The 55,246-nt window shown below is 63.9% G+C and carries 57 protein-coding genes (2 of these 57 running past the window's edge); 27 read left to right on the forward strand and 30 right to left on the reverse strand.

From position 1 onward, the window contains the following. On the forward strand, window positions 1-1,062 hold the 3' portion of the coding sequence (zigA, locus tag ACH79_RS19040) for a zinc metallochaperone GTPase ZigA (protein WP_161852364.1). Its footprint begins 144 nt before the window's first position; the window shows 1,062 of its 1,206 coding nt (coding positions 145-1,206); its start codon lies off the left edge, out of view; its stop codon occupies window positions 1,060-1,062. A 20-nt stretch (window positions 1,063-1,082) separates the two neighbouring features. On the opposite strand, the gene ACH79_RS19045 is transcribed toward zigA, so the two are convergent. The 4 genes from ACH79_RS19045 to ACH79_RS19060 are packed head-to-tail and all read right to left on the reverse strand — an operon-like array spanning window position 1,083 to window position 7,905. Further along, window positions 1,083-3,146: a hypothetical protein gene (locus ACH79_RS19045; protein WP_161852365.1), complete on the reverse strand. Its 2,064-nt coding sequence runs from the start codon at window positions 3,144-3,146 to the stop codon at window positions 1,083-1,085. Between the two features lie 3 nt (window positions 3,147-3,149). Then, window positions 3,150-5,960 (reverse strand): DUF4159 domain-containing protein, encoded by a 2,811-nt coding sequence (locus tag ACH79_RS19050; protein ID WP_161856444.1) that lies wholly within the window; start codon window positions 5,958-5,960, stop codon window positions 3,150-3,152. Further along, window positions 5,960-6,904 (reverse strand): DUF58 domain-containing protein, encoded by a 945-nt coding sequence (locus tag ACH79_RS19055; protein WP_161852366.1) that lies wholly within the window; start codon window positions 6,902-6,904, stop codon window positions 5,960-5,962. The genes ACH79_RS19050 and ACH79_RS19055 overlap by 1 nt, the downstream gene beginning before the upstream one ends. Then, window positions 6,904-7,905 (reverse strand): MoxR family ATPase, encoded by a 1,002-nt coding sequence (locus ACH79_RS19060; protein ID WP_161852367.1) that lies wholly within the window; start codon window positions 7,903-7,905, stop codon window positions 6,904-6,906. The genes ACH79_RS19055 and ACH79_RS19060 overlap by 1 nt, the downstream gene beginning before the upstream one ends. A gap of 289 nt (window positions 7,906-8,194) precedes the next feature. Between ACH79_RS19060 and ACH79_RS19065 the strand changes: the two genes are divergently transcribed. From ACH79_RS19065 to ACH79_RS19085, 5 genes are read left to right on the forward strand one after another with little or no spacing between them, the layout of a single operon-like run. Continuing rightward, the gene (locus ACH79_RS19065) at window positions 8,195-8,836 is read left to right on the forward strand and encodes a DUF1285 domain-containing protein (RefSeq protein ID WP_161852368.1); all 642 of its coding nucleotides are present in this window, start codon (window positions 8,195-8,197) and stop codon (window positions 8,834-8,836) included. Between the two features lie 8 nt (window positions 8,837-8,844). Next, on the forward strand, window positions 8,845-9,507 hold the full coding sequence (locus ACH79_RS19070) for a CoA pyrophosphatase (RefSeq protein ID WP_371419428.1): 663 nt from the start codon (window positions 8,845-8,847) through the stop codon (window positions 9,505-9,507). After that, window positions 9,504-9,767: a DUF6111 family protein gene (locus tag ACH79_RS19075; RefSeq protein ID WP_161852370.1), complete on the forward strand. Its 264-nt coding sequence runs from the start codon at window positions 9,504-9,506 to the stop codon at window positions 9,765-9,767. The genes ACH79_RS19070 and ACH79_RS19075 overlap by 4 nt, the downstream gene beginning before the upstream one ends. Next, on the forward strand, window positions 9,764-11,023 hold the full coding sequence (locus ACH79_RS19080) for a CCA tRNA nucleotidyltransferase (RefSeq protein ID WP_161852371.1): 1,260 nt from the start codon (window positions 9,764-9,766) through the stop codon (window positions 11,021-11,023). The genes ACH79_RS19075 and ACH79_RS19080 overlap by 4 nt, the downstream gene beginning before the upstream one ends. Next, a complete protein-coding gene (locus tag ACH79_RS19085) occupies window positions 11,020-11,781 on the forward strand; it encodes a sulfite exporter TauE/SafE family protein (RefSeq protein ID WP_161852372.1) in 762 nt (253 codons plus the stop codon). Before ACH79_RS19080 ends, ACH79_RS19085 begins: the two co-directional genes overlap by 4 nt. Window positions 11,782-11,786: 5 nt before the next feature. Here the strand turns inward: ACH79_RS19085 and ACH79_RS19090 are convergent, their stop codons facing one another. The 7 genes from ACH79_RS19090 to ACH79_RS19120 all read right to left on the reverse strand — a co-directional run bounded on the left by ACH79_RS19090 (window position 11,787) and on the right by ACH79_RS19120 (window position 16,726). Beyond that, window positions 11,787-12,848 carry a hypothetical protein gene (locus tag ACH79_RS19090; RefSeq protein ID WP_161852373.1) on the reverse strand — a complete coding sequence of 354 codons (1,062 nt, stop codon included), beginning with the start codon at window positions 12,846-12,848 and terminating at the stop codon, window positions 11,787-11,789. Window positions 12,849-12,985: 137 nt separating this feature from the next. Continuing rightward, on the reverse strand, window positions 12,986-13,714 hold the full coding sequence (locus ACH79_RS19095) for an HAD family hydrolase (protein ID WP_246738597.1): 729 nt from the start codon (window positions 13,712-13,714) through the stop codon (window positions 12,986-12,988). Between the two features lie 146 nt (window positions 13,715-13,860). After that, window positions 13,861-14,127, reverse strand: a complete 267-nt coding sequence (locus tag ACH79_RS19100; RefSeq protein WP_161852375.1) for a YodC family protein — start codon at window positions 14,125-14,127, stop codon at window positions 13,861-13,863. Between the two features lie 67 nt (window positions 14,128-14,194). Beyond that, complete coding sequence (gene hemF, locus ACH79_RS19105; RefSeq protein ID WP_161852376.1) at window positions 14,195-15,082, reverse strand: oxygen-dependent coproporphyrinogen oxidase; 888 nt, start codon at window positions 15,080-15,082, stop codon at window positions 14,195-14,197. 147 nt (window positions 15,083-15,229) lie between these two features. Next, on the reverse strand, window positions 15,230-15,595 hold the full coding sequence (locus ACH79_RS19110) for a 6-carboxytetrahydropterin synthase (protein ID WP_161852377.1): 366 nt from the start codon (window positions 15,593-15,595) through the stop codon (window positions 15,230-15,232). 16 nt (window positions 15,596-15,611) lie between these two features. Beyond that, on the reverse strand, window positions 15,612-16,244 hold the full coding sequence (queE, locus tag ACH79_RS19115; RefSeq protein ID WP_161852378.1) for a 7-carboxy-7-deazaguanine synthase: 633 nt from the start codon (window positions 16,242-16,244) through the stop codon (window positions 15,612-15,614). Next, a complete protein-coding gene (locus ACH79_RS19120) occupies window positions 16,241-16,726 on the reverse strand; it encodes a tRNA (cytidine(34)-2'-O)-methyltransferase (RefSeq protein WP_161856445.1) in 486 nt (161 codons plus the stop codon). Before ACH79_RS19120 ends, queE begins: the two co-directional genes overlap by 4 nt. A 278-nt stretch (window positions 16,727-17,004) precedes the next feature. Between ACH79_RS19120 and petA the strand changes: the two genes are divergently transcribed. The 5 genes from petA (at window position 17,005) to ACH79_RS19145 (ending at window position 21,886) form a co-directional block, all read left to right on the forward strand. Continuing rightward, the gene (gene petA / locus ACH79_RS19125; protein ID WP_161852379.1) at window positions 17,005-17,535 is read left to right on the forward strand and encodes a ubiquinol-cytochrome c reductase iron-sulfur subunit; all 531 of its coding nucleotides are present in this window, start codon (window positions 17,005-17,007) and stop codon (window positions 17,533-17,535) included. A gap of 64 nt (window positions 17,536-17,599) precedes the next feature. Next, window positions 17,600-19,672, forward strand: a complete 2,073-nt coding sequence (locus ACH79_RS19130; RefSeq protein WP_161852380.1) for a cytochrome c1 — start codon at window positions 17,600-17,602, stop codon at window positions 19,670-19,672. A 154-nt stretch (window positions 19,673-19,826) separates the two neighbouring features. Continuing rightward, entirely contained in the window at window positions 19,827-20,501 is a 675-nt protein-coding gene (locus ACH79_RS19135; RefSeq protein ID WP_161852381.1) for a dienelactone hydrolase family protein, read from the forward strand. A 165-nt stretch (window positions 20,502-20,666) separates the two neighbouring features. Further along, window positions 20,667-21,569, forward strand: coding sequence for an NAD-dependent epimerase/dehydratase family protein (locus ACH79_RS19140; protein ID WP_161852382.1), 903 nt, complete (start codon window positions 20,667-20,669; stop codon window positions 21,567-21,569). Between the two features lie 5 nt (window positions 21,570-21,574). Next, window positions 21,575-21,886, forward strand: coding sequence for a hypothetical protein (locus tag ACH79_RS19145; RefSeq protein WP_161852383.1), 312 nt, complete (start codon window positions 21,575-21,577; stop codon window positions 21,884-21,886). Here ACH79_RS19145 and ACH79_RS19150 read toward each other — a convergent pair whose 3' ends face one another. Next, complete coding sequence (locus tag ACH79_RS19150; protein WP_161852384.1) at window positions 21,887-22,891, reverse strand: VOC family protein; 1,005 nt, start codon at window positions 22,889-22,891, stop codon at window positions 21,887-21,889. It lies immediately after the preceding gene. 329 nt (window positions 22,892-23,220) lie between these two features. Between ACH79_RS19150 and ACH79_RS19155 the strand changes: the two genes are divergently transcribed. Beyond that, complete coding sequence (locus ACH79_RS19155; protein ID WP_161852385.1) at window positions 23,221-25,383, forward strand: anthranilate synthase component I; 2,163 nt, start codon at window positions 23,221-23,223, stop codon at window positions 25,381-25,383. A gap of 119 nt (window positions 25,384-25,502) precedes the next feature. Continuing rightward, the gene (locus ACH79_RS19160) at window positions 25,503-26,042 is read left to right on the forward strand and encodes an adenine phosphoribosyltransferase (protein ID WP_065751573.1); all 540 of its coding nucleotides are present in this window, start codon (window positions 25,503-25,505) and stop codon (window positions 26,040-26,042) included. A gap of 165 nt (window positions 26,043-26,207) precedes the next feature. Here ACH79_RS19160 and ACH79_RS19165 read toward each other — a convergent pair whose 3' ends face one another. The 9 genes from ACH79_RS19165 to ACH79_RS19205 form a co-directional block, all read right to left on the reverse strand. Continuing rightward, window positions 26,208-26,540 (reverse strand): GIY-YIG nuclease family protein, encoded by a 333-nt coding sequence (locus ACH79_RS19165; protein ID WP_161852386.1) that lies wholly within the window; start codon window positions 26,538-26,540, stop codon window positions 26,208-26,210. A 102-nt stretch (window positions 26,541-26,642) separates the two neighbouring features. Continuing rightward, window positions 26,643-27,311, reverse strand: coding sequence for a hypothetical protein (locus ACH79_RS19170; protein ID WP_161852387.1), 669 nt, complete (start codon window positions 27,309-27,311; stop codon window positions 26,643-26,645). 59 nt (window positions 27,312-27,370) lie between these two features. Then, window positions 27,371-28,120, reverse strand: coding sequence for a hypothetical protein (locus tag ACH79_RS19175; RefSeq protein ID WP_161852388.1), 750 nt, complete (start codon window positions 28,118-28,120; stop codon window positions 27,371-27,373). Between the two features lie 166 nt (window positions 28,121-28,286). Beyond that, the gene (locus tag ACH79_RS19180; protein WP_161852389.1) at window positions 28,287-29,483 is read right to left on the reverse strand and encodes a M48 family metallopeptidase; all 1,197 of its coding nucleotides are present in this window, start codon (window positions 29,481-29,483) and stop codon (window positions 28,287-28,289) included. Between the two features lie 117 nt (window positions 29,484-29,600). Beyond that, on the reverse strand, window positions 29,601-30,161 hold the full coding sequence (locus ACH79_RS19185) for a LemA family protein (protein WP_161852390.1): 561 nt from the start codon (window positions 30,159-30,161) through the stop codon (window positions 29,601-29,603). 221 nt (window positions 30,162-30,382) lie between these two features. Beyond that, window positions 30,383-31,351: a small ribosomal subunit Rsm22 family protein gene (locus tag ACH79_RS19190; RefSeq protein ID WP_161852391.1), complete on the reverse strand. Its 969-nt coding sequence runs from the start codon at window positions 31,349-31,351 to the stop codon at window positions 30,383-30,385. A gap of 92 nt (window positions 31,352-31,443) precedes the next feature. Further along, window positions 31,444-34,908: a chromosome segregation protein SMC gene (smc, locus tag ACH79_RS19195; RefSeq protein WP_161852392.1), complete on the reverse strand. Its 3,465-nt coding sequence runs from the start codon at window positions 34,906-34,908 to the stop codon at window positions 31,444-31,446. Window positions 34,909-35,137: 229 nt separating this feature from the next. Continuing rightward, a complete protein-coding gene (locus tag ACH79_RS19200) occupies window positions 35,138-35,794 on the reverse strand; it encodes a DsbA family protein (RefSeq protein ID WP_161852393.1) in 657 nt (218 codons plus the stop codon). A gap of 118 nt (window positions 35,795-35,912) precedes the next feature. Continuing rightward, on the reverse strand, window positions 35,913-36,392 hold the full coding sequence (locus tag ACH79_RS19205) for a DUF721 domain-containing protein (RefSeq protein WP_161852394.1): 480 nt from the start codon (window positions 36,390-36,392) through the stop codon (window positions 35,913-35,915). A 206-nt stretch (window positions 36,393-36,598) separates the two neighbouring features. Here ACH79_RS19205 and ACH79_RS19210 point away from each other — a divergent pair, with 206 nt between their 5' ends. Further along, window positions 36,599-37,696 carry an A/G-specific adenine glycosylase gene (locus ACH79_RS19210; RefSeq protein ID WP_161852395.1) on the forward strand — a complete coding sequence of 366 codons (1,098 nt, stop codon included), beginning with the start codon at window positions 36,599-36,601 and terminating at the stop codon, window positions 37,694-37,696. Between the two features lie 39 nt (window positions 37,697-37,735). On the opposite strand, the gene ACH79_RS19215 is transcribed toward ACH79_RS19210, so the two are convergent. Beyond that, the gene (locus ACH79_RS19215; protein WP_161852396.1) at window positions 37,736-38,005 is read right to left on the reverse strand and encodes a DUF2798 domain-containing protein; all 270 of its coding nucleotides are present in this window, start codon (window positions 38,003-38,005) and stop codon (window positions 37,736-37,738) included. A 283-nt stretch (window positions 38,006-38,288) separates the two neighbouring features. Here ACH79_RS19215 and ACH79_RS19220 point away from each other — a divergent pair, with 283 nt between their 5' ends. Further along, window positions 38,289-38,741 (forward strand): PaaI family thioesterase, encoded by a 453-nt coding sequence (locus ACH79_RS19220; RefSeq protein ID WP_161852397.1) that lies wholly within the window; start codon window positions 38,289-38,291, stop codon window positions 38,739-38,741. On the opposite strand, the gene ACH79_RS19225 is transcribed toward ACH79_RS19220, so the two are convergent. Further along, a complete protein-coding gene (locus ACH79_RS19225; protein ID WP_161852398.1) occupies window positions 38,710-39,996 on the reverse strand; it encodes a flavin-dependent oxidoreductase in 1,287 nt (428 codons plus the stop codon). The two genes, ACH79_RS19220 and ACH79_RS19225, sit on opposite strands and share 32 nt — an antisense overlap. Before the next feature lie 372 nt (window positions 39,997-40,368). Here ACH79_RS19225 and ACH79_RS19230 point away from each other — a divergent pair, with 372 nt between their 5' ends. Then, window positions 40,369-40,782: a hypothetical protein gene (locus ACH79_RS19230; RefSeq protein ID WP_161852399.1), complete on the forward strand. Its 414-nt coding sequence runs from the start codon at window positions 40,369-40,371 to the stop codon at window positions 40,780-40,782. A gap of 157 nt (window positions 40,783-40,939) precedes the next feature. On the opposite strand, the gene ACH79_RS19235 is transcribed toward ACH79_RS19230, so the two are convergent. After that, window positions 40,940-41,314, reverse strand: coding sequence for a nuclear transport factor 2 family protein (locus ACH79_RS19235; RefSeq protein WP_161852400.1), 375 nt, complete (start codon window positions 41,312-41,314; stop codon window positions 40,940-40,942). A gap of 114 nt (window positions 41,315-41,428) precedes the next feature. Between ACH79_RS19235 and ACH79_RS19240 the strand changes: the two genes are divergently transcribed. The 3 genes from ACH79_RS19240 (at window position 41,429) to ACH79_RS19250 (ending at window position 43,449) form a co-directional block, all read left to right on the forward strand. After that, entirely contained in the window at window positions 41,429-42,253 is an 825-nt protein-coding gene (locus tag ACH79_RS19240) for a helix-turn-helix domain-containing protein (RefSeq protein ID WP_161852401.1), read from the forward strand. An 18-nt stretch (window positions 42,254-42,271) separates the two neighbouring features. After that, window positions 42,272-42,748 (forward strand): nuclear transport factor 2 family protein, encoded by a 477-nt coding sequence (locus tag ACH79_RS19245; protein WP_161852402.1) that lies wholly within the window; start codon window positions 42,272-42,274, stop codon window positions 42,746-42,748. An 83-nt stretch (window positions 42,749-42,831) separates the two neighbouring features. After that, window positions 42,832-43,449 carry a glutathione S-transferase family protein gene (locus ACH79_RS19250; RefSeq protein WP_161852403.1) on the forward strand — a complete coding sequence of 206 codons (618 nt, stop codon included), beginning with the start codon at window positions 42,832-42,834 and terminating at the stop codon, window positions 43,447-43,449. Between the two features lie 133 nt (window positions 43,450-43,582). On the opposite strand, the gene ACH79_RS19255 is transcribed toward ACH79_RS19250, so the two are convergent. Next, on the reverse strand, window positions 43,583-44,503 hold the full coding sequence (locus ACH79_RS19255) for a LysR family transcriptional regulator (RefSeq protein ID WP_161852404.1): 921 nt from the start codon (window positions 44,501-44,503) through the stop codon (window positions 43,583-43,585). 90 nt (window positions 44,504-44,593) lie between these two features. Between ACH79_RS19255 and ACH79_RS19260 the strand changes: the two genes are divergently transcribed. Together ACH79_RS19260 and ACH79_RS19265 are read left to right on the forward strand one after the other, a co-directional pair. Continuing rightward, a complete protein-coding gene (locus tag ACH79_RS19260; RefSeq protein ID WP_161852405.1) occupies window positions 44,594-45,151 on the forward strand; it encodes a carboxymuconolactone decarboxylase family protein in 558 nt (185 codons plus the stop codon). Window positions 45,152-45,183: 32 nt separating this feature from the next. Further along, entirely contained in the window at window positions 45,184-45,618 is a 435-nt protein-coding gene (locus ACH79_RS19265; protein WP_161852406.1) for a nuclear transport factor 2 family protein, read from the forward strand. 161 nt (window positions 45,619-45,779) lie between these two features. Here the strand turns inward: ACH79_RS19265 and ACH79_RS19270 are convergent, their stop codons facing one another. The 3 genes from ACH79_RS19270 to ACH79_RS19280 all read right to left on the reverse strand — a co-directional run bounded on the left by ACH79_RS19270 (window position 45,780) and on the right by ACH79_RS19280 (window position 48,247). Beyond that, window positions 45,780-46,472, reverse strand: a complete 693-nt coding sequence (locus tag ACH79_RS19270; RefSeq protein ID WP_161852407.1) for a glutathione S-transferase family protein — start codon at window positions 46,470-46,472, stop codon at window positions 45,780-45,782. Between the two features lie 135 nt (window positions 46,473-46,607). Continuing rightward, window positions 46,608-46,934, reverse strand: a complete 327-nt coding sequence (locus ACH79_RS19275; protein WP_161852408.1) for a hypothetical protein — start codon at window positions 46,932-46,934, stop codon at window positions 46,608-46,610. A 179-nt stretch (window positions 46,935-47,113) separates the two neighbouring features. Beyond that, window positions 47,114-48,247, reverse strand: a complete 1,134-nt coding sequence (locus ACH79_RS19280; RefSeq protein ID WP_161852409.1) for a site-specific DNA-methyltransferase — start codon at window positions 48,245-48,247, stop codon at window positions 47,114-47,116. A gap of 279 nt (window positions 48,248-48,526) precedes the next feature. Between ACH79_RS19280 and ACH79_RS19285 the strand changes: the two genes are divergently transcribed. Further along, complete coding sequence (locus tag ACH79_RS19285; RefSeq protein ID WP_161852410.1) at window positions 48,527-49,462, forward strand: neutral zinc metallopeptidase; 936 nt, start codon at window positions 48,527-48,529, stop codon at window positions 49,460-49,462. A 155-nt stretch (window positions 49,463-49,617) separates the two neighbouring features. Further along, complete coding sequence (moaB, locus tag ACH79_RS19290) at window positions 49,618-50,178, forward strand: molybdenum cofactor biosynthesis protein B (RefSeq protein ID WP_161852411.1); 561 nt, start codon at window positions 49,618-49,620, stop codon at window positions 50,176-50,178. A gap of 126 nt (window positions 50,179-50,304) precedes the next feature. Here moaB and ACH79_RS19295 read toward each other — a convergent pair whose 3' ends face one another. Beyond that, window positions 50,305-51,240 (reverse strand): helix-turn-helix domain-containing GNAT family N-acetyltransferase, encoded by a 936-nt coding sequence (locus tag ACH79_RS19295; RefSeq protein ID WP_161852412.1) that lies wholly within the window; start codon window positions 51,238-51,240, stop codon window positions 50,305-50,307. Between the two features lie 105 nt (window positions 51,241-51,345). Continuing rightward, complete coding sequence (locus tag ACH79_RS19300; RefSeq protein WP_161852413.1) at window positions 51,346-51,918, reverse strand: glycosyl transferase; 573 nt, start codon at window positions 51,916-51,918, stop codon at window positions 51,346-51,348. Window positions 51,919-52,109: 191 nt separating this feature from the next. Here ACH79_RS19300 and ACH79_RS19305 point away from each other — a divergent pair, with 191 nt between their 5' ends. The 4 genes from ACH79_RS19305 to ACH79_RS19320 form a co-directional block, all read left to right on the forward strand. Next, window positions 52,110-53,270 carry a PA0069 family radical SAM protein gene (locus tag ACH79_RS19305; protein ID WP_161852414.1) on the forward strand — a complete coding sequence of 387 codons (1,161 nt, stop codon included), beginning with the start codon at window positions 52,110-52,112 and terminating at the stop codon, window positions 53,268-53,270. Window positions 53,271-53,422: 152 nt separating this feature from the next. Beyond that, window positions 53,423-53,878 (forward strand): VOC family protein, encoded by a 456-nt coding sequence (locus ACH79_RS19310; protein ID WP_161852415.1) that lies wholly within the window; start codon window positions 53,423-53,425, stop codon window positions 53,876-53,878. A 60-nt stretch (window positions 53,879-53,938) separates the two neighbouring features. Then, complete coding sequence (locus ACH79_RS19315; RefSeq protein ID WP_161856446.1) at window positions 53,939-54,514, forward strand: GNAT family N-acetyltransferase; 576 nt, start codon at window positions 53,939-53,941, stop codon at window positions 54,512-54,514. A gap of 59 nt (window positions 54,515-54,573) precedes the next feature. Further along, a protein-coding gene (locus tag ACH79_RS19320) for a ribonuclease HII (RefSeq protein ID WP_161852416.1) crosses the window boundary here: on the forward strand, window positions 54,574-55,246 show its 5' portion. It continues 101 nt past the right edge of the window; only the first 673 of its 774 coding nucleotides appear in the window; its start codon is at window positions 54,574-54,576; the stop codon falls past the right edge of the window.

Raw genomic sequence — 55,246 nt, forward strand, 5'->3', positions numbered from 1 at the left:
CTGGTGCGAGATGGCGGTGCGAACCTCTCTAGGACGGACGAAAAGCTGGTCGAGATGACCAACGGCTGCATCTGCTGCACGTTGCGCGATGATCTGCTCAAGGAAGTTCGCGCATTGGCCGAAAGTGAGCGGTTCGATTACCTGCTGATCGAGTCGACCGGCATTTCCGAGCCGCTGCCGGTGGCTGCGACCTTCGACTTCCGCTCGGAAGAGGGTGAAAGCCTGTCCGACGTGTCCAGGCTCGATACGATGGTCACGGTCGTTGATGCCGTCAACCTGCTGAAAAACTATTCGTCTACCGTTTTCCTGAAGGATCGCGGCGAGTGGCTCGAAGGCGACAGACGCACACTGGTGGATCTGCTGGTCGAGCAGATCGAATTTGCCAATGTGATCGTGCTCAACAAGGTCGATTCTGCTTCGCAGGGAGAACGCGACGCCGCCCGAATGATTATCCGGTCTCTGAATCCCGAGGCCGATATCATCGAGACCAACTTCTCCAATGCGCCGCTGGAGCGCATTCTCAATACCGGTCGCTTCGACTTCGAACGCGCGCAGCAACACCCACTGTGGTTCAAGGAGCTTTATGGTTTTGCAGACCATAAGTCCGAATCCGAAGAATATGGCGTCAAGAATTTCGTCTATCGCGCGCGCCGGCCGTTCGATCCCGCGAAATTTCATCAATTCCTGAATGAAAGCTGGCCGGGCGTCATCCGCGCCAAGGGACATTTCTGGATCGCAACTCGTCCGCAATGGCTCGGCGAACTGAGTCAGGCCGGCGCGATCGTCCGAACCGAAGGGCTGGGATTTTGGTGGGCGAATGTGCCGGCAGATCGCTGGCCGGACGATCCGTTCTGGCGACAATCGCTCAAGAAGAACTGGAGCGAGATGTACGGCGATCGCCGGCAGGAGATCGTTTTCATCGGCACGAATATGGATCAGGACGCGATAACGGCACGGCTTGATGCGTGCCTTGTTTCGGGAAAACCGGGAATGCGAATCGCGGAATGGTCCAGGCTCGTCGATCCATTCGCGAAATGGCGACGCGCGGACGAGGCTGCATAGAGCGATCTGCGGCGCCGCGCCTACCGCCCCTCGCGCACCCAGGTCGCCGCGAACGCACCGAGCAGCAGCAACAGCCCGACCAGGCCCGCGAACATCGGCAGCACACCGACGCCCTTCACGACGCTGGCGTCGCGCATCTTCACGCCCATCCAGCCGTCGCCGTGGAAGATGCCGGAAGCCCGGACCGGTACGACGCGGGGGAGATCGACGCTCCCGCCATCGGACACGCGGCGCGCGTCGCCGCCGGTGGCCTGCGTCAGCGGTTTGAGCATTTCCGTGGTGGAGGTGACTTCCGAAAATTCCTTCGGGTTGGTGGGCCCGACATTGATCAGCGCTTTCAGCGCGCCGTCGGTGGCCTGCCACAGGCCAAGCTCGTTGGCCGGAAGGGTGGAGCGCCAGGTGCCGGGCTCGCTGGCCGTCAGCGTGAGTTCCTTCGTGGCCCCGCTCGGCGAGGTCACCGTCACCGGCGGCACATTGTCGGCCATGGTCTGGCGCAGCACCACGAGGTCCTTGCCCTGGATCTGCAGGCGCAGCGCTTCCTCGTCCAGATCAGGCTGCTTCATCAGCCAGTGCGAGGTCCGCCGCAACAGATCGAGATGTGGTCCGCCACCTTCATAGCCGCGCGCCCACAGCCAGATGTGGTCCGTCAGCAGCAGCGCAACGCGGCCTTCGCCGAAGCGCGACAGCAGCAGCAGCGGCTTGCCGTCGGCGCCGGTCATGACAGGCGAGCCGATCGCGTTGCGCGTTTCCACCGTGCGGAAGAAGCGGCTCCAACGCGGCGGCTCGCTGGCGGAGCCTTCGAGGCCGCGCGTCACTGGATGGCGCTTACCGGCATCGCTCAGATGCGCGTAGAACGGCTTCTCGCTGACGCCGACGGGCTCGGCCGGCAGTACCGTGTCGAGCGGCGTGCGCCAGATGCTGGTCGTGGAAGCATAATCCGGCCCGGCCGACACCAGTACCGCGCCGCCGGCGCGGACATAGCGCGCGATGTTGTCGAAATAGGCGATCGGCAGCACGCCCTGGCGGGCGTAACGGTCGAAGATGATCAGATGGAAGTCGTTGATCCTCTGCTGGAACAATTCCCGCGTCGGAAACGCGATCAGCGACAATTCGTTGATCGGCGTGCCGTCCTGCTTCTCCGGGGGGCGCAAAATCGTAAAGTGCACGAGGTCGATGCTGGCGTCGGACTTCAGCAGATTGCGCCAGGTCCGTTCGCCGGAATGCGGCTCGCCGGAAACCAGCAGCACGCGCAGCTTGTCGCGCACGCCTTCGATCGCAACCACGGCGCGATTGTTCACCAGCGTCAGCTCGTTATCGAGCGGCGAAGCCTCGATCTCGACGATGTTCGCCCCGGCATGCTTGATGTCGACTTCGACATTGGCCGTCTGGCCGCTCGAGAGCGTGCGCTCATTGATGACCTCGCCGTCGCGGCGCACGGTGATCCTGGCGCGCTCGGCGGTGACGCCCTGGTCGTCGAGCCGGTAGGTGATGGTCTGCGGCTTGCCGACGATGCCGAAGCGGGGCGCGGCCGAAATCGCAACGCGACGATCGCGCTCGTCTTTGCGTCCGGTGATCAGCGCATGCACCGGCGCCTGGAAACCAATGCCGGCAGCGTTGGCCGGAATGTCGTGCACCCGGCCATCCGTGATCAGGAACGCCCCGGCGACGCGGTCGACGGGAACGTCCGACAGCGCCGAGGACAGTGCGCCGAACAGTTTGGTGCCGTCGGTTTCGCCATCGGCCTGTCCGGCCTCGACGACGCGCACTTCCAGCCCCTTGATCTTCTTCAGCGTATCGACCAGCGCCTCCTGCGCCTTGGCCGTCTCCTGGTTGCGCGTGCCGAAATTCTGGCTCGGGCTCTTGTCGATCACGACGGCGGCGACCGAGGATAACGGCTCGCGGTCCTCGCGGGTGAAAGAGGGATTGGCGAGCGCCAGCAGGATCAGCGCCAGCGCGGCGACGCGCACCGCAGCGCCGCGCGAACGTCCGAGCAGCAACAGCACCGCGATCGCGACGATCGCAGCCAGCGCGACCCAGAGCACGATGGTCGGAACGAGAGGAGTGAACGCGATACCGTACTGCATGCTCTATTGCCCCAGCCGTTCGATCAGGGCGGGTGCATGGACCTGATCGGCCTTGTAGTTGCCGGTCAGCGTGTACATCACGATGTTGACGCCGGAGCGGAATGCGAATTCGCGCTGCCGCGGCTCGTTCGGCGTCAGCGGCAGCATGGCCTGCCCGTCGGGGCGATGTGCCCAGGCGCCGGCGAGATCGTTCGAGGTGATGATGATGGGCGACACGCCATCGCCGCCGCGCGCCGGGCGCGAGGCCGCGTCGTCGTCATCCTCGCGCGGCAGGGTCTCGACCCAGGTCTGGCCCGACGTGAAGCGGCCGGGAAAGTCGCGCAGCAGGTAAAACGTCTTGGTCAGCACGTGCTCGCGCGGCACCGGCTCGAGCTCAGGCACGTCGAGGGAGGAGAGAATTTCGCGCAAGGTGCGCATGCCCGGTGTCTGCGATGCGCCGTTTTCGCCGGGTGGCGCCTCGACGGCATCGCGGGTGTCGAACAGCACCGTGCCGCCCTGTTTCATGTAGGCGTCGATGCGGTTGATGGCGTCCTGCGGCGGCTTCGGCGCGCCCGGCACCACCGGCCAGTAGATCAGCGGAAAGAACGCAAGTTCATCGCGCGCGGGATCGACGCCGACGGGATCGCCGGCCTCCAGCGCCGTGCGCTGCGCCAGGAACAGCGTCAGCCCGGCCATGCCGGCCTTGACGATGGAATCGACGTCAGCATTTCCGGTGACGACATAGGCAAGGCGCGTCTGCGACACCGACTTGATGGCGAAGTCATCGTTACCCTGGGCGCGCGTCGGCGACGGCGCGATCGGGGCTGCGGCCAGGATCGCAGCCAGCAGAACCGTGGCAGCCGCCGTGCGCCGTCGCCACAGCGCGGCAAGGCCTGCGCCGAGCATCGCGACCACGACCGCGTCGATCAGGAACAGCACCAGCGACGACGACAACAGAATGCCGCGCAGATCGCGCGGTTCGGCGTTGGTGTAGCTGGCGCGCTGCGCGCGCAAGGAAGCTGTATCGAGCGGCGCGATGCGATCGGCCGCGGCCAGCGTGTTGACCGCGATCGGGCCGTCGGCCGGACCGTAGAAGCCCGGCGGATGCTCGGCCGTGGCGCGGTCGCGATAATCCGCCGGCATCGGTTTCGCCGTCGAGGGCGGCGGCCCGAAGGCGCCGAAACCGTCGAGGGTGCGCAGCGGCGCCACCGTCTCGACATTGGTCGCCTCGCTCGCAACGCCCGCACCGGGCTTCGATGTATAGCCGGACATGTCGACCAGCCGCCGCAGCATCTCGACGAAGCTGCCGGACATCGGCAGGTCCGACCAGCGCGAGTCGGCGCCAACATGGAACAGGCTGACAATGCCCCTGCCGCGATGCTCGCCGGTTACCAGCGGCGTGCCGTCTTCCAGCGACGCCCAGGTCTTGGTAGCGAGCACCGCATCCGGCTCGGCCAGAACCTGCCGGTTCACGGTGATGTCCTTGGGGACAGCGAGGCCTGAGAACGGACCGTCGGCGGCGAAGGACGCCAGATGCTGCGGCTTCTCCCAGGTGAGGCTGCCGCCAAGGATGCGGCCGCCGCGACGCAGTTTCACCGGCACCAGATCGTCATCGGCCTGCGCCAGGCGGGGACCTGCGAAACGCACCAGCACGCCGCCCTGATCGATCCATGCATTCAGCCGTTCCCGGATTTCCGGCGACAGCGTGCCGACATCGGCGAGCACGATCATCGGCAGCCGCTGATCGAGGAACTGCGCGATCACCTGCTGCGCCGCGCCGCGGTCGCCGAGCCGCACGTCGGCAAACGGCGATAGCGCGCGCGTCAGATAGAAGGTCGATGCCAATAGCGGCTGGGCGGTATCGCTGGTCGCGCCGGTGACGACACCGACAGCGCGCCGCCGCCATCTCTTGTCGAGCAGTTGCACGGCGCCGGCCGATCGCTCGCCGGATATTTCCAGCCGCGAAATGTCGTTGCGCAGTTCGACCGGCAGGTCGAACGCGGCTTCGCTCTCGCGATCCTGCATGCCGAAAGCGTAGCGCGCCTCGCCGATCGGCGAGCCCTTGGCATCGATTGCGCGAACCACGCCGGCTGCGACGCCGCCGGTGGTGCGCAGCACCTTGACCGTCATCTTCGCCGCGGCGTTTTCGGCGGCGACCAATGCCTGCGTCGGCGCCGCGCCGCCTTCGAACACCGTCAGCTTGCGGTCCCCAAGGGTCTTGGCGAGATTTTCGACGAATTCGGCGCCGCGTCCGGTGTCGACGCCGTCGGACAGCCACGCGATCTCGGCATCGCCGGTCGCCTTCAGGAAGCGGTCGAGCGCGCCGAGCGTGTCGACGCGGTCGACCGAATAGGGTTTTGGCGAAATCTGACGCAGTGCGACGCGCGCGGTGCCGGCTGGCATCAGCGTGATGTCGCGCGCCGGCTCGGAGAGCGGAACCAGCGCAACGCCGCGACGATCGTTGTCGGCGTTGGCGATCAGCTCGTCAGCGGCCTTGACCCGCGTGTCCCAGCTTGCCGCCGCGCTCCAGCCGTCGTCGAGCAGGATCACCAATGGCGCGTTGCTGCCGCCGACGCCGGTCTGCGGATTCCAGATCGGGCCTGCGGCAGCTAGAATGACCAGCGCGGCGGCGGCGAGGCGCAGCAAGGTCAGCCACCAAGGCGTCCGCGACGGGGTTTCTTCCTTCGGCTTGATGTCGAACAACAGCCGCGTCGGCGGAAATTCGATCCGCCGCGGCCGCGGCGGCATCACGCGCAACAGCCACCACAATACCGGCAGGCTCAACAGGCCCAGCAGCAGCAGCGGTTGCGCAAAGGTTAAGGGAAGCCCTGCGATCATGCGCTACGCCCCGCCTTGACGGTTGAGCCGCGCGCGCTGCCCTTGGCTACCATCATGCCCGAATGCAGGAACAGCAGGAGTTCGGCGGCGGAACGGCTGGTGGTGTGGGTCGAGAACAGCCAGTCGAGCTTGTTGGTCTCGCTTCGGATCTCGTCGCGATGCAGGGCGACGCGCGCAACATAGTCGCTGGCCCAGCTCTCGGCGCGGCCGGCGGTGATGACGCCAAAACCTTCCGGCTCGACGAATTCGACCCGGCCGGCGTAGGGAAAGGTTTCCTCTGCGGGATCGACGACCTGGATCAGCGTGCCATGCGCGCCGGAAGCCGAAAGCCCTGCGAGCATCGTCCTGATTTCGCTCATCGGCGACCAGAAGTCGGACAGCACGACAATTTCGGCCAGCGCCGACGGGACAAAGGACGGCGGCAGGCTGGCGCGCGCCGTATCGTCGTGCAGCATCGCCTGCGCCATCTTGTCGATCACGTTGCGGCTCGCGGTCGGGTTCATCAGGCCGGGAATGCCGACGCGCTCGCCGCCCGAGACCAAGAGTTCGGCGAGCGCAAATGTCACGATCAGGCCGCGCTCCAGCTTGGAGTCGCGTGCGCCCTTGGAAGCGAACGCCATCGACGGCGAACGGTCGGGCCACACCCACACCGTATGCGCTGCCTCCCATTCCTGCTCGCGGACATAGAGATGATCGTCGCGCGCCGAGCGGCGCCAGTCGACGTTCTGCGACGGCTCGCCGGAGACGAAGCGGCGATACTGCCAGAAGCTTTCGCCGGCGCCGGCGCGACGCCGGCCATGAAGGCCATGGATGACGTTGGCGGCGATGCGGCGGGCTTCGAGCACGAGACGGGGGAGCGAAGCGGCGAGCGTTCGGCTTTCGCCATCGGCACGTCGGATTGCTAGAAGCTCCCTGGTCTCGTGACTGGTCTCTGCGGCCATCAACCGATCCGCGTCTTCAATTGTCTGATTACGTCGGGAATGGTGCGGCCTTCCGCGCGCGCCGAGAAGGTCAGCGCCATGCGGTGCTTGAGAATGGGTTCGGCGAGATCGAGCACGTCGTCGATCGAGGGCGCGAGGCGGCCATCGAGCAGCGCGCGGGCGCGGACCGCCAGCATCAGCGACTGGCTGGCGCGCGGGCCGGGTCCCCAGGCGATCAGCTTGTCGCTGCCGTCTTCCGGATTGGGACGCGCGGCGCGCACCAGCGACAGGATCGCCTCGACCACGCTGTCGCCGACCGGCAGGCGCCGTACCAGCCGCTGTGCCGCGATCAGGATTTCGGCGTCCATCGCGGCCTTGGCGAGCGTCTCTTCCGCGCCGGTGGTTTCGAACAGGATGCGGCGCTCGGCGTCACGGTCGGGATAATCGACATCGATCTCCATCAGGAAGCGGTCGAGCTGCGCCTCGGGCAGCGGATAGGTGCCCTCCTGCTCCAGCGGGTTTTGCGTGGCGAGCACGTGGAACGGTTTTGGAAGATCGTGCCGGGCGCCTGCAACGGTGATGTGCTGTTCCTGCATGGCTTGCAGCAGCGCGGATTGCGTACGCGGGCTGGCGCGGTTGATTTCGTCTGCCATCAGGAGTTGCGCAAACACCGGTCCCGAGATGAAACGGAACGACCGCTTGCCGGATTGGCTCTCATCCAGCACCTCGGCGCCGAGAATGTCCGACGGCATCAGGTCCGGCGTGAACTGGATGCGCTTGGCGTCCAGCCCGAGCGTGATGCCCAGGGTTTCGACCAGCTTGGTCTTGGCGAGGCCGGGAACACCGATCAGAAGGGCGTGGCCGCCGGACAGGATCGTCACCAGGGTGTTTTCGATCACCCGGTCCTGGCCGAAAATGACGGTGGAGATAGCCTCTTTCGCGGCGCGAATCTGGCCGGCGACCTGCTCCGCCGACCGGACGATCGCATCCTCGAGTTTCTCGACACCGTCTGCACTCGCCATGTCTATCTCCTTCAACCAACCTAACCGCTCATGACACCGCTGGTTGCGTCGTCATGTCACGAACCTCATGCTAAACCGGTGCAAAGGCCATGCATTCGTTGAATTAAACTATCCCCACATTATCGGTATTTCGGGGTATGAACTGCATCACGATATGGCGACTTGATCCGCAGAATTGCGGACCAGATCGTCAGGAACACATATCGGTACCCATCGGTACGAATGTTGGTACCTATCGGTACAAATGCACCAATCGTGCCAGATGAGGCGCCGACACTCAGGGCAAACAATGGCGAAGCAAGGGCAAACCAGCGGCCAGCGGCACGAAGGCAAGAGCCATGACGGCAAGGGTCTCGAAGGGCTGACGGTCGCCGCCAGCGAAGCCGTCAATCGCACTCCGGCCGGGAAGGGGCTACCCCCGGTCCATCTGTGGAATCCGCCGTTCTGCGGCGATCTCGACATGCGAATCGGCAGCGATGGAACGTGGTTCTATATGGGGACGCCGATCGGGCGGCCGGCGCTGGTGCGGCTGTTCTCGACCATCCTCAAGCGCGAGGACGGCAAGCACTTTCTCGTGACCCCCGTCGAGAAGGTCGGCATCCGCGTCGATGATGCACCGTTCCTGGCGGTGGAGATGCAAAACGAGGCTGGCGATCATGGCCGGCTGCTGCGCTTTCGCACCAATGTCGACGACTGGGTGCCGTGCGATTCTGACCATCGCCTGCGGTTCGAGATGGCCGCCGATGGCGGGCTCACGCCCTACCTGCACGTCCGCGCCGATTTGTGGGCGAAAGTAACCCGCGCGCTCTATTACGATCTGGTTGACATGGGCGAAGAGCGAATGGTCGATGGCCAGCCGATGTTCGGCGTCGAGTCGGGCGGCGAGTTCTTTGCGATGGCGGATGCGAAGCAGGTGAGGGACGCGGTTTGAACGAGCCGATGCTGAAAAAGATGGAGGCGGCGCCGATCAACTCGGCAGAGTTCTTCGCCCGGAGCAAGACCCGGCTGAACTTCGACGTGCCGCCCGGCCTGGTCGATCCCAATATCGTTCCGAAGACCGGCGACGCGGGCAACGACCGCATGCTCGAGATCGTGGCGCAAGAGCAGCCGGTGCGCCCGGCGGCGGTCTTGATCCCGGTCGTCGATCACCGCGAGCCGACCGTGTTGCTGACGCAGCGTTCGCCGCATCTGTCCAGCCATGCCGGCCAGATTTCCTTTCCCGGCGGCAAGATCGACGCGACCGATGAATCGCCGCTCGACGCCGCACTTCGCGAGGCGGAGGAGGAAGTCGGCCTCAAGCGCGAGTTTATCGAGCCGATCGGCTATCTCGATCTGTACGGGACCGCATTCGGCTTTCGCATCCTGCCGACGGTGGCGCGCGTGAAGCCCGGCTTCAAGCTCGAGATCAACGAAGGCGAGGTGGTCGATGCCTTCGAGGTGCCACTGGCGTTCCTGATGAATCCCGAGAACCACCAGGTCCATTCCAAGGAATTCCGCGGCATGGAGCGCTCTTATTACGCCATGCCGTTCGCCGAGCGTTACATCTGGGGCGCGACCGCAGGAATCCTGCGCGTGCTGTATGAGCGGATATATCTCGCATGATCCGTCCGATTCTGACCGAAATCGGAATTTTCCTGATCCCGTTCGTGGCCTATGCGCTGTTCCTGATTGCCACCCGTTCCGGCGTCTTCGTGTCCTCCTCCTGGCCGGCCCATCTCGTCGCCAAACTGGTGCTGGGATCGTTGCTCCTGGTCGCAATCAGCTTCGTCCTGCTGGCGCAGTTCTCCGGCGCGCCGCCGGGTTCGACCTACGTTCCCGCGCATATCGAGGACGGCAAATTGGTTCACGGGGACGAGAAATGAGCAAGGCACGCGTGCTGTCGGAGGCGCCCTGGCTCAGGTCGGGCCCGGCCGCGCGCGTGCTCGCTTTGCTCAATGGCGACGGCGAGGAAGCCCGCGTGATCGGCGGCGCCGTGCGCAATGCGCTCTTGAAAATTCCCCTCGGCGATATCGACATTGCGACCACCGCGCTGCCCGACGAGGTGGTCCGCCGCGCCAAGGCGGCCGGTATCAAGAGCGTGCCGACCGGGATCGACCACGGCACGGTCACGCTGGTCGTCGAATCCCACCCCTTCGAGGTCACGACCCTGCGCGAGGATACCGAGACCTTCGGCCGCAAGGCCAAGGTGGCGTTCGGGCGCGACTGGGTCCGCGACGCGGAACGGCGCGACTTCACCATCAACGGGCTGTCCGTCGATGCCGGCGGTGTGGTGCACGACCATGTCGGCGGGCTTGCCGATATCGAAGCCAAGCGCGTGCGTTTCATCGGCGATGCCAGCCAGCGCATTGCCGAGGATTACCTGCGCATCCTGCGCTTCTTTCGCATGCATGCCGCCTATGGCGCGGGCGAGCCGGATCGTGCCGGCTATCTCGCCTGCATCGACGGACGCGCCGGGCTTTCGACCCTCTCCGCCGAACGCGTGCGCATGGAGATGCTGAAGCTGGTGATCGCGGAGGGGGCTGCGGTCGCGGTGCAGGCGATGGCGGATGCCGGCCTGCTGCTGGCAATCTTCGGTGGCGTTGCCTACACAAGAACATTCGCGGCGATGATCGCGGCGGAACGGGCGCTGGGGCTGCCGCCGAACGCCGTGCGCCGGCTTGCCGCGCTCACAGTCGCGGTCACGGAGGACGCCAGGCGTCTCTCGGCACGGCTTCGGCTATCCAACGCGGAAACCAAAGCTCTGGACTCAATGGGCCATCGCTGGTGGCGGTTCGCCAGCAAGGATGAGGCGCGGGCCCGGCAGCTTCTCTATCGGCTCGGCGAGGATCCCTATCGCGACCGGCTGATGCTGGCGTGGGCGCGGGCAGGCGGCATTGGTAATGGCGCGACGCGCTGGCACGACCTCGCAACATTGCCGCAGCGCTGGAGCGCGCCGAAATTTCCGTTGAAGGCGGCCGATTTCATCTCCCGCGGCATTGCCGAAGGCCCCGCGCTCGGCCACGTGCTGACGCTTGCGGAAGACGCCTGGCTGGCCGCGGATTTTCCGCTTGAACCATCCGCGCTGGCCGCGATCGCCGATCAGGCCGCCGCCCGTTTCACTCGCGACCACCGGCTATGAACATTCTGGCCGGCTTCGCCGACATTTCGCTCGGCCAGCTCCTGCTGGTTGGAAGCATGGCGATGCTGGCCTCCGTCGTCGGCGGTCTGGCCGGCTACGGCACTGGTGCGTTGATGCCGCTGGTGCTGGTGCCAATGGTCGGTGCCGAGCCCGTGGTGCCGATCATCGCGATCTCTGCGATCTTCACCAATATCAGCCGCTTCGTGGCGTATTTTCGCTATGCCGATCGACGCCGTGCGCTGATCGTGATCGGTGCGGCCATGCTGACCACCGCGCTCGGCGCCTATGGATATACGCGGCTGACCAGCGCCGGTGCGGCGCTCGTGATCGGCAGCATGCTGATCCTGAGCGTGCCGCTGCGCCGGTTAGCCAAGCGCCGCGAGGTCAGGATCGGCGGTACCGGTCTCGGCGTCGGCGCTCTCGGTTATGGCGTGCTGGTCGGCGGCACGTCAGGTTCCGGCGTGATCCTGCTGTCGCTGCTGATGGCGTCCGGTCTCGAAGGGGCCGCGGTGATCGCCACCGATGCAGTCATCTCGGTCGTGACCGGCCTCATCAAGATTTCCGTGTTCGGCATGGCCGGTGTCGTCACGGCGCAGGTGCTGGCCCTTGCCCTCCTGATCGGCGCCATCGCGATCCCCGGCGCATTCTTCGCCAAGGCTTTCGTCGAGCGCATGCCGGTGCATATCCACACCGCGATCCTTGATGCCGCCGTGATGGTCGGCGGCCTCGTCATGATCACCGCGGCGCTGCGGCCCTGATCGGGTCAACGGGTGAGCGAGGCCGTGCGGATCGGGAAGCAATTCAAGCTTGCTATGTTCCAGACAAACGGCACCTTGCACCAAAGGCCGGCCGGGCGATATTTCACCCGAATTTGCTCCATCTGATATAGCGCCAGACTGTTGAACGCGTTGAGCCGGCCGGCCAGATCATCCAATTGGGCGTTGATCTCCTTCTCTCCCTGGAGATCGCTTTCCTTCGCGGCGTAGCGGTCGCTCCCGGCGGCCCATTGCCGAGCCGCCGCCAGCTTGTTGTGTGCGGCTTCAAGGCAGTAGTGCATCGTCAGGACGTGGTGTTTGGCGCTGTACCAGTTGATTCTCTTGGCAGCCTTGTCGTTGGGGCCGGCGCAGATCCGGATGAACGCGTCTTCCGGTTTGGTCGTCTCGTCAACGCCACGTTTTTCGGCGATCGCGCAATATTTGTCGTCGGCGACTTCCTTGGGCTGCATGCCGCCGTTCGGCGCATGCACGTTTCCGAAGGCCGGAAAATTGAACTTGTCGGAACAGTCGAAGCCGTAGTCGCGTAACACCCGTCGTGACAGCGGATCGCCGTCGACGTTCCGCTTCTCGGCCGGATCGCGATAGGTATCGCTCGCCCAGTCGATGTAGATTTCGGCCTTTCGCGTCAGCAGGTCGATATTTTCACGGAGCTCGATCCGCGCTTTCTCATAACGCTCCGAAATCGCCCGCGCGTTCCTGGTGGTCAGCGTCTTGTCGCTCGCCTCGGATTTCTCGCCGACGGCGCGCGCGAAATCCGTATAAAGCGTCTGCTGCAGCGCCTGCATTTCGGAGAATGGGTGTGAGATATCGGTGAAAGTTGCCGCCGCCAAAGTCATGTCTTCCTTGGCCTGGCTGCTCACCTTCTCCTGATAGGCGTTGAGATACTGGAAATAGCCGACCGCGAGAGTGCTCAGCACGGTGAACAGGCCGCTCAGCACGGTGAACAGCGACAGCCCTTTGACGGTGGTCCAGAGCCACCTCAGCGGGGCGGATTTCGGTGCAATGTCGTCCGCCTCAGGCGGCGGCTTGTGCGTGTCGTCGTTCGGCATCGGTGAACTCCCCAACCTCGGACTTCAACCTTGAACCAACGACAGCACAATCTGGGATTGCCAGTCTCCGCACTGTGAGCCAACTCACACTACACGCTATCGTGTGACGGCTCGCCCAGGGAACTTCAGGCGCTCTGTCAGCGCTCGCCGGGCAGCAGTTCCGTGAGCGAGCGGATGATGCGGTCGGGCTTGACGGTGGAATCCGGCGGCAGGCCGTCGCCGTGCACGTCGATCCAGATGGCGTAGATGCCGAGCCGCTGCGGCGCCACGACTTCCCATTCCAGATTGTCACCGATCATCCAGGTCTCGGACGCGGTGACGCCGAGCGTCTGCATGGCGTGCAGATAGGCGCGCTCGTCCGGCTTGCCGAAACCGTGCTCGCCCTCGATCTGGATGTGATCGAAGCGGTGCGACAACGCGAAGCGTTCGACCTTGGCGCGCTGGGTGCCGGCGGCGCCGTTCGTCACCAGCGCCAGCTTCACGCCGCGTGCCTTCAACGCGTCGATAGCGTCATGCGCGCCGGGGAAGACGAACATTTCCTCTTCACGGTAGGCGGTGAAGCGGTCGGCGAGCCGTGTCGCCAGTTCCTCCGGCAATGCGTGGCCACGGGCGGTCAATGCGGCAAATCCGTTCCTGACGGTGATGCGCCGCGCTTCGTCCAGTTTCAGCCGCCATTCGGCCTCGGCAACCGCCCAGAATTTGCGCGCGGAATCCAGAACGGCAGTGGCAACCTGCTGCGACGTCAGCGGTCCGAACTCGGCGGCAAATTCCGCCGCGACGTTGTGCCAGGCGATCTCGGGGCGTCCATAGGCCGACAGGATGGTGTCGTCCATGTCGATAAGCATCGCGCGGGGGAGTTCGGTCATCGTTTTCGCAGGTAGTCTCGCTTCGAGAGCCATCGGCCGCCGGAAGCGGTGGCCGATCTGCCCGCGAATATCAGATCGGCCGCACCGGGTCCAATCCCGCAAAAACGACGCCGCCGGGCCATTTATGCCGGCGGCGTCAAGGTCCCTTACGCAACCTTGTTGCGGCGGTCGCCTTCTTCCTCGTCCTCTTCCTCGTCTTCCTCTTCCTCGTCGTCCTCGTCTTCGTCCTCTTCCTCATCGTCGGATGTATCGGTTTCGGCGAGTTCTAGGACGGCAAGCGGCAGCGTCTCGCGAAACAGATCGCCTTCATTGCCCATCCATACGCACACGACGTTACCGTCCTTGACCTCCACCACGCTGAGAGGATGGCCGCCCGATTTAAGAATGACGACGTCGCCCGGTTTCAAGTCCATGATCTGCTCCTTGGATTATATGACGAATCGCACCCTAGCGATCAGTCATGACAAGCTGATCATGCGATCATGGCCACTTTACCTCCGGTGGCATCGACGAGAGGATGGAATCCACATTGCCGCCGGTTTTCAGCCCAAAGATCGTGCCGCGGTCGTACAGCAGGTTGAACTCGACATAGCGTCCGCGCCGGATCAACTGTTCCTCGCGGTCGGCGGCATTCCACGCCAGCGCAAAATTGCGCCGGACGAGTTCGGGATAGATTTTCAGGAAGGCGCGGCCCACCTCCTGCGTGAAGGCGAGGTCGGCATCCCAGTCGCCCGAGTCATGCCAGTCGTAGAAGATCCCGCCGATACCGCGCGCTTCCTTGCGATGCGGCAAGTAGAAATATTCGTCGCACCATTTCTTGTATTTGTCGTAGTCGGCCACGCCGTTCGATCCGTCGCAGGCTTCCTTCATCGCCTGATGGAAAGCCAGCGTGTCGGGGTCTTCCTGGGTGCGCCGGCGGTCGAGCACCGGCGTCAGATCGGCGCCGCCGCCGAACCAGGCCTTGGTGGTGACGACGAAACGGGTGTTCATGTGCACCGCCGGCACATGCGGGTTGTGCATGTGCGCGATCAGCGAAATGCCCGATGCCCAGAACCTGGGGTCGTCGGCTGCGCCCGGAATCTGCGCGCGGAACTCGGGGGCGAATTCGCCATGCACGGTCGAGCAATGCACGCCGACCTTCTCGAACAGCCGCCCGCGCATGATCGACATCACGCCGCCGCCGCCGGGCTTGCCGGTATGATCGGTGCGGTCCCATGGCGTCCGCACGAAACGTCCGGCGTCGCCGGGATAGAGGGCAGGGGGCGCGTCGTCCTCAAGCCGTTCGAACGACGCGCAGATGTTGTTGCGCAACGTTTCGAACCAGGCTCTTGCGCGCCTCTTACGATCCTCGATGACAGATATGTCCATATGCGATTCCGAGTTTTCCGGCGTCATTGCGAGCGCAGCGAAGCAATCCATCGTGCCACAACAAAAAATGGATTGCTTCCGCCTACGCTCTCTGGGCTACGGCGGACAAGTCGTCGCTTTTGCTCCTCGCAATGACGGCTATCAAATTTAACTTTGCGGTCCAAAATACGTGCAGCTCTCGTTGCAACTGTCGCGGTGGACGCTGACGCGGGTGATCTTGCCGGCGTGCTGGACCCGCTCGAAGATGTAGCGCGATATGTTTTCCAGCGTCGGCGTCCCCAGCGCCTCGACCTTGTTGAGGAGCTTGTGGTCGAGTGCTTTCCGGACCTCTTCCATGCTGCGTTCGAGCACACCGAGATCGAGCACCATGCCGGTTTCCGGATCGGGCGTGCCGCGCACGCTCACCTCGGCGCGAAACGAGTGGCCGTGAATTTCCTCGCTGGCCGCGCCGAAGGTCGTCCCCTTCAGCGAATGCGCGGCCTCGAAGCGAAATGATTTGGTCAGTTCCCACATCTTGAAAGTCTAGGTCCTATCTGATGCCGAGTGTCTTGTGCGTTTGCAGGCTGAGGCGCCATTGCGGATGGCGCAGGCAGTAGTCGATCGCGCGCGCGGTGTTGTCGATCACGTCGGGTCCATCCATCGGCTGCAGCGAGAAGCGCTCGAAATCGAGGCCAGCGAAATCTTCCGGCTCGGCACCTGACTGCGGATAGACCAGCTTCAATTCATGGCCGTGGCGCACCACGAGACCGGCGCCGGCCTTCGGGCTGACGCAGACCCAGTCCATTCCTGCGGGCGGCTCGATCGTGCCGTTGGTCTCGATGCCGATCGAAAAGCCGCGCGCATGCAGCGCATCGATGAAGGCACTGTCCACCTGCAAGAGGGGCTCGCCGCCGGTCAGGACCACATAGCGGTTGGTGTCATCCCCGGTCCATTGCCCGGCGATGGTGTCGGCGAGTTCATCCGCCGTGGCGTAGCGGCCGCCTAGCGTGCCGTCGGTGCCGACAAAATCGGTGTCGCAGAACTGGCAGGTAGCACTGGCGCGGTCCTGTTCGCGGCCGGTCCAGAGGTTGCAGCCGGCAAAGCGGCAAAACACCGCCGCGCGGCCGGCATGCGCGCCTTCGCCCTGTAGGGTCAGGAATATCTCTTTGACCGCGTAACTCACCGTCTCTCCTTGAGAACCGTATCGGGCTCGATCGCGGAACCGGTCTGCCGCATGGCCTCGCCCAATGCCATGGCAGCCGCCATGGCCACATTGAGCGAGCGCAAGCTCGGCCGGATCGGGATCAGAAGCCGCGCATCGGCCGCGGCGGCGACCTCGTCGGTAACCCCTGCGGATTCCCGCCCGAACAACAGGACGTCGTCCTTCTCGTAGCGGAAATCCAGATAGGAACCAGCCGCCCTGGTCGTAAACAATACCAGCCGAAAACCTGTCTCGTTACGCCATTGCGCGAATTTTGACCATGAGTCGTGGCGCGTGAGGGCGACATGATCAAGATAGTCCATTCCCGCCCGGCGGAAATGCCGGTCCGAGGTCGGAAATCCCGCCGGTTCTATAATGTGGGCGGCCACGCCCAGGCAGGCACACAGGCGCAGAATCGTTCCGGAGTTCTGCGGGATATCAGGCTGGAAAAGCGCAATCTGCATGGGGTCGAGGCTTTGTTGGCGCGAATGAAATGTCTCGAATAAATCACGACCGGGGGCGGATTTAGTGCATTGCACGCTTGCGAGCCGATAGCGGGCTTGCGCTCTCACGGCAAGGGTGCCAATAGAACGATTCTGGACTGCTTGTTCCGCCGGAATGGGGGAGGAATGGCGGTTTTCTGCCGCCGCGGGGGCCGCGGGCGCCGGCAGCCCGTTCCGGGACGCCTTTGGCGCCTCCTGGGGCGGTTCGGTTGGCTGCAGACAAGAAAGGGCTTGGAATCGTGACGACAGCGTCTTCGGCGGACCATCCGACACGCCGTGATTTCCTCTATGTTGCAACGGGAGCCGTCGCCGCCGTAGGCGCGGCTGCCACGGTGTGGCCGCTGGTTTCCCAGATGAACCCGGACGCCTCGACGATCGCGGCCGGCGCGCCGATTGAGGTCGACCTGACCCCGATCGCCGAAGGACAGGACATCAAGGTGTTCTGGCGCGGCAAGCCGATCTACATCAGCCACCGGACCAAGAAGCAGATCGAAGAGGCCCGCAAGGTGCCGGTAGCGAGCCTGCCCGATCCGCAGAGCGATGAATCCCGGGTGAAGCCGGGCCATGACCAATGGCTGGTCGTGGTCGGCATCTGCACCCATCTAGGCTGCATCCCGATCGCCCATGAGGGTGCTTACGACGGCTTCTTCTGCCCATGCCACGGTTCGGTCTACGACACCTCGGGCCGCATCCGTCAGGGACCCGCGCCGACCAACCTGCCGGTGCCGCCCTATACGTTCGTTACCGACACCAAAATCCAGATCGGCTAAGGCTCGGACGCCAGTCCGAGACCCCTTACCCGTCGCGTCGTTTTACTTCCTCAGGATCGCATCAATGAGCGGACCATCCGATTTCCAGCCGACCAATCCCGCCTTGAAGTGGATCGAACGGCGCCTCCCGATCATGGGACTTATGCACTCCTCGTTCGTGGCTTATCCGACGCCGCGTAATCTGAACTACTGGTGGACCTTCGGCGCCATCCTTTCGTTCATGCTGGGCGTGCAGATCCTGACCGGTGTGATCCTGGCGATGCACTACACGCCGCACGCCGATCTCGCGTTCAAATCGGTCGAACTGATCGTCCGCGACGTCAACTACGGCTGGCTGCTTCGCAACATCCACGCCTGCGGCGCCTCGATGTTCTTCTTCGCCGTCTACATCCACATGTTCCGCGGCCTCTACTACGGGTCGTACAAGGAGCCGCGTGAAGTGCTGTGGATCCTCGGCGTCATTATCTATCTCCTGATGATGGCGACCGGCTTCATGGGTTACGTGCTGCCGTGGGGCCAGATGAGCTTCTGGGGCGCCACCGTCATCACCAACCTGTTCTCGGCCGTGCCGTATTTCGGCGAGAGCATCGTGACGCTGCTGTGGGGCGGCTACGCCGTCGGCAATCCGACGCTGAACCGCTTCTTCTCGCTGCACTACCTGCTGCCGTTCGTGATCGCAGGCGTCGTCGTGCTGCACATCTGGGCGCTGCATGTGGCGGGCCAGAACAACCCGGCCGGCGTCGAGCCGAAGACCGAAAAGGACACGGTGCCGTTCACGCCCTACGCGACCATGAAGGACATGTTCGGCGTTTCCTGCTTCCTGCTGTTCTTCTCCTGGTTCATTTTCTACATGCCGAACTATCTCGGCGACGCCGAGAACTACATTCCGGCCAATCCGGCCGTGACGCCCGCGCACATCGTGCCGGAATGGTACTACCTGCCGTTCTACGCCATCCTGCGCTCGATCCCGAACAAACTCGCCGGCGTCGTCGCGATGTTCGGTGCGATCGTCGTGCTGGCGTTCCTGCCCTGGCTCGATAGCGCCAAGACGCGGTCGTCGAAGTATCGGCCGCTGGCCAAGCAGTTCTTCTGGATCTTCGTCCTCGTTTGCATCGGTCTCGGCTACCTCGGCGCGCAGCCCCCGGAAGGTATCTATGTGATCGTCGGCCGTATCCTGACCGTGCTCTACTTCGCCTATTTCCTGATCCTGCTGCCGTTGCTGTCGCGGATCGAGAAGCCGCGTCCGGTGCCGAACTCGATCGCCGATGACGTGCTGGCGAAGACCGGCGGCAAGGCCGCGCCGATGGTGTCGACCGTGATCGCACTGATGGTTGCGGGTGGTTTGCTGCTGGGTGGCGCCGAGAGCGCCCGGGCCGCCGAAGGCGGCACCAAGCCGCCGGCGCAGACGTGGTCGTTTGCAGGCCCGTTCGGCAAGTTCGACCGCGGCGCAATGCAGCGCGGCCTCAAGGTCTACAAGGAGGTTTGCGCGGCCTGCCACGGCCTGTCCTTCGTTGCCTTCCGCAACCTGGCTGAAGCCGGCGGCCCCGGCTATTCGGTGGCGCAGGCCCAGGCGTTCGCCTCGGAGTACAAGGTCAAGGATGGCCCCAACGACCAGGGCGAGATGTTCGAGCGGCCGGGCCGGCCCGCCGATTATTTCCCGTCGCCGTTCCCGAACGAGCAGGCGGCCCGTGCGGCCAATGGCGGCGCCTTTCCGCCTGATCTCTCGCTGATCACCAAGGCGCGCAGCTACGGCCGCGGCTTCCCGATGTTCCTGATCGACTTCTTCACCCAGTATCAGGAGCAGGGTCCGGATTACCTTGTCGCTCTGCTGCAGGGCTATGAGGACAAGCCGCCGGCTGGCTTCAATCTGCCGTCAGGTTCCTTCTACAACAATTACTTCCCCGGCCACGCCATCAAGATGCCGAAGCCGCTGAGCGACGGCCAGGTCACCTATGACGATGGCGCGCCGGCCACGGTCGCACAGTATGCCAAGGACGTCACCACGTTCCTGATGTGGGCTGCGGAGCCGCACATGGAGGCGCGCAAGCAACTCGGCCTGCAGGTGTTCGTGTTCCTGATCCTGCTCACCGTGCTGCTGTACTTCACCAAGAAGAAGGTCTGGGCCAACGCCCACTGATCTCACGTTGCACGCAATTCCGGAAAAGCCCCTGCGGGGGCTTTTTTTGTTGTCTTCAAATGGGCGTGGGGGCGGCGGGGCAGCCGATTGCTTCCTGACCTCACTGCGGACAAGATGGCCGCCAACTCGGCCCAACATCATTCCGGAGGAACTCATGGGTACCAGCATCACCTTCAAGCGCCCGGACGGCAAGGATGCCAGCGGCTATCTCGCCAATGCGGCGCGCGGCAATGCGCCGGGCGTGGTCGTGATCCAGGAATGGTGGGGCCTGCAGGACCAGATCAAGGGCCTGTGCGACCGCTTTGCGGTTGCGGGTTTCGATGCGCTGGCGCCGGATCTCTACAACGGCACCGTGGTGCCGTATCACGATACGGATGCGGCCGGCAAAGAGATGAACTCGCTGGATTTCATGGACGCCACCACGCAGACGGTGCGGGGCGCCGCGCAATATCTGTCGCGCAACGGCGCCAAGGTCGGGCTGACCGGCTTCTGTCTCGGCGGCGCGGTGACGATCATCGGCGCCACCAAGATTCCGGAGCTCGCGGCCGGCGTCGTGTTCTACGGCATTCCGCCGGAGCAGGCGGCGAAGCCTGCGGATGTAAAGATTCCGCTGCAGGCGCATTTCGCCAACAAGGACGACTGGTGCACGCCGCAGGTGGTCGATGCCTTCGAGCAGGGCATGAAGGCCGCCGGCAAGCCGCTCGAACTGTTCCGCTATGACGCCGAGCACGCCTTCGTCAACGAGCAGCGCCAATCCGTCCACGACCGTCAGGCCGCCGAACTGGCCTGGGGCAGGGCGACCGCGTTTTTCGAGAAGCATCTGGGGTGAGATGCCGTCATTGCGAGCCACCCGGTCGGCGCGAAGCGCCGCCGGATGACAGGCTCCGCGAAGCAATCCATGTTTTCACCTGCGGCGCGTTGGATTGCTTCGTCGCTTCGCTCCCTTGCGCAAACGCTTCGCGTTTGTCGCAGGCAATGACAGTGGAGGCCGTGAATGAAAATCTTCTGCACGGGCGCATCGGGCTACATCGGCGGGTCGGTTGCCGCCCATCTTGCGGCCGCCGGTCATCTGGTGACGGGCTTGGTTCGCTCGCCCGAAAAGGCCGAGGCGGTTCGCGCGCTGGGCATCCAGCCCGTGCTGGGAACGCTCGACGACGGGGAAATTCTGGCGCAAGCGGCATGGGCCGCCGACATCGTGGTCAACGCTGCGAACGCCGATCACAGAGACGCCGTCGTCGCGCTGCTCGATGCGCTGAGCGGAAGCGGCAAGCCGCTGATCCACACATCGGGATCTAGCATCGTCGGCAATCGTTCCCGTGGTGAGCGCTCCGACGCGGTATTCGATGAGGACACGCCGATTTCGCCATCGCCCGCGCGCGCGGCGCGCGTTGCGCTCAACGAATTCATTCTCTCGCACCGCGACAAGGGCTGCCGCCCGGTCATCATCTGCCCGAGCCTGATCTACGGCATCGGCCACGGGGCAGGGCGCGACAGCGTCCAGGTGCCGCTGCTGATCAAGCTTGCCAAAAAGCGCGGCAACGCGGCGCATGCCGGGCCCGGCGAGAACATCTGGTCGAACGTACATATCGACGATCTCGTGACGCTCTACGCGCTGGCGATCGAGAAGGCGCCGGCAGGCAGCTTCTATTTCGCCGAGAATGGCGAGAATTCGATGCGCGAGGCGTGCGAGGCCATCAACCGCATGCTGGGTTTTGCCGGACCGCCGACGGCGATGTCGATGGCAGAAGCCGCCGCCGAATGGGGCGAGGGTACGGCTGAGGACACGATGGCGTCCAACAGCCGAGTGCGGGCCAAACGTGCGCGGGATGAACTCGGCTGGCACCCGCAGGCGCGCGGGCTAATCGAAGAGATCGAGCAGGGGTGCTATCGGGAGTAGGCGCTGTGAACCCGATTGATGAGATACGTGGGCTACTGACCAAGATCTTGCGAGAACCATCGTCTCGTAAGGAGACGGTGAAAGAGTTTGAGCGATACTATGGCGGTATCGGCACAATTGCCCGGCGTTCGATCGGCGGTGACGTGCTCGATATTCTTGACGATCTCGTTTACGACCTCGCATTCTACGTCCCTGATCCGGCTACTCGTGCTCAAGACCCGAGCTACTACGGGGACGAGCGCTTGGTGAAGGAAGTTGACGTAGCTCTTCGATTACTTTCGCAAGCTGGAATTGTCGTACCGCTGGGGCAACGGTAACTACTCATTGCCCTGCTTCACCCCGTCCCACCACGCGCACGTCCCCGACATCAGCTTGTAATTCCCCTCCATCACCTGCACCGGCGCGCGCAAGCCCGAAGCCGCCGCGCGCAGGCGCATCTCGCGGGCGACCGCGCGGTCTTCCGGCGGTAGCCAGACGCGTTCATGGCCCCACAGGCTCGGGCCGTCATGCATCTCCACCGGCTGCCAGGTCGCGGGATCGATCTCGCGACCGCCCCAGCCGCATTCGATCATGAAGGACGACGGCGTCTTGGCGTAGAACGAGGTCATGAAATCGTTGGTGTGGCGGCCGAGCGTGACGCTGACGCGGCCTTCCTCCGTCTGCGCGATGTCGTAGCACTGGCCGACATCGTCGAGCGAGAACAACTCCACCATCAGATGATGCATGCCGTTCCTGCCGGTCTCGATCAGCGCGAGGCTGTGATGCCGCGCGTTGACGTGGAAGAAATAGGCGCGGAACGGCTTTGAGATGTAGTCAGAGAGGCCGAAGCCGAGCACGCCGACATAGAACGCCATGACAGGCTCGATATTCTCGACCGTCAGCACGGCGTGCCCGAGGCCGAGCGGACCGGTGCGGAAGCCCGAGATCGAGCGGCCCGGCACGAACGGCGTGTCGTCGATCTCGGCACCGTAAAATGCCTCCAGCCGGTTGCCGGCGGGATCGTGGAACGAAATCAGGCGGCGAACGCGCCGCGCGTCGGCCAGTGTCTGCGGCTCTGCGGTGACATGCACGTCGGCCGTCTCCAGCCGCGCCGCCAGCGCGTCCAGCGCCGCAGCGTCTGCGACCTCCCAGCCGAAGAAGCGCGTGCCTTCACCCATCGCGCGGTCGATGACGATGCGCTGCTTGCGGTCGTCCATCCGGAACGCCAGCAGCGAATTGCCGCGTTCGACCGCCTGCAGGCCGACCAGGCCGGTCCCGAACTGCCGCCAGTTCTCGAGGTCCGCTGATCCGAAGCCGGCATATCCCAGACCCAGCAATGTCATCGCTTGCCTCCGTCATCTGCAATCTTTGCGCATCAAATGCGCCGCTGCTTTGCTCAAATCCTACGCAAGTTTTACGCCGTCCGACACCCCAGGATGGGCTCCGGACCGGCTGTCCCGGCCCGTCCCTCCCTTGACATCGCCCCCGCCGGATGGTGATTAGGTTCCCATGAGCACCGTCGTTACCCCCTCCCGTCTCTGGTGGCGCACCTCCTAAAGAGGTGGCCGGTGCGATTTCATTTTCTTAATCGTCGAAGGTCGCCATCGCAGTGCGACGGTCCCTTCGTTTGTCCTGTGTGGCGCTCCCTGGCGAAGTTTCGTAAGAGGATCACATGAACAGGACAGCCTTCTCCCTGCCCGAGCACAGCGAATACCGGACCAGCGGCGGTCTGGCGATTTCGCGCGCCGTCGAGCAGTTCACCGGAAACGCCAAGCGCCTCGACGACCTGATCGATCTGCTCGATCGCCGCCGTGGGGTCGTGCTGTCCTCCGGCACCACTGTGCCGGGCCGCTACGAGAGTTTCGACCTCGGCTTTGCCGATCCACCGCTGGTGCTGGAAACCGCCGGCTCGAATTTTTCGCTGACCGCGTTGAATGCACGCGGCGAGGTGCTGATCAGCTTCCTCGGCGACGTGCTGCGTGAGCCTTGCGTGGTGATCTCGGAAAAAAGCCCGACGCGGCTGGCCGGGCACATCATCCGCGGCGCCGCGCCGGTCGAGGAAGACCAGCGCACCCGCCGCGCCAGCGTGATGTCGCTTGTGCGTGATCTCATCGCGGCCTTGTCGGCCAACGACGATCCGCTGCTCGGCCTGTTCGGCGCCTTCGCCTACGACCTCGTGTTCCAGATCGAGGATCTCGTGCAGAAGCGGGCGCGGGAGGCCGACCAGCGCGACATCGTGCTCTACGTGCCGGATCGCCTGCTGGCCTATGACCGCGCCACCGGCCGCGGCGTGGTGCTGAGCTATGATTTCTCCTGGAAGGGAAAATCCACGCAAGGCCTGCCGCGCGACACCGCCGTGAGCATCTACGCCAAAACGCCGCGGCAGGGCTTTGCCGATCACGCGCCCGGCGAGTATCAGGCCACCGTCGAGGTCGCGCGCGCGGCGTTTGCGCGCGGCGACCTGTTCGAGGCGGTGCCGGGGCAGCTCTTCGCCGAGCCCTGCGAACGTTCGCCGGCCGAAGTGTTCCAGCGGCTGTGCCGCATCAACCCGTCGCCCTACGGCGCGCTGATGAATCTTGGCGACGGCGAATTTCTGGTGTCGGCCTCGCCGGAAATGTTCGTGCGCTCGGATGGGCGGCGCGTCGAGACCTGCCCGATCTCGGGTACGATCGCGCGCGGCGTCGACGCAATCGGCGATGCCGAGCAGATCAGGCAATTGCTGAACTCGGAAAAGGACGAGTTCGAGCTCAACATGTGCACTGACGTCGACCGCAACGACAAGGCGCGGGTTTGCATTCCCGGCACCATCAAGGTGCTGGCACGGCGGCAGATCGAGACCTATTCAAAGCTGTTTCATACCGTCGATCACGTCGAGGGCATGCTGCGCCCGGGCTTCGATGCGCTCGACGCCTTCCTGACCCACGCCTGGGCGGTGACGGTGACAGGCGCGCCGAAATTGTGGGCGATGCAGTTCGTCGAGGACAATGAGCGTTCGTCGCGGCGCTGGTACGCCGGTGCGATCGGCGCTGTGAATTTCGACGGCAGCATCAATACCGGGCTCACCATCCGCACCATCCGCATGAAGGATGGCCTCGCCGAAGTGCGCGTCGGCGCCACCTGCCTGTTCGATTCCGATCCCGCCGCGGAAGACCGCGAATGCCAGGTCAAGGCGGCCGCGCTGTTCCAGGCGCTGCGCGGCGATGCGCCAAAGCCGCTCTCGACCTTTGCACCCGACGCCACCGGCTCGGGCCGCAAGGTGCTGCTGATCGATCACGACGACAGCTTTGTGCATATGCTGGCGGATTACTTCCGGCAGGTCGGCGCCAATGTAACGGTGGTCCGGCACGTGCACGCGCAGGAGATGCTGAAGAAGAACTGGGATCTGCTGGTGCTCTCTCCGGGCCCGGGCCGGCCGGAGGACTTTGGAATCTCCAAGACCATTGGAACTGCTCTCGACCGAAAACTGCCGATCTTCGGCGTCTGCCTCGGCGTGCAGGCGATCGGCGAATATTTCGGCGGCCAGCTCGGCCAGCTCACCCAGCCCGCGCACGGTCGTCCGTCGCGGATTCAGGTGCGCGGCGGGCGCTTGATGCAGAACCTGCCGAACGAGATCGTGATCGGCCGCTATCATTCGCTCTATGTCGAGCGCGACAGCGTGCCAGATGTACTCGAAGTCACCGCGACCACCGAGGACGGCGTCGCGATGGCGATCGAACACAAGACCCTGCCGGTCGGCGGCGTGCAGTTTCATCCGGAATCGCTGATGTCGCTCGGCGGCGAGGTGGGGCTACGGATCGTCGAAAACGCGTTTCGACTGAACGTTGGAGCAAACTGATTGGATCGTCATTGCGAGGAGCGAAGCGACGAAGCAATCCATACCCGGTGCGTGGCACGATGGATTGCTTCGCTACGCTCGCAATGATGTAGGAAAAATCGAAAGCGAGATTGATATCAATGACATTCGATCACGACATCAAGGCCACCGTCCGTACCATTCCGGACTACCCGAAGAAGGGCATCCTGTTTCGCGACATCACCACGCTGCTGGCGGATGCGCGCGCGTTCCGCCGCGCGGTCGACGAACTGGTGCAGCCGTGGGCGGGATTGAAGATCGACAAGGTGGCCGGCATCGAGGCGCGGGGCTTCATCCTCGGCGGCGCGGTGGCGCATCAGGTCTCCGCCGGCTTCGTGCCGATCCGGAAAAAAGGCAAGCTGCCGCACACGACGGTGCGGATCGCCTATTCGCTGGAATACGGCATCGACGAAATGGAAATGCATGTCGATGCGATCCAGCCCGGTGAACGCGTCATCCTGGTCGATGATCTCATCGCCACCGGCGGCACCGCGGAGGGCGCGGTAAAACTGCTGCGCCAGATCGGTGCCAACGTGGTCGCGGCCTGCTTCATCATCGACCTGCCGGATTTGGGCGGCGCCGCCAAGCTGCGCGCGATGGAAGTGCCGGTGCGCACGCTGATGGCGTTCGAGGGGCATTAGAGTTCTTTGCTCGCGACGGCCGCGAGGTGAGTGACCGACAACTTTCAACTTCGCAAAGCTCTCTCTCCGTCATTGCGAGGAGCGAAGCGACCGAAGCAATCCATCTTTCCGCGTATGCGGTGACAATGGATTGCTTCGCTTCGCTCGCAATGACATAGAGCCTGATCAAACCGCCTCGGCGCCGAGCTGCGACCGCCAGTGTAGCGCGCGCTCCTTCAAGAGCCCGTCGCGAACATACGACGTCTCTTCCTCTTCCAGCCGCTCGCATTCTTCGAACGTGAAGCTGTCGGAGCCATGCGCGGTCCATGCGGCCTGCAGGCTGTGGCAGGGGTGGCTGCCCTGGCGCAGCGAGAACCAGATCCGGTTCTGGATTTTTTCGAGATTGGGCGTCTGGCCGACCCAGGTCTCGGCGGTCACCGCGCAGCGGATCAGGAAAATCCCCGCATAGGTTTTCCGCTCCTTGTAGGCGGCGATGGCGGCCTTTCTGGCTGATGTCATTGGAGTCTCGCGGGACGGTGGTCAGGGTCTGACAAGGTCCTAACAGGCCAACCGCTCGCCGTCAATATTACCCGGGTAAAATTATCGACGTTGTGAGCGGCCTCACGGCCGCTGCGGGTTCAGGCTGAACTCCAGCTCGCGAAAGCTGGTGTAGTTCCGGCGGATCCACTGGTGCAACTCGGTCGAGGAGTCCCGCTCGTTGCGCAGGTAGTCGGTGAAGGAGAAGGTCAGCCGGCCGATATAGGTCTTCAGGAACGAGGGCAGCGCCGTTATCCGCAGCACCCGACCGGTGTCCATTTCGGGCGGCAGTTCGCCGCGCACCACATATTCGTTGTCGATCGTAATCAGCGCTTTCGGCGGAATCTGTTCCTGCAACATCGGATAGCTGCGGGCGGAAACGCGGTCGGTATCGGCGATGAACAGGATGGTCGGCGCCACGCCCCGCCGCGCGGCTTCCTTCAGGAAGCCGATCTCGTGGATCATCTTGAAGAACTCGTCGAACGCATGAAAGCCGAGGTCGATGACCTTGGCGATATCGTCGTTGACGATCAGGCGGTCCATCAGCTGCATCTTGCCATAGGTGTCCATAACATCCGCCGTCTCGGTGAGCCGCGGCAGATATTCGAGCAGCGATGGTTCCTTCAGGTTGATGTCGAAGGAGCACACCGAACCGTTCTTCAAAAGCAGGAACTCGCTCAACAGACGCGCGAGCAGCGTCTTGCCGACCAGCGGCCGAGGCGAGCAGATGATGTAGACAGGCGTGGCACTCATCACCTGCTATATCAAAGGATTTTCTCGGCTAATCCAGCCCCGTCGCGGCGGCTGCGCGACTATTTTTCGCCGCCGCGCGTGCTCGATTTGGCGCCGACGAGATCAGTCAGCTTGATGCGGTCGAACTCGCTCCAGACGTTGGCAAGCCAGTGCCGCACATAGCCGCGCAGCACGAACGAATAGTTCGCGGCCTCGTCGTCCTTGCCCTTGTTGGCGACGAATTTGAGGAACGGCACCGAGGAAACCTCGACCTGCTCATAGGCCATTTCGTTGAGCTTGGGGATTACAAGGTCGGTGGCGTCCTTGATACGGTGAAAGTAGGAGTTGTAGGTCGACTGGTCCCACTGGAAAAACTGGGTGTCGTTGATGAAGTTCTTCACCAGGTAATATTTGGCGCCCTGCATGAAGCCTGCGGTCTCGGCGATTTCGTCCAGCGAGGCGATCGAGGGGCCGAGTATATGGAACACGGCAAAGGTGATCTGCCCTGCCTTCGCCGCATCGAGGAAGCCAATGTCGCGCAGCGAAGCCAGCGCCGGCGACAGCAGTCCGGCGCGGACGTCGATGACGGTCACCGAGGGTCCCGCGCTTAGCGTATCGAAGATCTTCATCTGGTCCGAGGTCGTCGTCATGTCGACGATCTCGGTGATGTCGGGGTGGAAGCGCTTCAGGGTGCCGCGCGGGGATTCGGTGTCGAATGCCCGGGTCGGCACGTTATTGGCGCTGAAGTAATCCAGGAGCGTCCGGGACACGGTCGTCTTGCCGACCCCGCCCTTGTCCGCGCCCACCACAATCACGACTGGCTTTCCCATGAAATTCCCTTGAACAGCAGTTCCGACCGCGGGAGCGACCGGGAGGCCCCAATCCCTGCTTTGGGCGCGAACATGGCAGAAACAAGGGATAATTCAATCTCTTGGAGGGCCATCGCCATTATTCATACCGAATTCGTTAATCGGCGGCGGCGAAAGGGGCGACCGCCTACCGGTGCGGGCCCCAAGGGCCGTCCGAGGCCCCGGAACGGGTGCCCGGGACGCCGGCAGGTTCGCCGGCGTCGCTCCAGGGGCCGCGGGGAACCGGCGGCGGCGGAAGCTGCTCGCTGGCCGATTCTTGGACCTCATCGGCTTCGTCCGCCGTCTCGGACGGCAAGGCCAGCGGGCCGGGGTCATGGCCGCCGGCAAACTGCACCAGCGCCTTGACGCGCGCATCGACCGAGGGATGGGTCGCGAACAGATCGGCAAACCCTTCGCGCGGATTGTCGACACAGAGCTCCATCACCGCCGACGTCGCGCCGGGCAGCTCGCCGCGGTTCTCGATCTTGCGCAGCGCCGTGATCATGGCGTCCGGATTCTTGGTCAGCTCGACCGAGCCCGCATCGGCCAATAGTTCGCGCGACCGCGACAGCGCGAGCTTGACGACCTGCGACAACAGCCACGCCAGCATGATCAGCACCACCGCGATAATGATCGCCATGATCGCGCCGCCGCCGCCCTTGCCGCGGTCGGATGACGAAGAAGAGGACGACGATGACGATGACGACGAAGACGACCAGCCGCTTCCGGAGGAATTCCACGACAGGTTGGTGAACATGCGAAAGAACAATTCGCCGAAAAAGCCCACCACGCCGGCGATGATTACGGCGACCACCATCAACTGCACGTCGCCGTTGCGGATATGCGTGAGCTCGTGGCCAAGCACGGCCTCGATCTCCTGGTCGTTGAGCGCCTTGAGAAGGCCCGACGTCACCGTGATGGAATATTGCCGCCGATTGAGGCCGGTGGCGAAGGCGTTCAGCGCCGGGCTGTCCATCACCTTCAGCTTCGGCATCGGGATGCCGCGCGAGATGCAGAGATTTTCCAGGAGATTGTAGAGTCGCGGCTGCTGCTGCCGCGTCACGCTCTCGCCGCCGGTCACGGCGTCGATCATGTTCTGGTGGAAGAAATAGGCGATCACGATCCACAAGGCCGCGATGATCGTGGCATAGGGAGAGGCCGCGATCAGGTCGCGCGAGGCGCGTGTCAGATAATAGTTGAGTGATGCACCGCTGTTGAGCACGACTTCCGCAACCAGCGCGCCGGCGAAGACCAGCACGTAGATCAGCAGAAACAGGCCGGCGAGCAGCAGCATCGAACGAAACTTGTTCGATGCGATATGCGTGTAGAGACCGTACGCGGCCATGATGCGTCACCACATGTCATTCCGGGGCGCCGCGAAGCGGCGAACCCGGAATCTCGAGATTCCGGGTTCACGCCGTTGGCGTGCCCCGGAATGACGAAAGAGAGACATGGATAGCCCTTAGAACTTCACGCTCGGCACCGTCTCGACTTCGGTGCGGCTGGCGCCGAGGTCGAAGAATTCCTTGCGGGTGAAGCCGAACATGCCGGCGAACAGCGCGGCGGGAAGCTGCTGGATGCCGGTGTTGTATTCCTGGACTGCGTTGTTGAAGAAGCGGCGGCTGGCCGCGATCTTGTTTTCGAGGTCGGAGAGCTCGCCGGCGAGCTGCTGGAAATTGGCGTTGGCCTTGAGGTCCGGATAGGCCTCCGACAGCGCGATCAGGCGGCCAAGCGCGCCGCTGAGCTGGTTTTCCGCCGCCGACACCTGCGCCGGGCCCTGCGCCGACATCGCCGAATTGCGCGCCTTGATGACGTCGTCGAGCGTGCCGCGCTCATGCTGGGCGTAGCCCTTCACGGTCTCGACCAGGTTCGGGATCAGGTCGTGGCGCTGCTTGAGCTGGACGTCGATGTCGGCGAAGGCCTGGCTGACGCGCTGGCTGAGCGCGACCAGGCGGTTATACGCGCCGAACGCAAACAGCACGATGATGACGATGACGCCGAGAACGATCCAGCCGGTCGACATGACGGACAACTCCTGAAGGGGGACGAAAGACAGTGGAACCTAGACGAAAATCGGGGCGTGCGGCAGCCCGCCCGAGAGGTGGGGCATGGCTTTAGTCGGAAGTGGGGCGGGATAAGTTCAAGGCGCAACGCTCTCCCGTCATTCCGGGATGGTGCGCTAGCACCAGACCCAGAATCTCGAGATTCCGGGTTCGATGCTTCGCATCGCCCCGGAATGACGAATCAACTAACCGCATCGCCCCATCGCCAGCGCCGCGCACTGGCATACTCCGCCCTGGTGCGGCGGGGCATTTTTGTCAGGGAGAGACCTACCGGTGTGCAGAGTTTGGCGGTTACCTCGACCTTGGTAACTATCGGTTGCGCCAGCACCCGGGACGGACGCTGATCAAGCGGCGCGCGCGTCAGCGCGACATAGCTGAACTTCTCATCCTCGAATGGCAGCTCGGCGCCCTTGACCTGCTTGTGCGCGCGCGAGCGCTGCAGGCGCTGGGTGAAATGGCACCAGTCGGGCGCCTGTAACGGGCATGGGCCGTCATGCGGGCAGGGGGCGACAACATGTGCGCCCAGCGCGATCAATTGCGCACGCAGCGCGATGATCCGGGCATAGCCGGCGGGCGTACCGGGTTCGACCACGAGCAGCGTGTCGCGGGTCTTGGTCCACATCTGCTCAGCGAGCGCCCGCTGTTCAGCGTCGCCGATCTCGCCGATCATGTAGCTCGCCACGACGAGATCGGCCGTATCCGCATTCGCCAGCGCAGCGCGGGCCTCGCCGCGCTGGTAGCTTGCGTCGCGCAGGCGAAAGCTGTCGACGACGAGGTCGAGCGCCAGCGTGCGCAACGCGTCGTTGGAGTCGAGCAGGGTAAAGCGTCGCAGAGACGGGAACGCTTCGGCCGCCGCCCAGGTCGCCGTGCCGGGCCCTGCGCCGACATCGAGCGAGTTGTTGGGGGCGAAGTCCGGCCTGATCTCGATGAGCGCGTTCAGGCTGGCCGTGACCGCGGCATAGGTCGCTGGCATTCGCGCCAGTGCGTAGGTGAGTGCGTCTGTCTCCGAGCGGATCGTGCCGGAGCCGCCGCCATCGCGATAGGTCTTCGAGATGGCGGCCGCACGGCCGGCGGCGTCGCTGCGGGAAAAGCCGCGCAGCTTGCCGTCGAGCGCGGCTTTCAGCTCAGCGGGGAGGTCGGGTGAGGTCATAGCCTGCCGTCATTCCGGGGCGGTCCGCAGGACCGAACCCGGAATCTCGAGATTCCAGGTCTATGCTTCGCATAGCCCCGGAATGACAAGAATCACGCCACGTTCTGGTCCAAAATCTTCACGGCGTCGTCGAGGCCGACCGAGACCAGTTGCGAGACGCCGCGTTCGGCCATGGTGACGCCGAACAGGCGGTTCATCCGCGCCATCGTGATCGGGTTGTGCGTGATGATGATGAAGCGGGTTTCGGTCGACGACGTCATCTCATGCAGCAGGTTGCAGAACCGTTCGACGTTATGGTCGTCGAGCGGCGCGTCGACTTCGTCCAGCACGCAGATCGGCGACGGGTTGGTGAGGAACACCGCGAAGATCAGCGCCAGCGCCGTCAGCGCCTGCTCGCCGCCCGAAAGCAGCGACAGCGTCTGTGGCTTCTTGCCGGGCGGTTTGGCGATGATCTCGAGGCCGGCTTCCAGCGGATCGTCGCTTTCGATCAGATGAAGCGCCGCTTCGCCGCCACCGAACAGCTCGACGAACAGCCGCTTGAAGTGCGCGTTGACGGTTTCGAACGAGACGAGCAGCCGCTCGCGGGCTTCCTTGTTGAGGCTCTGGATGCCCTGGCGCAGCCGCTTGATGGCTTCGACGAGGTCGTCACGCTCGGTGGTGAGCGCGGTGTGCTGGGTCTCGACCTCTTTCAGTTCTTCCTCGGCGCGCAGGTTGACGGCGCCCAGGCGCTCGCGGTCGCGGCGCAGCTTTTCGAGGTTTTCCTCGATCTCGCCGAGCGGCGGCAGTTCCGCGCCCGGCTCGATCTCGGCGAGCGCTGCTACCGCGTGCGGCTCGACTTCGAGCATGTCGTGGATTTCGCGCTCGATGTCGGAAAGCCGGCGCTTGGTGCCTTCCATGCGCTCTTCAGCGCGGCCGCAGGCCTCGCGGGCAGAGGAAAGCGCTTCGAGCGAGGTCTTGGCGGCACGGTCGGTCTCCGCCATCAGGCTTTCGGCGGCCGCCAGTGCGTCGGCGGCGACGCGGCGGGCGCCTTCGGCGGACTCGATTTCGTTGATCAGCGAACGGCGCTTCTCGGCAAACAGAGCGGGCGCGTTGTCAAGCTCGGCACGCTCGGCGGTCACTTCGGTGATGCGCGCCTCAACGGTCGCGACCTGCGAGGCCGAGCTCTGCTTGCGGTTCTGCCATTCGGTGCGTTCGGCGATAATGGCCTGCACGCGGCGGTCAGCCAGTTCGGCTTCACGTGCGAGTGCCTGGGCCTCGGCGCGCACTTGCGCTGCGAAGCGGCGATGGCCTTCGATGTCGGTGCGAACGGTGCTGAGTTTCGCTTCCGTCTCATCCGTCGGCGGCAGGTCGGTCAGCGCGGCGGTCGCACTCTCATGCGCTGCTTCAGCCTCGCTGCGGTCGGCGGCAAGGCGGGTATGGGCTTCGGTCAGCGCTGACTTGCGCGCGGCGTGGCGGTTGATCTCGCGCTCGGTCACGGCATGGCGTTCGCGCGCGGCATCGGCCTCGCGTTGCGCGGCCCGCCAGGCTTCGCGGCCGGCGGATTCGGCTGATGATGCCGCCTTCAGTTCGGCCTCGGCGTCTTCCAGCGCCTGCCGTTTGGCGGTGGCGTCAATACGAGCCTGTTCCAACTCGTGTTCGATATCGACCAGGCGCGCGCGCTCGGCGAGACGCCGGGCGGCACCGGTCGGCGCGTGCGCGGCGGCGACAAAGCCGTCCCAGCGCCAGACGTCGCCTTCGAGCGACACCAGCCGCTGGCCGGTCTTCAATTGCGAGACGAACTCCGCGCCGCGCTCCTTCGGCACGACGCCGATCTGCGCCAGGCGGCGCGCCAGTTCGGCCGGGGCTTCGACATGCGCGGCAAGGGATTCGACACCATCGGGCAGCGCCGGATCGTCAAAACTCGCGCCGGCATTGGTCCAACGCATCGGCGCCGAGGGATCGACCGGCGCGTCGAGATCGTCGCCGAGCACGGCGCCAAGCGCCTTTTCGTAACCCTTGGCGACAGTGACGCCGTCGATGATCGGCGGCCACAGATTCTTGGTTTCGACATTGACGAGCTTTGAAATCGTGCGCGCCTCGGTCTCCAGCCGCTGTACGCGCTTTTCGGCGTCGGTGAGCGGGGCGCGGGAAGCCTCGAGCTTCTGTCGCGCCGCGATGTGGCCGGTCTCGCTGGCTTGCGCTGCCGCTTCGGAGGCGGCCAGCGTTTCCTGCGCGGTCTCCATCGCGGCGGCGAGCGCGTCGATGTCGCCGAGATTGCCGGTTTCCTGCGCGAGCTTTTCCTCGTCGGCCTGGACGGTGGCGATTTCCTGGTCAAGCCTGGCCAGCCGGTCGCGGTGGGTGCGCACGCCGGCCTCGAGCTGGTTGCGCTTGGCGGTGAGGTCGGCAAGTGCGGTAGTAAGTTCGCCGAACATGCGCTCGGCCGAGGCCAGCGTCGCTTCCGCTTCAGAAACACGTTCATCAACGCCGGAGCGCTTTTCGACGCGCGACTTGATCTCTTCCTTGATCTCCGCGTCTTCGGTGTCGAGGCGCTGCAATGCGATCTCGGCGTCCGACGTCTGCTGCTGTTCGCGGGCGATGTCGGCAACGAACTGGTTCAGCCGGCGGTCGAGTTCAGCGACGCGCTCCTTGGCGCGCTCTTCCTCGCGGTCGAGCAGCTCGCGCGCATTGGTGAGGCGCTGCAGCCCTGCCGCGGCGCGGGCTTCGCCTTCGCGCAGTGCCGGCAGTTCGGAGGCGCGGATCGCCTGGATGCGCGCGGCCTCGGCCTGCTCGCGGGTGCGTTCGGCCATCTCGCGCACGTTGATGTCATGGGTATGCGCGGCTTCCGCGACGTCGGCATTGGCTTCCAGCCAGCGCAGATGGAACAGCGTGGCCTCGGCCTTGCGCACCTTGGCTGCGACTTCGCGGAACCGGATCGCCTGGCGCGCCTGCTTCTTCAGCCCGTCCATTTGGCCGGTGAGCTGGCCGATCACGTCCTCGACGCGGGTGAGATTGGTTTCAGCTGCCTTCAGCCGCAGTTCAGCTTCATGTCGGCGGGCATGCAGACCGGCGACGCCGGCAGCATCTTCCAGCACACGGCGACGCTGCTCGGGCTTGGCCTGAATGATCTCGCCGATCTTGCCCTGGTGAACCAGCGCCGGCGAACGCGCACCGGTGGCGGCATCGGCAAACAGGATCTGCACGTCGCGCGCGCGGACGTCGCGGCCGTTGATGCGATAGACGGAACCGGCCTCGCGCTCGATGCGGCGGGAGATTTCGAGAACCTGGCTGTCATTGACGGCAGCCGGCGCCGTACGATCGGCATTGTCGATCGTCATGGTGACTTCGGCGTGGTTGCGCGCGGGACGGTTGCCGGAACCGGCGAAGATCACCGCATCCATGTCGGCGGCGCGCAGCGATTTGTGCGAGGTTTCACCCATCGCCCAGCGCAGCGCCTCGACCAGATTGGATTTGCCGCAGCCGTTCGGCCCGACCACCCCGGTGAGGCCGGGTTCGATCATGAAATCAGTGGGTTCGACGAACGACTTGAAACCGTGGAGGCGGAGGCGCGTGAGTTTCATGAACACAAATCTCTGTTGGCCGGGCGCGAATCTCCCTGCCGTGACAATACCATAGAAGGCAATGTCGTGTGTGGGCGGACAGCCGGCTGCGGCTCTTGTGGCCCGCGACAATGGCGAGGCCGGGGCCCGAGGGCAACGCCCCCGCAAGGCTTTTCCCAAGGGATTTGAGGCGCTTGTGTGGCGCCTTTTGCTGGACTTATCGGCTCAAACGAATCAGGCCCCGCGCGAATCAGCTTTTCAGCATCGCGTTGATGCGCTTTGCGAACTCTTCGAAGCTCTGCTCGCCCTTGAGCATCTCGCCGTTGATGAAGAAGGTCGGCGTCGACTGCACCTTCAGCACCTCGGCGGCATATTTCTGGTCGGCCGCGATCTTGTCGAGCAGCGCCTGATCCTTCAGGCAGTCCTCGACCTGCGTCTGGGTGAGGCCGGCCTGCTTGCCGATCCGGGTCAGCGTCTCCGTAGTGTTCTTCACCACCCAGTCGTTCTGCTGCTTGAACAAGAGGTCGATGACGGCGAAATATTTCGGCGCGTCGTCCTTGGCGATGCAGCGTGCCAGCATCGATCCGGCGGCCGCCTTGATGTCGAGCGGGAATTCGCGGAACACGAACCGGATCTTGCCCGAGTCGATGAATTCCGACTTGATCTTCGGAAACACCTTTTCGGTAAAGGCCGCGCAATGCGGGCAGGTCATCGAGGCGTATTCGGTGATGGTCACGGTGGCGTTGGCCGGTCCAAGCGCCATGTCGGGCAGCGATTGCGGTTTGGCGACGTCGGCGGGGCTTTGCGCCATCGCGTCCGTGATCAACTGCAGCGGCGAGACGCCGGCGAGCAGGCCAAGCCCGGTCAGCGAAAGAGCGGCGGTGAAGGCGCGGCGCGTGATCATCAAAGTCTGCTCCCGAATGGCGCATTCACGCCCGAAAGAAGTTCCGAAAAAGAAGCCTTCGCTAGCTTGAAACGCCGGTTGTGGCAATGGCGCCTTGCGCCGGCCGCGCCGTGCAAAAGGCTCAATTTCGCTTGATCGCGGCGCCAAGCCGCGCCAGCGCGGCGCGCAGTTCCTCGTCCTCGACCGCCGACAGCGTTTCGGCGACTTTCGCGACCGATTTCGGGTCCGGCGCGCGCCGCGGCGCGGAGCGGTTTCGGCGCGACAGCGGCGCCTGCCGCAATGCCAGTCGGCCGACCGCGCTCCAGCCGAAGAAGCGGTTGACCCGCTGTAGGATGACGTCGGACGAATGCTGGATCTCCAGCGCCATCGGGCCCTCCACCCGCAATACCAGCGTCGCCGGTTCCTGCGGCTGCCCCTCCACCGGCCGCGGCCATTGCATCTTCAAGGGCTCGGAGTGGGCGGCGATTTCGGCTCCCGCAATGTCGGCCCAGCGCGTCACCAGTTCGCGCGCGGCAAACCCCTGTTTTGCGTACGCGTCGGAAAACACGTCGCTGAGCAGGACGGAGAGGGGTTTTGCCGAGATCGGGCCGGGTTTGGACATGGGCGCTTGTATCACTTTGCGCAGTGTGGACGTAACCTCCCTTAGTCGTCATGGCCGGGCATAGCCGTCCGAAGGACGGCGTCGCCGCCGCTCGCCTATGCCCGGCCATCCACGTCTTCGAGGCTTGCGTGAAGAAAGACGTGGATGCCCGGGACAAGCCCGGGCATGACGTGGAGAGATTCGTATCCCCGCCCTAGAATGTGCCGATGAGTCCTGTTGCGGCGAAAATCAAACGTCCTGAAACGGCCAGCGTGGTGACCTCGCGCCCCGCACTGCTGCTCGACTGGTATGACCGCCATCGCCGCCGGCTGCCGTGGCGGGCGGCGGCTGGCGAGCGGGCTGATCCGTACCGGGTGTGGCTGTCGGAGATCATGCTGCAGCAGACCGGCGTCAAAATGGTCGGGCCGTATTTCGAAAGATTTCTGGCGCGCTGGCCGGATGTCGCGTCGCTCGGACGCGCCTCGCAGGACGACGTGCTGCGGATGTGGGCGGGGCTCGGTTACTATTCGCGCGCACGCAATCTGCATGCCTGCGCGGTCGCAGTGCTACGCGACCATGGCGGGGTGTTTCCCGATAGCGAGGATGGTCTGCGCCAATTGCCGGGGATCGGGCCTTACACGGCGAAGGCCATTGCGGCGATCGCCTTCGACATCCAGACCATGCCGGTCGACGGCAATATCGAGCGGGTGGTGTCGCGGCTTTACGCGGTAGAAGAACCGCTGCCGCAGGCCAAGCCGCGCATCGGGGAACTGGCGGCGACGCTGCTCGGCTACTCCCGCGCCGGCGACAGCGCGCAGGCGCTGATGGACCTGGGCTCTTCGATCTGTACGCCGAAGAGGCCTACCTGCGCGCTGTGTCCGCTGAATGAGGACTGCGCCGCTCGCCTGCGCGGCGATCAGGAGATCTTTCCGCGCAAGGCGCCGAAGAAATCGGGGACGCTGCGCCGCGGAGCCGCCTTCATCGTCACGCGCGGCGACGAACTCCTGGTCCGCACCCGGGCGGAAAAGGGCCTGCTCGGCGGCATGACCGAAGTGCCGGGCTCGGACTGGCTGGCCGGGCAGGACGACAAGGCGGCGCTCAAGCAGGCGCCGGAGCTGAAAGGCGTGGCGCGCTGGCACCGCAAGGCCGGCGTCGTCAGCCACGTGTTCACGCATTTTCCGCTCGAGCTTGTGATCTACACCGCGGATGTCGTCGCGCGCACGCGGGCGCCGCAGGGCATGCGCTGGGTACCGATCGCGACGCTGGCTGACGAGGCGCTACCCAACGTGATGCGCAAGGCCATCGCGCACGGGCTGGAGGAATGACGCGTGCGCCACGGCTTGGCGACGCACGCTGATATGGGGCTAGTTGGAACGCGGCGTCTCGACGGCGAACGCCACGATCCTTCGCACCAGCGGCAGCACCGCAAGCAGGGTCGGAAACGCCACCAGCCACGAGATCGCCCATGCGGCGGGCCATGTCGTGACAAAAGCGGGCGTCGGACCGAGACTTCTCAGTGTCGAAATCGCTGATACGACGAACGTCATCAGCACCGATAGCACCAGCGGCATGACGATCGCCGCATAACGCGCGGGCAATTTTCCGCGCCGGCGCGGAGCAGGAGAGGGGATCATGATATCACTCTTTGAATTTCGGTCGGTCAATCACGGGCGCGTATGATGCATTCCACCTCGGTCGAGCCGACCGGTTGAATGCGTTGCCTGACGTGAGACGCTTACGGTGCGCAGGGCGCGCAGCACCGGCTTCATAGCCGCGGCAGTGGACGGGTACCAGCCAAATTCACGGCTCCGACCTGGAAACTGTCAAAACCGACAGCCGTTCCGCGGACGATGCTCATTCTGCTGACACCATGCTGGCAGCAGAGCTGCGCTAGGACGGAGCCTCACGGAGGTTCCCATGGTCGCGACCGCTCTCGATAATCTTAAGCCCCCGCCGTCCTCAAGGCTGCTCGGCTGGCACCTGCTCGACGCGCGTCCGAAGGACGGCTGGATCCGCATCGGCTTCGACGGCAAGCGGGATTTCTGCAATCCGGCCGGCTTCGTGCAAGGCGGCATTCTCTCGGCGATGCTCGACGACACGATGGGGCCAGCCGTGTTCGTCATGACCGAGGGGAAACTCTATACGGCGACCATCACCATGACGGTGAATTTTCTCAGCCCCGCCAGGCCGGGGCCGATCACAGGCGAGGCCAATGTCACCCAACTCGGCAAGACCGTTGCCTTTGTGGAAGGGCGGCTGATGGCCGAGGATGGCACCGTGCTGGCCACCGCCACGACCAGCGCGCGGCTGGTCGAGACGGCGAAGGCGATTGCGTCGGCTAGCCTGCAGCCCGCGGCGCTTCCCGCGTGAGCTGGACGATCGGCGGCTTGGCGTTGAGGCCCTCGACCTGGAAGCCGGCCACGCGCTTGTAATTGGCGGCGATGTCTTCCAGCTCCTTCAGCGACAGCACATCGGTGACGACATTGTAGCCGTTGGGCGCGCGCTCCTCGACCATCTGCATCACCTGCTCGGGACCATTGCGGCGGTTGAGCATCACGAGGTCGGTTGTTGCCGGACGGCGCTCGGCTTCATATGCCACAAGCGCAGCATTGGTCGGGCCATGCGCCAGAATCTCGCGGGTGATGACGCGGGCGTCCAGAATCGCCTGCGATGCGCCGTTGGAGCCGATCGGGTACATCGGATGCGCGGCATCGCCCATCAACGTGACGCGGCCGAATGTCCATTGCGCAACGGGATCGCGATCGACCAGCGGATATTCGTAGGCGTGCGGGCAGTTCTCGATCAGGCCGGGCACGTCGAGCCAGTCGAACTTCCAGTCCTTGAACCAGGGCAGAAACTCTTCGAGTTTTGCGGTGCGGTTATAGTCTTCGCGCCGCCACTGGTAGGTCGGCGGCATGTGCCGCTCGGCCACCCAGTTGATCCTGAACCTGCCGGCGCTGTCTGCCTGCTTTGAGATAGGATAGCAGACGAACTTCAGGATTTCGTGCCCAGCCATGATCATGGTGCGGTCGGACAGGAAGGCATCGCTGTCGGTGATGCCGCGCCACAGGATGCGGCCGTTCCAGATCGGCGGACCTTCGTTGGGATAAAGTTTTTCGCGGACCGCTGAATGGATGCCGTCGGCCGCGATCAGCAGCACGCCGTCGTGACTGCCCTTCGATTTGCCGGTCGCCTTGTCGATGAATTCGGCGCGCACGCCATTGTCGGTTTCGGTCCAGCCGGAGAGGTGATGGCTGGTCAGGATGTTCTCTTTCCCCAGCCGCTCGATCGCCGCATCGAGCAGGATCTGCTGCAGCGTGCCGCGGTGGATCGAGAATTGCGGCCATTTGTAACCGGCCTCGATGCCGCGCGGCTCGCTCCAGATCGGCTTGCCGTGCTTGGAGAAATAGGCGAGCTCCTTCGTGCGCACGGCGGCCGCATCGAGCTTGTCGTGCAGGCCGAGCTCGATCAATTCGCGCACCGCATGCGGCAGCACGTTGATGCCGACGCCGAGCGGCCGCAGCTCCGGCACGCTCTCGAACACTTTGGCCTTAACGCCGATCTGGTGCAGGCTGAGCGCCAGCGTCAGCCCGCCGATACCGCCGCCAGCGATGAGAACAGTCATGGTACGCCCCTGTTGCTTCCCGGGCGTCATGGCATGAGGGAGGGCAGGGGGCAACTGCGAAGGGCCGGTAAGTCCCGGTAGGGTGTGGGCTCATTAATGCTCGCGGGCGTCCGGCCAAACACAATTCTCCCGGCTCGGTCACGGCACTGACGCTTTCGGGGCAAAGCGGACGTCGACCAGCAGACACGCTCCGCTGGATCGGTTGAAAATGACCCATTTGAGACATTCGCCCAACAGGCGAACACATTCACATGAGGAGCCGCTCCAAGTGACCGATCAGCCTGCAGCGCGAGAAAGTGTCGCTCGGCCTTGAGACTGCAGCCTCCGTCGGATTACACTGATTAGGTTCACCGGGACAACACAGTTCATCGCATGCAGGGCACATTAGTTCTCGCCGTATTGGCCATTCGAAGTAGCTATGCACAACAGATCGAGGTGCCTTTGGGGGACCGCGAGGAGGTTCCGGACACGTTGCAGTGGTGGATTGCGGCGACCGGCACTTGGCGCATTCGGACATATGCGATCGACCATGACATCCACACGCACCAAGTTGATGGCAAGCCCGATGACCTTCTCGTGCTCGCGTCCGAGAACACCCGGAAACACTATGATGATGTATTGAGGACCGAGCATATACTGCAATTCGCTGACTGCTATGACCGGTCTGAAGTACAAACCAAGTTCCACGCGATTGGCCTTGAACCGAGATTTGAGATTGCGGCCGACCGCTTTGCGTTCTGGAAACCGGATGATCTCCAATACTCAACCAAAACAAGCCCTGGGTAGGCCGCCGCACAACACCGCGGTGTTACAGAGACTGGAGTGTCTGCTGCTGGCCCATCGCGACATATTGCATCGCCGCACGATTCAGGTCGCTTTGTGAGTAAAGCGGACATAGACTTCAGCGCTTCACGCAACCAAGTTTGCGGATACACGGCCTAGTTCAGGGGAGAGGCGGGGCCGGGCCGAAGAATCCGACGATTTTGACCAGCCGGCCGTCGGGACCGACCTCGCCGAAGTCGATTGACGTATTGCCGCAGGTTCCGTCCGCGCGCACCAGGCGCCAGAGGAAGCGGACCATATTGTGGTGGATATCGATGCCGCTCATGAACTCGAGCCGCGCGCCGGGCCGGCCGGCCAGCACCTCGCCGATCTTCGTCGCCAGCGCGTCACGCCCGGCCAGCGAGACGTTCGGATCGAGATAGACGCCGGCCTCGCTCCAGCATTGCTCGAGCAAGGCGTGTCGGGCCGTATCATCAGGCTCGTTCCATGCCGCCATATATTGCGTGACGGTTGTCGAGATTGCGTTCTTGTCCATCAATGCTCCCCTCGAGCTTCGGTCTCCAAGGGGCTCACTCTGCAAGGAATTGCGGGGCTGGTCACTTACATCGGAGGTAATTGCCGTTCTGATGCGATGGTCTAGATTGCCGGCATGGCTGCTCCAGACACGAACGCGCACGAAATCCCGGCTGGACATTTCAGCCGCCTCTTGAAGCACTGGCGCGGCGTTCGCCGGCTGACCCAGATCGAACTCGCGGCGGATGCAAATGTCTCGGCCCGCCATCTGTGCTTTCTGGAAACCGGCCGCTCGCAGCCGAGCCGCGAGATGGTGCAATTGCTCGGCAGCGCCCTCGACCTGCCGCTCGAGGAGCGCAATGCCCTGCATGTCGCGGCGGGCTTCGTGCCGCCCTATGGCGACAAGGGGTTGGCGGCCGAAAACCTGCAGCCGGTGCGGCAGGCGCTGGATTTCATCCTGCGGCAGCAGGAGCCCTATCCGGGCATCGTGATCGACGGGCACTGGGACGTTCGCATCCGCAATCAGGCCTCGGCGCGTTTGCTCAAGCCGTTTCGCGATTCGTACGAGATGGAAAACGGTCTTGCCGACAATGCCATGCACGTCGTCTTTCATCCAAAGGGCCTGCGGCAGTTCATGCTGAACTGGGACGAGTTCGCGCGGCAGTTGATCCAGATCCTGCATCGCGACGTTGCGCAAGGCAGCCGGGCCGCGGCGCAACTGCTCGATGAGATCATGGTCTATCCCGGGCTGTCGGCCGAATGGCGGCTGCCGCGCCATTCATCGGCGTCGTCGCCGGTCATGACGATGCAGCTCGCGAAAGGCGACTACCGCCTGGCGTTCTTTTCCACCTTCACGACGCTGGCGATGCCGACGGACGCTGCGCTGCAACAGATCAAGATCGAGTGCTTCTTTCCGGCTGACGATGCGACCGCCGAGAAGGCGCGCCAGATGGCCCTTTGACAACCCCGGGAGATCGAGATGCAGCCAGCTTTGCGTGATCATCAATCGGCCGAGACAATGAATGAGCTGCGTGCGTTAAATGCCCGCTTCATCCATAATTTCGTGACTAGCGACGTGCCCTCGCACGACGCCATTCTGCATCCCAGTTTCATCAACATCTGGCCCACCGGCCAGCGCTGGGACCGTGCAACTTACCTGAAATACTGGGCGACCGCCTTCGACCCTGATGTCATCGTCTACTGGGACGTCCGCGACGAACTGATCACGGTGGTCGGCGATGTCGCGCTCGTGCGTTCCACCAACAAATACATACGACGCCGCGACGGCAGCGAAGTAACCGGCATGACCACGTATACCGACACCTATCTGTTCGAGAACGGCGCGTGGAAATGCATCCAGGCGCAGCTCACGGCGGTGGCGCCCGAGCACTATCCCGCTGACGATACGATCGTCAGCGTTTACATCGAGGGCAAGCTTCAGCCGCGGGCGAGTTGAACCGCCAAAGGTTACTCCACCTACCGGGGGTGGACGGCGCAGGGGCATGCCGGTAACGTCCGGCTTTCCCCATGAGGACCGCCATGTTCAAGCTTTACTACGCCCCCGGCACCTGTGCACTGGCTTCGCATATCGCCCTGGAAGAGGCCGGCGCGCCCTACACGGCGGAACGGCTCGACTTCAAGAAAAGCCAGCAGACCACCCCGGAATATCTCGCCATCAACCCGAAGGGGCGCGTGCCCGCGCTGGTGACGGACCGCGGCACCTTGACCGAGACGCCGGCGATCCTCGCCTTCGTCGCGAGCAGCTTTCCGAAAGCGAAGCTCGTGCCGGAAGACCCCTTCGCGTTCGCGCAGGCGCAGTCCTTCAACAGCTATCTCTGCTCGACGGTGCACATCAATCATGCCCACAAGATGCGCGGCTATCGCTGGGCCGTCGAGGAGTCCTCGTTCGCCGACATGAAGCGCAAGGTGCCGGAAACCATGGCCGCGAGTTTTGCGCTGATCGAGCGCGACATGCTGAAGGGGCCGTGGGTGATGGGTGAGCAGTACACGGTCTGCGATTCCTATCTCTACACGATCGGGCTCTGGCTCGAAGCCGACGGCGTTGATCTCGCAACGCTGCCCAAGGTGGCGGCTCACCGCCAGCGGATGTCGGAGCGGCCGGCCGTGCAGAAGGTCATGGTCGACCACAAGGCGTAGGATTCAAAACGCGTAGGGGGCAAAGCCAACGGGTCGCGCGTACGCGCGCCCGATGACAGGCTTCGCGTGCCCACCATTCACGATGAGTTTGTGGATAGATGGTGGGCACGGCGCAAACGCGCCTTTGCCCACCCTACGCAGCCTTTTTGCCGCGCTCCATCTCGCGGCCGATCGCGAGCATGATACTGCGCAGCCAGATCGAGCCGGGATCCATCTGCGCCCGTGTCGGGTAGAACATGTACTGTTCGTCGATCCCGGGGTCGAGCGGCGGCGCGATGGTCGAAAGCGACAATTGCTTCGACAGCGCGCCGATCAGGCGGCGCGGCACGAAGGCGACGAGATCGGTGCGCGCGGCAACGTGCAGCGCCTCGATATAGCCGGGCACGACCAGCGCGATCCGCCGCTCGATGCCCTTGGGGCGCAACCACATGTCGATCAGGTCCTCGCTCTGGCCGCGGATCACGACCGCGACGTGGCGCGCATCGAGAAAGGTTTCGATCCGCTTCAGTCGCGTGCCGGCGGGGTGACCGCGCCGCACCGCGAGCGCATCGCTGTCGGTGTAAAGCCGCTGCCGGTGGAATCCGGTGAAGGCGTTACCGATCGAGATCACGAGATCGATGGTGCGGGCGAACTCCGCGGTGAAGATCGCCGGACCCCGCCACGGCACCACGTCGATCCGGACGTTCGGCGCGGCCTTGGTGATCTTCTCCATCAGTGGCGGCATCAGGAGTTCAACCGCCAGGTCCGGCATCATCAGGCGAAATTGACGTTCGCTTCTCGCAGCATCGAACTCGTCGGCGACGAACAGCGAGCGTACCTGGTCGAGCGCCTGCGCCAGCGGCGCGCGCAAGGCTTGCGCCCGCGGCGTCAGTTCCATGCGCGCCCCGGTTCGCACCAGCAGGGGATCGCCGATCAAATCGCGCAGCCGCTGCAGCGCGTGGCTCGCCGCCGGCTGCGACAACCCGATCCGCATCGCGGCGCGGCTGACGCTGGTTTCCTTCAGCAGTGCGTCGAGTGCGACCAGCAGGTTGAGGTCAAGCGAATTCAAATTCATTCAGTGTATATATATCATATTCTCTATCGATTGGAAGAATGGCGATGGATGCGCGAGATTTGATCCAGCAAACAACGAAGCTGGACTTGCATGACCGATCGCCTGAAGCCTGCCACCGAACCCTACGGCGCACGAGTGCAGGCCATCTTCGACCGCTTGCCGCGATCCTGGATGCCGCCGTTCCGGCTGTTCACGACGCTGGCACGTCATCCGACGCTGCTCGAACGCTTCATCAATGGCGCGCCTGCTTATCTCAGGGATTCGCACGTCAGCTTAAGGCAACGGGAAGTCTTCCTGCAGCGGGTCACGGCGCGGTGCGGCTGCGAGTACGAATGGGGCATGCGCGTGCACTATTTTGCCGAGGAGGCGCGGCTGACCGAGGCGCAAGTCAGCGCCACCGTGCATGGCAACGCCGCGAGCGCGTGCTGGGATGCGGCTGACGCCCTCCTGATCCGGCTTGCCGACGAATTGCATGAGCGTTGCGACGTCAGCGACGACCTATGGAGCGCGCTGCGTCCCGTGTTCGACGATGAGACCATTCTCGAACTGCTGGTGATGGCCGGCTACTACCGGACGGTCGGCTACGTGGCGAATGCCTTGCGACTGCCTCTCGAACCCGAAGTGGGCCGACCGTTTCCCAAAGCTTGATCAACAGAGTGCTTATCAAAGGAGAAGCCGCCATGAGCGCAGCAGCGAACAAGAAACTCGTCCAACAGGTTTATGCCGATTCCGCCAACCGGAGCGGGACAACCTTCCTCGACAACATAGCGGAGGATGTGACCTGGATCGTCACCGGCCAATATTCATGGTCGGGTGAATTCAAGGGCCGCGAGGCGATCAACAATGGGCTGATGGGTCACTTGCGCTCGCTCCTCGCCTCCGGGCGCCCGCGCACGCTCGCGTTCAACTTTATCGCGGAAGGCGACTACGTCGTCGTCGAAGCGCGCGGCGACAATTTGGCCAAGAGCGGAGAGCGCTACGATAACCAATACTGCATGGTCTGGCGCATCGAGAACGGCAAGATCAAGGAGATCAAGGAATATTGCGACTCCGCACTGGTCGAGCGCGTGCTCGGGCCGTTTCCCGCTGAACTGAAGTTGGCGGCCGCGGTTTAAGGAAAAGGGCAGTCTTGGAGCGGGGATGTCGCGGGACGCGCTGATGGAAACGTCATGCCCGGCCTTGTGCCGGGCATCCACGTCTTTGTTAGGTGCTGAGGAGCGTTAAGGCGTGGATGGCCGGGACAAGCCCGGCCATGACGAGAACTGCGGAATGTTGGTCAGGCGGCCTTCACCGACATGTGCTTGAACATGTTGCTGCGGGCTTCGTCGTCCATCTCGGCTTTGAACTTGAAGTTATCCTTCAGCGCGATCGCCTTGGCGGCCGCGGGACGGGCCGAGATCTCGTCGACCAGCCGCTTGACGTTGGGATATTTGGCGGCGACGTCCTCGCTCATCACGAACGCGGCCATCCGCGCCCAGCCCCACAGCGCCATGTCGACGATGGTGTAGGTGTCGCCCACCATATATTTGCGGCCGGCGAGATGATCGTTGAGGACGGCGTAGTGGCGCTGCGCCTCGAACTGATAGCGGTTATTGGAATAGTCGTGGTTCTGGTCCTTCGGCGCGAAATGTTTGAAGTGCACCGCCTGTCCCGAATATGGCCCGATGCCGGTCGCCACGAACATCAGCCAGGACAGCATCTGCGCGCGATTTTGCGGCGTGTTCGCCGGGAGAAACTTGCCGGTCTTTTCGGCGAGATAGAGCAGGATGGCGTTGCTGTCGAACACGGTGACGCCGTCATCGTCGATCGCGGGCACCTTGGCGTTCGGATTGATGGCGAGATATTCCGGCTTGAACTGGTCGCCCTTGCGGGTATCGACCGCGACCGGCTCGTAGGCGATGCCGGCTTCCTCGAGGAAGAGGGCGACCTTGGTCGGGTTGGGCGATCCGTTGAAGTAGAATTTGAGCATTTTGGAATTCTCCCCATTGCTTTCTTGCAAGGAAACTGTTGCGGCACGCGGCGGCATTGCCACCGGGTGCCACGTCCATGCTCAAATTTTTGCCGGATGCACAAGGGACGAGTTTGTGACCGGTCCGGGAGGCGCTTACGACAGGGCCAGACCGCCGATGCCGGCGACCGCCAGGCCCGCACCGGCAGCGATCATGACGGATGCGAAACGCATTTCCGTACGCAGCGCCGTGCGCTGTCCCGCACGTTCCGATCCTTTCGCGTAGCCGTGGACGATGATCTGCTCGCTGAAGGTGCCGCTGGCATCGAGAATGTCGGTCAGCCCTGCGCAGGCGACCAGGATGCCGAGGATGATCAGTCCGGCGGGGCCCAGCAGACTCAACAGCAGCATCGGAAATATGCCGATCAGGAAGATCGGCAGCAGTGGCAGCACAATGAAGGACTCGGAGCCTCGGGTGCGCATGGCACTAGTCTCATATGGGATAATGAATGTAGCAAGTATTCGCTGAGATATGGACCAAAAGTCGCACGACAACCCGCGCGCCTGACACGGCTGCCATGCCGCATACGCACGCTGTCGTGCGTTGCGGCGGCCAGAAAGCCCGCGCAGTCCGGACTTCTCGTGCTGAGGTAAGCTGCTTCTTAACCCGCCGCCATTTCCGAGCGGATTTCGGCGCGCAGCTCGTCGATCAGCTTGAGGCCGTGCTTGGTCTCGACATGCCAGAAGGTCCAGCCGTTGCAGGCGCCGGAGCCTTGCGCCACCGCGCCGATGCGGTGGATCGAGCCGACCTTATCGCCGAGCATGATGGCGCCGTCGGCGCGGACCAGCGCGCCATGACGTTTTTTGGAATCGACCAGTTTCGTGCCGGGCGGGATCATGCCGCGCTCGATCAGTTCGGAGAATGCCACGCGTGGAGCGTCGCGCGCGGTCATGAACGGTGCCAGCGTCGCCTCGGGCAGCGGCTCAACCGCGGAGATGCGCGCTTCCGCCGCAGCCGCATAGGTCTTGTCGCGCTCGAAGCCGATGTAGCGGCGGCCGAGACGTTTTGCCACGGCGCCCGTCGTGCCGGTGCCGTTGAAGGGATCGATCACGAGGTCGCCGGGCTTTGACGACGACAGCAGCACGCGCGCCAGCAGCCCTTCCGGCTTCTGGGTCGGGTGAACCTTCTTGCCGTCAGCGCCCTTGAGGCGCTCGTCACCGGTGCAAAGCGGGATCAGCCAGTCGGAACGCGCCTGCACGTCCTCGTTGGCGGCCTTCAGGGCTTCGTAATTGAACGTATAGCCCTTGGCCTTCTCGTCGCGCGCCGCCCAGATCATGGTTTCATGCGCATTGGTGAAGCGGCGGCCGCGGAAATTCGGCATTGGATTGGTCTTGCGCCACACAATATCGTTGAGGACCCAGAAGCCGAGGTCCTGCATGATCGCGCCGACGCGGAAGATGTTGTGATAGGATCCGATCACCCATAGCGTGGCCGACGGTTTCATGACGCGGCGGCAGGCAAGCAGCCAGGCGCGGGTGAAATCGTCGTACGCAGCGAACGATGAAAACTTGTCCCAGTCGTTGTTGACGGCATCGACATGGGATTCGTCAGGGCGCTTGAGATCGCCCTTGAGCTGCAGGTTATATGGAGGGTCTGCGAACACCAGATCGACCGAACCGGCCGGTAGCTTCGACATCTCGGCGACGCAATCGCCGACGACGATACGCACGCTGGAATCAGACTCAAATTTAGTGCGGGGCGCCCTTGCAGACGCCCCGCGACGCGACACAACCATGACTCAATTACTCTGACTCAGGCGACGCTGTCGGCGACGCGGGACTAAACAACCGACTGGCGATACATTGACCCGCCAAAGTAAAAATCGACTTAACCAAGAATGTTATCGACGCAGAATGCGAAGAGAGTTCATCGGCAACATTGCCAGCAGAGATTGCGGCCGCTTGCGCACTAGGCAATTTTTGCCGGGCGGGCTATTGATTAATGGAATGGAAATTTTACGTGATTGCCGCGTTGGATAATTCGGGCCAACAGCCGGGGATGAGGAAACAGCGCCATGCGTTACGATGATTTCCGCCGCAGCGACAGTATCGACGACCGTCGCGACGACGGCGGCGGCGGAATGGGTGGCGGCGGCGGTTTCGGCCTGCCGATGGGTGGCGGCGGGCTTGGCATCGGCACCATCATCGTGCTCGGCCTCGTCGGCTATGCCTTCGGCATCGATCCGCGCATCCTGATCGGCGGCGCCGAAATCCTGACTGGTGGCAACCAGGCGCCGACCTATCAGACCGATCGCCGCTCGGGCCCGGCCAAGACCGGCGCGCCGAAGGACGAAGTCGGCAGCATGATCGCCGGCATCCTCGGCGAGATCGACGATCGCTGGAGCGAGATCTTCCAGTCCAGCGGCCAAAATTACACTGGGCCGCGCATCGTGCTGTTCCGCAACGCCACCAATGGCGGCCGCTGCGGCATGGCGCAGTCCGCGATGGGGCCGTTCTACTGCCCGCCGGACAAGCAGATATTCCTCGACACCTCTTTCTTCCGCGAAGTCGAAACGCGGTTTCGCGGCTGTTCGGGCAGTGCCTGCAAATTCACGACGGCCTATATCATCGCGCATGAAGCGGGGCATCACATCCAGAACCTGCTCGGCATCCTGCCGCGCGTGCAGCGGCTGCAACAGCAGGCCGGCAGCAAGGCGGAAGCCAACGCGCTGCAGGTCAAGGTCGAGCTGCAGGCGGATTGTCTTTCGGGCGTCTGGGTCAACCGCGAGGAGAAGAAACGTCCGGGCTTCATCGAACCCGGCGACATCGATGCAGCACTGAGGACGGCGACGGCGATTGGCGACGACACGCTGCAGCGGCAGTCGACGGGCAGGGTGGTGCCGGACAGCTTCACTCACGGCTCCGCGGCGCAGCGAAAGCAATGGTTCATGACCGGCTACCAGCAGGGCACGGTGCAGGCCTGCAACACGTTTGCCGCAGGAGCGTTGTGAGTTGAAGCCAGGAAGTATTTTGCCGTCATGGCCGGGCAAGAGCGCGAAGCGCGCCTTCGCGCAGACGTCCCGGCCATCCACGTCGATACTTCCTGGAGATTGAAGGCGTGGATGCCCGGGACAAGCCCGGGCATGACGAGAACAAAAGTAAAGTCATGTCCCTCGACGAAACAAAACAATTCGTGCCGCTCAACATCGCGGTGCTGACGGTCTCGGATACCCGTTCGCTGGCCGACGACAAATCCGGCGCCACGCTGGCGGATAGGTTAACGGCGGCGGGCCATCGTCTGGCCGCGCGCGAGATCATCGTCGACGACGTCGATGCGATCCGCTTCATCGTCAAGCGGTGGATCGCCGACGAAGGCATCGATGCGATCATCACCACCGGCGGCACCGGCTTCACCGGCCGCGATGTAACACCGGAAGCGATCGAGCCGCTGTTCGAAAAGCGGATGGATGGTTTTTCCATCGCCTTCCACATGCTGAGCCACGCCAAGATCGGAACCTCGACAGTGCAAAGCCGCGCCACCGCGGGCGTAGCGGGCGCGACCTTTATCTTCTGCCTGCCGGGATCGCCGGGCGCCTGCCGCGACGCCTGGGACGGTATTCTCGCCGCCCAGCTCGACTACCGCACACGCCCCTGCAATTTCGTCGAGATCATGCCACGGCTGGACGAGCACCTGCGGCGGCCTAAAGCACAAGGCGCTTCAGCCTGACCAGCAGCGTCCACAGCCCACGCCACATGTTGCGCCAGGCCTCAATGCGCAATTGATGCGCGCGCCCGATATGGAAGTCGAGGAGTTCTGGCGTGATGCGCCGCGTACTGTCGCGACGCCCGGGCTTCACAGTTCCATTTCCCAGGTTTCGCCGATCAGGCTTTGGCCGAAACTGCGGTGTGGCTCGGTGGCGACCAGCTTGAAGCCGGCTTCCTGATAGATCTTGCGGGCGGCGACGAGGATGCTCTGGGTCCAGAGCGTCATTTTCTTGTAGCCTTTCTCACGCGCCGCGCGGATGCATTGCTCGACGAGTGCGTGGCCGACGCCGAGCCCGCGCGCTTTTTTCTCCACCAGCAACAGCCGCAGCTTTGCGACGTCGTCACTCCCCTTCACCAGAAAGATCGAGCCGAGCGGCTCGCCGCCTGCTTCCGCAATCCAGCAATGCTCGCGCGAGGCGTCATAGTTCTTGATGAACTCCGCGCAGATCTCGGCGACCAATGCCTCGTAGCTGATGTCCCAGCCATACTCCGCGGCATAGGCTTTTGCCTGGCTCGAGATCACCCAGCCGATGTCGCCGGGACGGTGGCTGCGCAAGAGAAAAGCGGCCGGCTTCTTCTCCGTAGGCCGTTCCAGCGCCTGCTCGATCGTCGTCATCGCCTGCACGACGGCGGCGCGCTGACTGTCTTCGAGCGAGACGAGCAGGCTTCCGACCTCCTCGCGCGCGCGGCGCTCAAGCTCGACAGAGGTGGCACGGCCTTTGGCGGTCAGCGAGAGCTCGTTGATGCGGCCATCGTCCTTTGACGGCTTTCGCGTCAGGATCTGGCGGCGTTGCAGCGCCTGCAAGGTCCGGCTCAGGAAGCCGGGATCGAGGCCGAGGTCGCGGGCGAGGTCGGTGGCGGTGCAGGTCGGGCGATGCGCGATCTCGTAAATGACGCGCGCTTCCTGCAGCGTGAAGGCGCTGTGCAGGAGCTTCGGCTCGATGATTCCGAGCTTTCGGGTATAGAAGCGGCTGAATCCGCGGATAGCGTCGATCTGGCCGTCCAGGGCGTTATTTGATTTCATCAAATTATTATTTGACGGAATCAAGTAAATTGCAAGCCCGTTGCGGCGTCGCTTGGGCCCCTTTTTGTTGCAGGTCGATCGACTCAGGCCGTCTGACTCAGGCCGTCAGGCGACGACCATGATCCGGCTGCGCAACTGGGTGCGTGCCGAGCGGCCGAGCTGGCGCAACAGCCTTGTCTCGGAGCGGCGGGAATCCGGCCGGTAGCCGCCAAGCCGCTCGTAATGATCGCGCGCGATCAGGAGCCCCTGTTCTGCCGACGGGCCGGCAATCATGCGGGCGACGAATTTGAAGCCGTCGCGCAGCCGCGCGTCCGAATAGGGCGAGCGGGCATAGCGAAAGACCCCGGCGCGCGGTCGGCCGCTGCCCGATACGGTCTGGATGAACTGTGTGGTCTCGTCGATCCAGCCGCTGTCGAGCACCGCGCCGGCGTGCAGGAACATCAGCCATGGCGAGCGCGCCGCGCGGGCGCCGGCGGCCAGCGCCGCGGCGCGTGTTCCCTCGAACTTCAGAAAGCGGCAGCCGGCTACGTCGGCCACCCGCTCGATCACGCCATTGCCGGCCCCGTCGACCAGCAGCACCTCGCTGATGACGCCGGCCGCGGCGCCCGGCACCAGCGCCGCCAGCGTTGCGACGGCCGGCTGTTCTATTCCTTCGGTCGGAACGATCACGCTCAACATGGGATGAGGCTTCGCTGGCTCAAACGGTGAAAAACGCCGCACTGTTATCACCTTGTCACAATCAAAACAGCCGTTTGCGTGCAGTTTTTTAAGGCATGCGGCGCTAGTGTCCTTTCCGGCACACGGGCATCACTGCGAATTGTTGTCGATGATGTTCTTGATTTGTTCTTATCTCGTGCTATGTTCGCTTTATGAGCCGAGCATCCTCTCATGCCCTCAAGCACCCGCCGGTCACGCCGCCCTCCGAGCCGGCGGGTGCGACACCTTTTTCTGAGCTTGCGGTCGGCATCGAACGCCAGCGGCGGCGCGGCCGCGGCGCGCAGTCGAACCAGAGCGGCCGATTTGAGGCCGAGGCGCGGGTTGCCTTCGACGATGGCTGGCAGAGCCTCGACGATCTGCCGCCATTCAAGACGACGGTGTCGATCGATACCTCGCGCAAGGTCATTACCCGCAACGACTCGCCCGACATCGGCTTCGATCGCTCGATCAATCCCTATCGCGGCTGTGAGCATGGCTGTGTCTATTGCTTCGCGCGGCCGACCCACGCCTTTCTCGGCCTTTCGCCCGGGCTCGATTTCGAATCCAAACTGCTCGCCAAGCCCGACGCGCCGGAGCTGCTCGAAAAGGAGTTGGCCGCATCAGGCTACGAGCCGCGCATGATCGCGATCGGCACCAATACCGATCCGTATCAGCCGATCGAGCGCGAGCACAAAATCATGCGCGGCATTCTCGAAGTGCTGGATCGCGCCGGCCATCCCGTCGGCATCGTCACCAAATCGGCGCTGGTAACGCGCGACATCGACATTCTGCAGCGGATGGCAAAGCGCAACCTGGCCAAGGTCGCGATTTCAGTGACCACGCTCGATCCCAAGCTCGCCCGCACCATGGAGCCGCGCGCCTCAACGCCGCCGAAGCGGCTGGAGGCGCTGCGGCAATTGTCGGAGGCCGGAATCCCCGCGACCGTGATGGTCGCTCCCGTCATCCCCGCGCTGAACGATTCCGAGATCGAGCGCATTCTCGATGCCGCGGCCCATGCCAGCGTCAAGGAAGCAAGCTACGTGCTGCTGCGGCTGCCGCTGGAGGTGCGCGACCTGTTTCGCGAATGGCTGATGGCGAACTATCCCGACCGCTACCGCCACGTCTTCACCCTGATCCGCGACATGCGCGGCGGGCGCGATTACGATTCGCAATGGGGAACGCGGATGAAGGGAACAGGCCCGATGGCCTGGATGATCGGACGCCGCTTCGAAATCGCCTGCGAGAAGCTCGGCCTCAACAAGCGGCGCTCCAAACTGACGACCGATCATTTCGTCAAACCGAAGCGCAGCGGGCAGCAACTGAGTTTGTTCTGAGAACCGGCCTTGCGAGCGCAAGTGACTTGTCCGCCGTAGCTCGAAGAGTGAAGGCGGAAGCAATCCTCGCCATGGAACAATGGATTGCTTCGTCGCTTACGCCTTGCGCAAACGCTTCGCGTTTGTCGCAGGCAATGACGTTGGAGAGTAAGATGAGCGGAAAATCCCCGAAACCCGTCCCCCGGTTCACAGTCATCACGCTCGGCGTAACGGACATGCGCGCCAGCATCGCCTTTTATGAAGCGCTCGGCTTTGCCCGAAAAATGAGCGAAACCGGCGAGGCGGTCGCTTTCTTCGACACCGGCGGCACTGTCATCGCGCTTTTCCCGTGGGATCAACTGGCGCGCGACGCCACGCTGCCGGACCAGCCGCGGTCGAAAACCTTTCGCGGAACGACGCTCGCCTGGAATTGCGGCTCCGCCGAGGAGGTCGACGCAGCGCTGGATTTCGCAATTGCCTGCGGCGCATCGCTATTGAAGCCTGCGCACAAGACCGAATATGGCGGTTACTCCGGCTATTTCGGCGACCCCGACAACCACGCCTGGGAAGTCGTGGTCGCGCCCGGCATCGAGGTCGGCGACGACCGGCGGGTTCATCTGCCTGATTAAACCGGTGGTGTTATGGCGGCGCCGCTTCTCTCTGGCGGCGAATTGCCGTATTGCGGCTCGATGGACCGGAAGCCCACGCCAGCATCGGAGAAGCAGCCGCTCGTCATTTTGACGACGCCGCGTCTCGTTCTGCGCGCTGCGGCCGACGAGGATATATCGATTCTGCAGAATCTTATCCTTGGCGACAGCGACGTGATGCGCTTTGCATTTTCCGGAGCGCCGATGGCAGAGGACGCCGCCGAAGACTTCATCCGGAGATCATTCACCTTCGGCGGAAGCCTCACGGGGATTGCGGTTCTGACCGAAAAGCCCACCCTCGAAGTTATCGGCTTTGCCGGCTTGTCGCCATGTGACGCGCTGGGAGCCGACGATTTTGAGATCGGGTTTGTCCTTGCGCGCCGGGCGTGGGGGAGGGGGATAGCCACCGAAATCGGCGAGGCGCAGCTCGCTTTCGGGTTCGAGCAACTCAAATGCGGCAGATTGCTCGGGCTTGTCGATCCGCGAAATGCACCGTCCATTCACGCGCTCCAGAAGCTCGGAATGTGCTATCTGGAGACGATAGCCGACCCCAAGCGCGGAAGCCGGAGCGTTTATGTGATTGAGGTTGGGGAATGGCGGCGGCGGCGCGCTGAATAACGGGTATTGTGCACGGTTCCCGGTTGCGCGCGGGCGCACGCTTTCGCAGGATCCCGGCCATGATTCGGGACAAGTCCGCCAAGAAAACTGACAAGAAAGCCGGCAAGGAACAGGCCGAGCTCCCCAAGGGCGTGATCGCGGTCGCGCCGCCGAGCTTTCGCCGGGAGCGGGCACTGATCAAGCGCGGGGTCTGGCCGGTCGCCGGCTGCGACGAGGCCGGACGCGGGCCGCTGGCGGGCCCGGTGGTGGCCGCCGCCGTCATCCTCGATCCCAAGCGAATCCCCAAAGGCATCGACGATTCCAAGCGGCTGACGGCGGAGCGCCGCGAGGAGCTGTTCGAGGAGATCTGCGCGACCTCGTCCTTCGCGGTTGCCTTCGCTTCGCCGGCGCGGATCGATCGCGACAATATCCTGCGCGCCTCGCTCTGGGCGCTGGCGCGCTCCGTGCGCGCGTTGCCGGAACTGCCGAAGCACGTATTCGTCGATGGCCGCGACAAGATCGATGCGCCCTGCGACTGTGACGCCGTGATCGGCGGCGACGGCATCGTGATGTCGATCGCAGCCGCCTCGATCATCGCCAAGGTGACGCGCGACCGCCTGATGAGCGCCTTGGCGCTGGATTGCCCGGGCTACGGCTTCGAGACCCACAAGGGCTACGCCGTGCCGGAGCATCGCGAGGCGCTGGACCGGCTCGGTCCGAGCATCCATCACCGCCGCTTTTTCGCCCCGGTCA

Origin of the sequence: Bradyrhizobium sp. CCBAU 051011 (assembly GCF_009930815.1) — a bacterium.
Lineage (GTDB): Bacteria > Pseudomonadota > Alphaproteobacteria > Rhizobiales > Xanthobacteraceae > Bradyrhizobium.

Coding starts and splice junctions, on each gene's coding strand:
- ACH79_RS19045 (WP_161852365.1), bottom strand. CDS start 3,146: ATGCAGTACGGTATCGCGTTCACTCCTCTCGTTCCGACCATCGTGCTC.
- ACH79_RS19055 (WP_161852366.1), bottom strand. CDS start 6,904: ATGGCCGCAGAGACCAGTCACGAGACCAGGGAGCTTCTAGCAATCCGA.
- ACH79_RS19060 (WP_161852367.1), bottom strand. CDS start 7,905: ATGGCGAGTGCAGACGGTGTCGAGAAACTCGAGGATGCGATCGTCCGG.
- ACH79_RS19065 (WP_161852368.1), top strand. CDS start 8,195: ATGGCGAAGCAAGGGCAAACCAGCGGCCAGCGGCACGAAGGCAAGAGC.
- ACH79_RS19070 (WP_371419428.1), top strand. CDS start 8,845: ATGCTGAAAAAGATGGAGGCGGCGCCGATCAACTCGGCAGAGTTCTTC.
- ACH79_RS19075 (WP_161852370.1), top strand. CDS start 9,504: ATGATCCGTCCGATTCTGACCGAAATCGGAATTTTCCTGATCCCGTTC.
- ACH79_RS19080 (WP_161852371.1), top strand. CDS start 9,764: ATGAGCAAGGCACGCGTGCTGTCGGAGGCGCCCTGGCTCAGGTCGGGC.
- ACH79_RS19085 (WP_161852372.1), top strand. CDS start 11,020: ATGAACATTCTGGCCGGCTTCGCCGACATTTCGCTCGGCCAGCTCCTG.
- ACH79_RS19090 (WP_161852373.1), bottom strand. CDS start 12,848: ATGCCGAACGACGACACGCACAAGCCGCCGCCTGAGGCGGACGACATT.
- ACH79_RS19095 (WP_246738597.1), bottom strand. CDS start 13,714: ATGACCGAACTCCCCCGCGCGATGCTTATCGACATGGACGACACCATC.
- ACH79_RS19100 (WP_161852375.1), bottom strand. CDS start 14,127: ATGGACTTGAAACCGGGCGACGTCGTCATTCTTAAATCGGGCGGCCAT.
- hemF (WP_161852376.1), bottom strand. CDS start 15,082: ATGGACATATCTGTCATCGAGGATCGTAAGAGGCGCGCAAGAGCCTGG.
- ACH79_RS19110 (WP_161852377.1), bottom strand. CDS start 15,595: ATGTGGGAACTGACCAAATCATTTCGCTTCGAGGCCGCGCATTCGCTG.
- ACH79_RS19120 (WP_161856445.1), bottom strand. CDS start 16,726: ATGCAGATTGCGCTTTTCCAGCCTGATATCCCGCAGAACTCCGGAACG.
- ACH79_RS19130 (WP_161852380.1), top strand. CDS start 17,600: ATGAGCGGACCATCCGATTTCCAGCCGACCAATCCCGCCTTGAAGTGG.
- ACH79_RS19135 (WP_161852381.1), top strand. CDS start 19,827: ATGGGTACCAGCATCACCTTCAAGCGCCCGGACGGCAAGGATGCCAGC.
- ACH79_RS19140 (WP_161852382.1), top strand. CDS start 20,667: ATGAAAATCTTCTGCACGGGCGCATCGGGCTACATCGGCGGGTCGGTT.
- ACH79_RS19150 (WP_161852384.1), bottom strand. CDS start 22,891: ATGACATTGCTGGGTCTGGGATATGCCGGCTTCGGATCAGCGGACCTC.
- ACH79_RS19155 (WP_161852385.1), top strand. CDS start 23,221: ATGAACAGGACAGCCTTCTCCCTGCCCGAGCACAGCGAATACCGGACC.
- ACH79_RS19160 (WP_065751573.1), top strand. CDS start 25,503: ATGACATTCGATCACGACATCAAGGCCACCGTCCGTACCATTCCGGAC.
- ACH79_RS19165 (WP_161852386.1), bottom strand. CDS start 26,540: ATGACATCAGCCAGAAAGGCCGCCATCGCCGCCTACAAGGAGCGGAAA.
- ACH79_RS19170 (WP_161852387.1), bottom strand. CDS start 27,311: ATGAGTGCCACGCCTGTCTACATCATCTGCTCGCCTCGGCCGCTGGTC.
- ACH79_RS19175 (WP_161852388.1), bottom strand. CDS start 28,120: ATGGGAAAGCCAGTCGTGATTGTGGTGGGCGCGGACAAGGGCGGGGTC.
- ACH79_RS19180 (WP_161852389.1), bottom strand. CDS start 29,483: ATGGCCGCGTACGGTCTCTACACGCATATCGCATCGAACAAGTTTCGT.
- ACH79_RS19185 (WP_161852390.1), bottom strand. CDS start 30,161: ATGTCGACCGGCTGGATCGTTCTCGGCGTCATCGTCATCATCGTGCTG.
- ACH79_RS19190 (WP_161852391.1), bottom strand. CDS start 31,351: ATGACCTCACCCGACCTCCCCGCTGAGCTGAAAGCCGCGCTCGACGGC.
- smc (WP_161852392.1), bottom strand. CDS start 34,908: ATGAAACTCACGCGCCTCCGCCTCCACGGTTTCAAGTCGTTCGTCGAA.
- ACH79_RS19205 (WP_161852394.1), bottom strand. CDS start 36,392: ATGTCCAAACCCGGCCCGATCTCGGCAAAACCCCTCTCCGTCCTGCTC.
- ACH79_RS19210 (WP_161852395.1), top strand. CDS start 36,599: ATGAGTCCTGTTGCGGCGAAAATCAAACGTCCTGAAACGGCCAGCGTG.
- ACH79_RS19215 (WP_161852396.1), bottom strand. CDS start 38,005: ATGATCCCCTCTCCTGCTCCGCGCCGGCGCGGAAAATTGCCCGCGCGT.
- ACH79_RS19220 (WP_161852397.1), top strand. CDS start 38,289: ATGGTCGCGACCGCTCTCGATAATCTTAAGCCCCCGCCGTCCTCAAGG.
- ACH79_RS19225 (WP_161852398.1), bottom strand. CDS start 39,996: ATGACTGTTCTCATCGCTGGCGGCGGTATCGGCGGGCTGACGCTGGCG.
- ACH79_RS19230 (WP_161852399.1), top strand. CDS start 40,369: ATGCAGGGCACATTAGTTCTCGCCGTATTGGCCATTCGAAGTAGCTAT.
- ACH79_RS19235 (WP_161852400.1), bottom strand. CDS start 41,314: ATGGACAAGAACGCAATCTCGACAACCGTCACGCAATATATGGCGGCA.
- ACH79_RS19240 (WP_161852401.1), top strand. CDS start 41,429: ATGGCTGCTCCAGACACGAACGCGCACGAAATCCCGGCTGGACATTTC.
- ACH79_RS19245 (WP_161852402.1), top strand. CDS start 42,272: ATGCAGCCAGCTTTGCGTGATCATCAATCGGCCGAGACAATGAATGAG.
- ACH79_RS19250 (WP_161852403.1), top strand. CDS start 42,832: ATGTTCAAGCTTTACTACGCCCCCGGCACCTGTGCACTGGCTTCGCAT.
- ACH79_RS19255 (WP_161852404.1), bottom strand. CDS start 44,503: ATGAATTTGAATTCGCTTGACCTCAACCTGCTGGTCGCACTCGACGCA.
- ACH79_RS19260 (WP_161852405.1), top strand. CDS start 44,594: ATGACCGATCGCCTGAAGCCTGCCACCGAACCCTACGGCGCACGAGTG.
- ACH79_RS19265 (WP_161852406.1), top strand. CDS start 45,184: ATGAGCGCAGCAGCGAACAAGAAACTCGTCCAACAGGTTTATGCCGAT.
- ACH79_RS19270 (WP_161852407.1), bottom strand. CDS start 46,472: ATGCTCAAATTCTACTTCAACGGATCGCCCAACCCGACCAAGGTCGCC.
- ACH79_RS19275 (WP_161852408.1), bottom strand. CDS start 46,934: ATGCGCACCCGAGGCTCCGAGTCCTTCATTGTGCTGCCACTGCTGCCG.
- ACH79_RS19280 (WP_161852409.1), bottom strand. CDS start 48,247: ATGGTTGTGTCGCGTCGCGGGGCGTCTGCAAGGGCGCCCCGCACTAAA.
- ACH79_RS19285 (WP_161852410.1), top strand. CDS start 48,527: ATGCGTTACGATGATTTCCGCCGCAGCGACAGTATCGACGACCGTCGC.
- moaB (WP_161852411.1), top strand. CDS start 49,618: ATGTCCCTCGACGAAACAAAACAATTCGTGCCGCTCAACATCGCGGTG.
- ACH79_RS19295 (WP_161852412.1), bottom strand. CDS start 51,240: ATGAAATCAAATAACGCCCTGGACGGCCAGATCGACGCTATCCGCGGA.
- ACH79_RS19300 (WP_161852413.1), bottom strand. CDS start 51,918: ATGTTGAGCGTGATCGTTCCGACCGAAGGAATAGAACAGCCGGCCGTC.
- ACH79_RS19305 (WP_161852414.1), top strand. CDS start 52,110: ATGAGCCGAGCATCCTCTCATGCCCTCAAGCACCCGCCGGTCACGCCG.
- ACH79_RS19310 (WP_161852415.1), top strand. CDS start 53,423: ATGAGCGGAAAATCCCCGAAACCCGTCCCCCGGTTCACAGTCATCACG.
- ACH79_RS19315 (WP_161856446.1), top strand. CDS start 53,939: ATGGACCGGAAGCCCACGCCAGCATCGGAGAAGCAGCCGCTCGTCATT.